Source organism: Pseudomonas sp. Z1-29, from assembly GCF_051131995.1.
In the GTDB taxonomy this organism is placed as follows: domain Bacteria; phylum Pseudomonadota; class Gammaproteobacteria; order Pseudomonadales; family Pseudomonadaceae; genus Aquipseudomonas.
Window position 1 is genome coordinate 2,626,775 of sequence record NZ_CP071645.1, and the last position, 57,671, is coordinate 2,684,445.

General features: G+C 61.7%; 46 protein-coding genes, 3 tRNA genes and 3 pseudogenes (2 of these 52 running past the window's edge). 16 read left to right on the forward strand and 36 right to left on the reverse strand.

The features are described 5' to 3' along the window. The 5 genes from J3P84_RS12115 to nudC all read left to right on the forward strand — a co-directional run. Positions 1–526, forward strand: partial view of an MdtB/MuxB family multidrug efflux RND transporter permease subunit gene (locus tag J3P84_RS12115; RefSeq protein ID WP_434630451.1) — the final stretch only. Its footprint begins 2,570 nt before the window's first position; 526 of the gene's 3,096 nt are visible here — the last part of the coding sequence; its start codon lies off the left edge, out of view; its stop codon occupies positions 524–526. Positions 527–674: 148 nt separating this feature from the next. Beyond that, positions 675–3,779: an efflux RND transporter permease subunit gene (locus tag J3P84_RS12120; RefSeq protein WP_434630454.1), complete on the forward strand. Its 3,105-nt coding sequence runs from the start codon at positions 675–677 to the stop codon at positions 3,777–3,779. Next, the gene (locus J3P84_RS12125) at positions 3,776–5,266 is read left to right on the forward strand and encodes an efflux transporter outer membrane subunit (RefSeq protein WP_434630457.1); all 1,491 of its coding nucleotides are present in this window, start codon (positions 3,776–3,778) and stop codon (positions 5,264–5,266) included. Before J3P84_RS12120 ends, J3P84_RS12125 begins: the two co-directional genes overlap by 4 nt. Before the next feature lie 214 nt (positions 5,267–5,480). Continuing rightward, positions 5,481–6,293 carry a crotonase/enoyl-CoA hydratase family protein gene (locus J3P84_RS12130; RefSeq protein ID WP_434601012.1) on the forward strand — a complete coding sequence of 271 codons (813 nt, stop codon included), beginning with the start codon at positions 5,481–5,483 and terminating at the stop codon, positions 6,291–6,293. Positions 6,294–6,299: 6 nt separating this feature from the next. After that, positions 6,300–7,130, forward strand: coding sequence for an NAD(+) diphosphatase (gene nudC, locus J3P84_RS12135; RefSeq protein ID WP_434630460.1), 831 nt, complete (start codon positions 6,300–6,302; stop codon positions 7,128–7,130). Here nudC and J3P84_RS12140 read toward each other — a convergent pair. The 10 genes from J3P84_RS12140 to J3P84_RS12185 form a co-directional block, all read right to left on the reverse strand. Next, positions 7,098–7,877: a TSUP family transporter gene (locus J3P84_RS12140; protein ID WP_305500574.1), complete on the reverse strand. Its 780-nt coding sequence runs from the start codon at positions 7,875–7,877 to the stop codon at positions 7,098–7,100. The two genes, nudC and J3P84_RS12140, sit on opposite strands and share 33 nt — an antisense overlap. A gap of 229 nt (positions 7,878–8,106) precedes the next feature. Beyond that, on the reverse strand, positions 8,107–8,862 hold the full coding sequence (locus J3P84_RS12145; RefSeq protein ID WP_434630463.1) for an ABC transporter ATP-binding protein: 756 nt from the start codon (positions 8,860–8,862) through the stop codon (positions 8,107–8,109). Next, entirely contained in the window at positions 8,856–9,914 is a 1,059-nt protein-coding gene (locus J3P84_RS12150; RefSeq protein ID WP_434630465.1) for a FecCD family ABC transporter permease, read from the reverse strand. The genes J3P84_RS12145 and J3P84_RS12150 overlap by 7 nt, the downstream gene beginning before the upstream one ends. Further along, entirely contained in the window at positions 9,911–11,083 is a 1,173-nt protein-coding gene (locus tag J3P84_RS12155; protein WP_434630468.1) for an ABC transporter substrate-binding protein, read from the reverse strand. The genes J3P84_RS12150 and J3P84_RS12155 overlap by 4 nt, the downstream gene beginning before the upstream one ends. A 63-nt stretch (positions 11,084–11,146) precedes the next feature. Then, a complete protein-coding gene (locus tag J3P84_RS12160; protein ID WP_434630470.1) occupies positions 11,147–13,582 on the reverse strand; it encodes a TonB-dependent siderophore receptor in 2,436 nt (811 codons plus the stop codon). 88 nt (positions 13,583–13,670) lie between these two features. Beyond that, positions 13,671–14,636: a FecR domain-containing protein gene (locus tag J3P84_RS12165; RefSeq protein ID WP_434573752.1), complete on the reverse strand. Its 966-nt coding sequence runs from the start codon at positions 14,634–14,636 to the stop codon at positions 13,671–13,673. After that, positions 14,637–15,152, reverse strand: coding sequence for a sigma-70 family RNA polymerase sigma factor (locus J3P84_RS12170; protein ID WP_305500585.1), 516 nt, complete (start codon positions 15,150–15,152; stop codon positions 14,637–14,639). Between the two features lie 100 nt (positions 15,153–15,252). Then, positions 15,253–16,476 (reverse strand): MFS transporter, encoded by a 1,224-nt coding sequence (locus J3P84_RS12175; RefSeq protein ID WP_434630473.1) that lies wholly within the window; start codon positions 16,474–16,476, stop codon positions 15,253–15,255. 243 nt (positions 16,477–16,719) lie between these two features. Next, complete coding sequence (locus J3P84_RS12180; protein WP_434630475.1) at positions 16,720–17,892, reverse strand: zinc-dependent alcohol dehydrogenase; 1,173 nt, start codon at positions 17,890–17,892, stop codon at positions 16,720–16,722. Further along, entirely contained in the window at positions 17,892–18,731 is an 840-nt protein-coding gene (locus J3P84_RS12185) for an SRPBCC family protein (RefSeq protein ID WP_434630477.1), read from the reverse strand. Before J3P84_RS12185 ends, J3P84_RS12180 begins: the two co-directional genes overlap by 1 nt. Positions 18,732–19,071: 340 nt before the next feature. On the opposite strand from J3P84_RS12185, the gene J3P84_RS12190 reads away from it, so the two are divergent. The 5 genes and pseudogenes from J3P84_RS12190 to J3P84_RS12210 all read left to right on the forward strand — a co-directional run bounded on the left by J3P84_RS12190 (position 19,072) and on the right by J3P84_RS12210 (position 22,268). After that, a tRNA-Cys gene (locus J3P84_RS12190) sits at positions 19,072–19,145 on the forward strand. A 193-nt stretch (positions 19,146–19,338) separates the two neighbouring features. After that, positions 19,339–19,425 (forward strand) — tRNA-Leu (locus J3P84_RS12195). Positions 19,426–19,586: 161 nt separating this feature from the next. Next, a pseudogene (locus J3P84_RS12200) lies at positions 19,587–20,074 on the forward strand (integrase family protein); the annotation flags it as partial. A gap of 568 nt (positions 20,075–20,642) precedes the next feature. Then, positions 20,643–21,068: pseudogene (locus J3P84_RS12205) on the forward strand (cell wall hydrolase). 237 nt (positions 21,069–21,305) lie between these two features. Beyond that, positions 21,306–22,268 carry an acyltransferase family protein gene (locus J3P84_RS12210; protein WP_434630479.1) on the forward strand — a complete coding sequence of 321 codons (963 nt, stop codon included), beginning with the start codon at positions 21,306–21,308 and terminating at the stop codon, positions 22,266–22,268. Here J3P84_RS12210 and J3P84_RS12215 read toward each other — a convergent pair. The 3 genes and pseudogenes from J3P84_RS12215 to J3P84_RS12225 form a co-directional block, all read right to left on the reverse strand. Continuing rightward, positions 22,257–22,948: pseudogene (locus J3P84_RS12215) on the reverse strand (SOS response-associated peptidase family protein). The gene J3P84_RS12210 and the pseudogene J3P84_RS12215 sit on opposite strands and share 12 nt — an antisense overlap. 18 nt (positions 22,949–22,966) lie before the next feature. Further along, positions 22,967–23,266, reverse strand: coding sequence for a hypothetical protein (locus J3P84_RS12220; protein ID WP_434630481.1), 300 nt, complete (start codon positions 23,264–23,266; stop codon positions 22,967–22,969). Positions 23,267–24,205: 939 nt separating this feature from the next. Further along, a complete protein-coding gene (locus tag J3P84_RS12225) occupies positions 24,206–24,568 on the reverse strand; it encodes an NUDIX hydrolase (protein WP_434630483.1) in 363 nt (120 codons plus the stop codon). Between the two features lie 258 nt (positions 24,569–24,826). On the opposite strand from J3P84_RS12225, the gene J3P84_RS12230 reads away from it, so the two are divergent. Together J3P84_RS12230 and J3P84_RS12235 are read left to right on the forward strand one after the other, a co-directional pair. Then, positions 24,827–25,012: a hypothetical protein gene (locus J3P84_RS12230; protein ID WP_434630485.1), complete on the forward strand. Its 186-nt coding sequence runs from the start codon at positions 24,827–24,829 to the stop codon at positions 25,010–25,012. Between the two features lie 93 nt (positions 25,013–25,105). Further along, the gene (locus tag J3P84_RS12235; RefSeq protein ID WP_434601000.1) at positions 25,106–25,333 is read left to right on the forward strand and encodes a PLD nuclease N-terminal domain-containing protein; all 228 of its coding nucleotides are present in this window, start codon (positions 25,106–25,108) and stop codon (positions 25,331–25,333) included. Positions 25,334–25,358: 25 nt separating this feature from the next. Here J3P84_RS12235 and J3P84_RS12240 read toward each other — a convergent pair whose 3' ends face one another. From J3P84_RS12240 to J3P84_RS12250, 3 genes are all read right to left on the reverse strand, one after another. Beyond that, positions 25,359–25,784, reverse strand: a complete 426-nt coding sequence (locus J3P84_RS12240; protein ID WP_434630487.1) for a hypothetical protein — start codon at positions 25,782–25,784, stop codon at positions 25,359–25,361. Between the two features lie 118 nt (positions 25,785–25,902). Continuing rightward, positions 25,903–26,133 carry a hypothetical protein gene (locus tag J3P84_RS12245; protein ID WP_305500600.1) on the reverse strand — a complete coding sequence of 77 codons (231 nt, stop codon included), beginning with the start codon at positions 26,131–26,133 and terminating at the stop codon, positions 25,903–25,905. A 153-nt stretch (positions 26,134–26,286) separates the two neighbouring features. After that, positions 26,287–26,541 carry a DUF6555 family protein gene (locus J3P84_RS12250; RefSeq protein ID WP_305500602.1) on the reverse strand — a complete coding sequence of 85 codons (255 nt, stop codon included), beginning with the start codon at positions 26,539–26,541 and terminating at the stop codon, positions 26,287–26,289. Between the two features lie 237 nt (positions 26,542–26,778). Here J3P84_RS12250 and J3P84_RS12255 point away from each other — a divergent pair, with 237 nt between their 5' ends. Together J3P84_RS12255 and J3P84_RS12260 are read left to right on the forward strand one after the other, a co-directional pair. Next, positions 26,779–27,678: a polysaccharide deacetylase family protein gene (locus J3P84_RS12255; protein ID WP_434630491.1), complete on the forward strand. Its 900-nt coding sequence runs from the start codon at positions 26,779–26,781 to the stop codon at positions 27,676–27,678. Between the two features lie 102 nt (positions 27,679–27,780). Then, positions 27,781–27,972, forward strand: coding sequence for a DUF2188 domain-containing protein (locus J3P84_RS12260; protein ID WP_434630493.1), 192 nt, complete (start codon positions 27,781–27,783; stop codon positions 27,970–27,972). A 58-nt stretch (positions 27,973–28,030) separates the two neighbouring features. On the opposite strand, the gene J3P84_RS12265 is transcribed toward J3P84_RS12260, so the two are convergent. The 3 genes from J3P84_RS12265 to J3P84_RS12275 all read right to left on the reverse strand — a co-directional run bounded on the left by J3P84_RS12265 (position 28,031) and on the right by J3P84_RS12275 (position 31,059). Next, on the reverse strand, positions 28,031–29,788 hold the full coding sequence (locus J3P84_RS12265; protein WP_434631278.1) for a DAHL domain-containing protein: 1,758 nt from the start codon (positions 29,786–29,788) through the stop codon (positions 28,031–28,033). 203 nt (positions 29,789–29,991) lie between these two features. Further along, positions 29,992–30,849 carry an SPFH domain-containing protein gene (locus J3P84_RS12270; protein ID WP_305501228.1) on the reverse strand — a complete coding sequence of 286 codons (858 nt, stop codon included), beginning with the start codon at positions 30,847–30,849 and terminating at the stop codon, positions 29,992–29,994. A gap of 122 nt (positions 30,850–30,971) precedes the next feature. Continuing rightward, positions 30,972–31,059, reverse strand: a tRNA-Ser gene (locus tag J3P84_RS12275). A 124-nt stretch (positions 31,060–31,183) separates the two neighbouring features. Here J3P84_RS12275 and J3P84_RS12280 point away from each other — a divergent pair. Continuing rightward, a complete protein-coding gene (locus J3P84_RS12280) occupies positions 31,184–31,855 on the forward strand; it encodes a Bax inhibitor-1/YccA family protein (RefSeq protein WP_434630496.1) in 672 nt (223 codons plus the stop codon). Positions 31,856–32,068: 213 nt separating this feature from the next. On the opposite strand, the gene J3P84_RS12285 is transcribed toward J3P84_RS12280, so the two are convergent. Beyond that, positions 32,069–32,506 (reverse strand): Lrp/AsnC family transcriptional regulator, encoded by a 438-nt coding sequence (locus tag J3P84_RS12285; protein WP_434600994.1) that lies wholly within the window; start codon positions 32,504–32,506, stop codon positions 32,069–32,071. A gap of 133 nt (positions 32,507–32,639) precedes the next feature. On the opposite strand from J3P84_RS12285, the gene J3P84_RS12290 reads away from it, so the two are divergent. Continuing rightward, positions 32,640–33,533, forward strand: coding sequence for a DMT family transporter (locus tag J3P84_RS12290; protein WP_434630498.1), 894 nt, complete (start codon positions 32,640–32,642; stop codon positions 33,531–33,533). Positions 33,534–33,546: 13 nt separating this feature from the next. Here J3P84_RS12290 and J3P84_RS12295 read toward each other — a convergent pair whose 3' ends face one another. The 16 genes from J3P84_RS12295 to J3P84_RS12370 form a co-directional block, all read right to left on the reverse strand. Next, positions 33,547–35,172 carry an NADP-dependent glyceraldehyde-3-phosphate dehydrogenase gene (locus tag J3P84_RS12295; protein ID WP_434630501.1) on the reverse strand — a complete coding sequence of 542 codons (1,626 nt, stop codon included), beginning with the start codon at positions 35,170–35,172 and terminating at the stop codon, positions 33,547–33,549. 195 nt (positions 35,173–35,367) lie between these two features. After that, on the reverse strand, positions 35,368–36,270 hold the full coding sequence (locus tag J3P84_RS12300) for an autotransporter domain-containing protein (RefSeq protein ID WP_434630503.1): 903 nt from the start codon (positions 36,268–36,270) through the stop codon (positions 35,368–35,370). A 292-nt stretch (positions 36,271–36,562) separates the two neighbouring features. Continuing rightward, the gene (locus J3P84_RS12305) at positions 36,563–38,986 is read right to left on the reverse strand and encodes an autotransporter outer membrane beta-barrel domain-containing protein (RefSeq protein ID WP_434630505.1); all 2,424 of its coding nucleotides are present in this window, start codon (positions 38,984–38,986) and stop codon (positions 36,563–36,565) included. Positions 38,987–39,151: 165 nt separating this feature from the next. Beyond that, a complete protein-coding gene (locus J3P84_RS12310; protein WP_434630507.1) occupies positions 39,152–39,952 on the reverse strand; it encodes an endonuclease/exonuclease/phosphatase family protein in 801 nt (266 codons plus the stop codon). Positions 39,953–40,854: 902 nt separating this feature from the next. Next, positions 40,855–41,619 carry a PIG-L deacetylase family protein gene (locus J3P84_RS12315; RefSeq protein ID WP_434630510.1) on the reverse strand — a complete coding sequence of 255 codons (765 nt, stop codon included), beginning with the start codon at positions 41,617–41,619 and terminating at the stop codon, positions 40,855–40,857. A 244-nt stretch (positions 41,620–41,863) separates the two neighbouring features. After that, on the reverse strand, positions 41,864–44,023 hold the full coding sequence (gene glgX, locus J3P84_RS12320; RefSeq protein ID WP_434630513.1) for a glycogen debranching protein GlgX: 2,160 nt from the start codon (positions 44,021–44,023) through the stop codon (positions 41,864–41,866). A gap of 146 nt (positions 44,024–44,169) precedes the next feature. After that, positions 44,170–44,523 (reverse strand): DUF2934 domain-containing protein, encoded by a 354-nt coding sequence (locus J3P84_RS12325; RefSeq protein WP_305500620.1) that lies wholly within the window; start codon positions 44,521–44,523, stop codon positions 44,170–44,172. A 20-nt stretch (positions 44,524–44,543) separates the two neighbouring features. Continuing rightward, a complete protein-coding gene (locus tag J3P84_RS12330; RefSeq protein ID WP_434630515.1) occupies positions 44,544–47,330 on the reverse strand; it encodes a malto-oligosyltrehalose synthase in 2,787 nt (928 codons plus the stop codon). Further along, positions 47,327–49,405, reverse strand: coding sequence for a 4-alpha-glucanotransferase (gene malQ / locus J3P84_RS12335; RefSeq protein ID WP_434630517.1), 2,079 nt, complete (start codon positions 49,403–49,405; stop codon positions 47,327–47,329). Before malQ ends, J3P84_RS12330 begins: the two co-directional genes overlap by 4 nt. Further along, complete coding sequence (gene treZ / locus J3P84_RS12340; RefSeq protein WP_434630519.1) at positions 49,402–51,204, reverse strand: malto-oligosyltrehalose trehalohydrolase; 1,803 nt, start codon at positions 51,202–51,204, stop codon at positions 49,402–49,404. The genes malQ and treZ overlap by 4 nt, the downstream gene beginning before the upstream one ends. An 8-nt stretch (positions 51,205–51,212) precedes the next feature. After that, positions 51,213–52,784 carry a glycogen synthase GlgA gene (glgA, locus tag J3P84_RS12345; RefSeq protein WP_434630522.1) on the reverse strand — a complete coding sequence of 524 codons (1,572 nt, stop codon included), beginning with the start codon at positions 52,782–52,784 and terminating at the stop codon, positions 51,213–51,215. Positions 52,785–53,397: 613 nt separating this feature from the next. Then, positions 53,398–54,360, reverse strand: coding sequence for a D-2-hydroxyacid dehydrogenase family protein (locus J3P84_RS12350; RefSeq protein ID WP_434630524.1), 963 nt, complete (start codon positions 54,358–54,360; stop codon positions 53,398–53,400). 12 nt (positions 54,361–54,372) lie between these two features. Continuing rightward, positions 54,373–55,404, reverse strand: coding sequence for an alpha/beta fold hydrolase (locus J3P84_RS12355; protein ID WP_434630526.1), 1,032 nt, complete (start codon positions 55,402–55,404; stop codon positions 54,373–54,375). 86 nt (positions 55,405–55,490) lie between these two features. Further along, positions 55,491–55,925, reverse strand: a complete 435-nt coding sequence (locus J3P84_RS12360) for a YqaA family protein (RefSeq protein ID WP_434630528.1) — start codon at positions 55,923–55,925, stop codon at positions 55,491–55,493. Continuing rightward, complete coding sequence (locus tag J3P84_RS12365) at positions 55,925–56,371, reverse strand: DUF411 domain-containing protein (protein WP_305500630.1); 447 nt, start codon at positions 56,369–56,371, stop codon at positions 55,925–55,927. The genes J3P84_RS12360 and J3P84_RS12365 overlap by 1 nt, the downstream gene beginning before the upstream one ends. A gap of 242 nt (positions 56,372–56,613) precedes the next feature. Then, on the reverse strand, positions 56,614–57,671 hold the 3' portion of the coding sequence (locus J3P84_RS12370) for a methyl-accepting chemotaxis protein (protein ID WP_434630530.1). The gene runs 937 nt beyond the window's last position; 1,058 of the gene's 1,995 nt are visible here — the last part of the coding sequence; its start codon lies beyond the right edge, outside the window; it ends in the stop codon at positions 56,614–56,616.

Genomic DNA, 57,671 nt, shown 5'->3' on the forward strand with positions numbered 1-57,671 from the left:
CACTTTGCTGCTGGTCCTGGCTGCGGTGGTGACCATGTACATCGTGCTGGGGGTCTTGTACGAAAGTTACATCCATCCGATCACCATCCTGTCCACCTTGCCTTCTGCGGCCATCGGCGCTTTGCTGGCGTTGATCCTCACCGGCAATGACCTGGGCATGATCGCGATCATCGGCATCATCCTGCTGATCGGCATCGTCAAGAAAAACGCGATCATGATGATCGACTTCGCCCTGGACGCCGAACGCAACCAGGGCCTGGATCCGCAGACGGCCATCTACCAGGCCGCGTTACTGCGCTTCCGGCCAATCCTGATGACCACGCTGGCGGCGCTGTTTGGCGCGGTGCCCCTGATGCTCGCCACCGGCTCCGGCGCCGAGTTGCGCCAGCCGTTGGGCCTGGTGATGGTGGGCGGGTTGCTGGTGAGCCAGGTGTTGACCTTGTTCACCACCCCGGTGATCTACCTGTACTTCGATCGTCTGGGCCGTCGGTTTGCCCGGCCTGAGGAGAAAGAGGTGCGGGTATGATGTCCGGACTCCGTGGGTGCTTTCCGTGGCGAGGGAGCTTGCTCCCGCTGGGTCGCGCAGCGGCCCCTTTTGTGAGCGCTGCGCACTCAAGCGGGAGCAAGCTCCCTCGCCACAAGAGCCTGTTGGTTGAAAGCTGGAGCGGCGACCAGTGAACCTCTCCGGCCCCTTCATCCGCCGCCCGGTAGCAACCATGCTGCTGAGCTTCGCCATCATGCTGCTCGGCGGTGTGTGCTTTGGCTTGCTGCCGGTGTCGCCGCTGCCGCAGATGGATTTCCCGGTGATCGTGGTCCAGGCCAACCTGCCGGGGGCGAGTCCCGAGGTGATGGCTTCTACCGTGGCGACGCCGCTGGAGCGTTCCTTCGGCGCGATCGCCGGGGTCAACACCATGAGCAGTCGGTCCAGCCAGGGTTCGACCCGGGTGATCCTGCAATTCGACCTGGACCGCGACATCAACGGTGCGGCCCGGGAGGTGCAGGCGGCCATCAACGCCTCGCGCAACCTGCTGCCCAGCGGGATGCGCAGCATGCCGACCTACAAGAAGGTCAACCCGTCCCAGGCGCCGATCATGGTGCTGTCGCTGACCTCGGATGTGCTGGAGAAAGGCCAGCTCTACGACCTGGCCTCGACGATTCTGTCCCAGAGCCTGTCCCAGGTGTCGGGCGTGGGCGAGGTGCAGATCGGCGGCAGTTCGCTGCCGGCGGTGCGCATCGAACTGGAGCCGCAATTGCTCAATCAGTACGGCGTGGCGCTGGACGACGTGCGAACGGCGATTGCCAACAGCAACGTGCGCCGGCCCAAGGGTTCGGTCGAGGACGACCAGCGGATGTGGCAAGTCCAGGCCAACGACCAACTGGAAAAGGCCAAGGATTACGAAACACTGATCATCCGCTACCAGGATGGCTCGGTGTTGCGGCTCAAGGACGTGGCCAAGGTCAGCGACGGCGTCGAGGATCGCTACAACAGCGGTTTCTTCAACGATGATGCCGCCGTGTTGCTGGTGATCAATCGCCAGGCCGGCGCCAACATCATCGAGACCGTCAACGAGATCAAGGCCCAGTTGCCGGCCTTGCAGGCCGTGTTGCCCGCCAGCGTCAAGCTGAACCTGGCGATGGATCGCTCGCCGGTGATCAAGGCGACCCTGCACGAAGCGGAAATGACCTTGCTGATCGCCGTCGCCCTGGTGGTACTGGTGGTGTTCCTGTTTCTCGGCAATTTCCGCGCTTCGCTGATCCCGACCCTGGCGGTGCCGGTGTCGCTGGTGGGCACGTTCGCGGTGATGTATCTGTACGGTTTCTCGCTCAACAACTTGTCGCTGATGGCGTTGATCCTCGCCACCGGGCTGGTGGTGGACGACGCCATCGTGGTGCTGGAAAACATCTCCCGGCACATCGATGAGGGCGTGCCGCCGCTGAAGGCCGCGTATATGGGGGCCGAGGAGGTGGGCTTCACGCTGCTGTCGATGAACGCCTCGCTGGTGGCGGTGTTCCTGTCGATCCTGTTCATGGGCGGGATCGTCGAGAGCCTGTTCCGGGAGTTTTCCATCACCCTGGCGGCGGCCATCGTCGTCTCGCTTATCGTATCCCTGACGCTTACGCCGATGCTCTGCGCGCGCTGGCTCAAACCTCACGTGCCAGGGCAGGAGAACCGCTTGCAGCGTTGGAGCCAGGGCGCCAACGAAAGAATGGTCCGTGGCTATGCGCGCACGCTGGACTGGGTACTGCGCCATCGGCGCCTGACCTTGCTCAGCCTGCTGGTGACCATCGGCGTGAACATCGCGTTGTACGTGGTGGTGCCGAAAACCTTCATGCCCCAGCAGGACACCGGCCAGTTGATCGGCTTCGTGCGCGGTGACGACGGGCTGTCGTTCAACGTGATGCAGCCGAAGATGGAGATCTTCCGTCGCGCGGTGCTCAAGGACGAGGCCGTACAGAGCGTGGCCGGTTTTATCGGCGGCAACAACGGCACCAACAATGCCTTCATGCTGGTGCGCCTCAAGCCGATCAACGAGCGCCGGATTTCCGCGCAGAAAGTCATCGAGCGCCTGCGCAAGGAAATGCCCAAGGTGCCCGGCGGCCAGTTGATGCTGATGGCCGACCAGGACCTGCAGTTCGGTGGCGGCCGCGAGCAGACCACCTCGCAATATTCCTACATTCTGCAGAGCGCCGACCTGGCGTCGCTGCGCGAGTGGTACCCCAAGGTCGTCGCTGCGTTCCGCGCCTTGCCGGAGCTTACCGCCATCGATGCCCGTGACGGTGGCGGCGCACAGCAGGTAACCCTGATTGTGGATCGCGACCAGGCCAAGCGCCTGGGTATCGACATGGACATGGTCACATCGGTGTTGAACAACGCCTACAGCCAGCGGCAGATATCAACCATCTACGACAGCCTCAACCAGTACCAGGTGGTCATGGAGGTCAACCCCAAATACGCCCAGGACCCCAACACCCTCGAACAGGTCCAGGTGATTACCGCCGATGGCGCACGGGTCCCGCTGTCCGCGATTGCCCATTACGAGAACAGCCTGGAAGACGACCGGGTCAGCCATGAAGGCCAGTTCGCTTCCGAGGGCATCTCCTTCGACATGGCCGAAGGCGTAACCGTGGAGCAGGGCACGGCCGCCATTGAACGGGCGATCGCCAAGCTGGGGATGCCCGAAGACGTCATCGCGAAAATGGCCGGGACCGCCGACGCTTTCGCCGCCACCCAGAAAAGCCAGCCGTTCATGGTGCTCGGGGCGCTGCTGGCGGTGTATCTGGTCCTGGGCGTGCTGTATGAAAGCTACATCCACCCGTTGACCATCCTGTCCACGTTGCCTTCGGCCGGCGTTGGCGCGTTGCTGTCGATCTACGTGCTGGGCAGCGAGTTCAGCCTGATCTCGCTGCTGGGGCTGTTCCTGCTGATTGGCGTGGTGAAGAAAAACGCGATCCTGATGATCGACCTCGCGCTGCAACTGGAGCGCGCCGGCCAGACGCCGTTGGAGTCGATCCGCAGTGCTTGCCTGTTGCGCTTGCGGCCGATCCTGATGACGACGGTGGCGGCGATCCTCGGTGCCTTGCCGCTGTTGCTCGGCGGTGCCGAAGGTTCGGAGATGCGCCAGCCGCTGGGCCTGACCATCATCGGCGGCCTGGTGTTCAGCCAGGTCCTGACGCTCTACACCACGCCGGTGGTTTACCTTTATCTCGATAACCTGCGCCACCGCTTCAACCGCTGGCGTGGGGTGCGCACCGATGCTGCCCTGGAAACTCCGCTATGACCGACTGTTCGCTTTTCAACCTTGCCGCACCGCTGGCAGCCGCCCGTGGCTCGCGGGTATTGAGCCTGGCGCTGTGCGTGGCGCTGCTCAGCGCTTGCGCGATCGGCCCGGATTACCAGCGCCCGGCGGCCGCTGCGCCGGTGCAGTACAAGGAAGCCCAAGGGTGGCGCCAGGCCAACCCCAGCGACGCCTTGGCCCGGGGCGCCTGGTGGGAGCTGTACAGCGACGCCCGGCTGAATGAGCTGGTGGCAAAGCTCAACGCATCCAACCAGACCGTGGCCCAGGCCGAAGCCCAGTATCGTCAGGCCCAGGCGTTGGCGCGCAGTGCGCGGGGAGCTTTTTTCCCAACGGTCGACCTTACCGTCGGCAAGAACCGCTCCAGCCAAGGCACCGGCAGCAGCAGCTCAAGCCTGAGCAGTTCTTCCAGCGGCATTCGCGACACCTACAGCGCCCAGGCCGGGGTGAGTTGGGAAGCGGATGTCTGGGGCAAGTTGCGCCGCACCCTGGAAGCCGATGAAGCCAGCGCGCAAGCCAGCTTTGCCGACCTGGCGGCGATGCGCCTGAGCCAACAATCGGAACTGGTGCAGAACTACTTGCAGTTACGGGTCATCGACCAACAGAAGCGCTTGTTGCAGACCACGGTCGATAACTATCAGCGCTCATTAAAAATGACCGAAAACCAGTACCGCGCCGGGGTGTCGGGCAAGGACGCGGTGGCCCAGGCGCAGAACCAGCTCAAGACCGCCCAGGGCGACCTGATCGACCTGATCTGGCAGCGGGCCCAGTTCGAAAATGCCATCGCCGTGCTGATCGGCCTGCCTCCGGCCGAATTCAGCCTGGCCGAAACCGAGGACGTCCCGGCGCTGCCGCAGGTCCCGGTGGCGGTGCCCTCGCAATTGCTCGAACGACGTCCGGACATCGCTTCGGCGGAACGCTCGGTGATGGCCGCCAACGCCAACATCGGCGTGGCGAAGGCGGCCTATTATCCGGACCTGACCCTGAGCCTGAGTGGCGGCTACAGCAGCAGTACCTACGATAACTGGATAAGTGTGCCGAACCGCTTCTGGTCGGTCGGGCCACAGCTGGCGATGACGCTGTTCGACGGCGGCCAGCGCTCGGCGGAAGTCGACCGCAGCGTCGCGGCGTACGACCAGACCGTGGCGACCTATCGGCAGACCGTGCTCGACGGTTTTCGCGAGGTCGAGAACTACATGATCCAGCTCAAGGTGCTCGAAGACGAAGCCCGCGTGCGCCAGGAAGCACTCGACGCCGCCCGCGAGTCCCTGCGCCTGACCCAGAACCAGTACCGGGCCGGCTTGATCGGCTACCTCGACGTGGTGACCGTCCAGGCCACCGCCCTGAGCAACGAACGCAGCATGCTGAGCCTGCAACAGAGCCGGTTGATCGCCAGCGTGCAACTGATCGCGGCGCTGGGCGGCGGGTGGGATGGGCAGTTGCAGGCGAGCGAACAGCCAGCAGCGGACTGATACCCAGCGCTATCCATGTGGGAGCGAGCTTGCTCGCGATGGCGGCAGCCCAGGCGACATCTCCTTGGCTGAACCACCGCTATCGCGAGCAAGCTCGCTCCCACAGTGGCTTTCGGCGAAGCCAGTCCCGCTTTTGGCCGATGCGCTGCCTACGTCCCTTGGCGATGGCTTGGTATAGTTCAGGCCTCTTTTCAGCCGGTAAAGGATCACTGCCATGTCGCAATACCAAGCGTTCCACGTCGAACTTGCAGACAAAATCGCCCATGTGCAGATCAATCGCCCCGACAAGATCAATGCCATGAACGCCGCGTTCTGGAGCGAGATCATCGAGATCTTCCAGTGGATCGACGATACCGACGAAGTGCGGGTGGTGGTCCTGAGCGGTGCCGGCAAGCATTTTTCGTCGGGTATCGATCTGATGATGCTGGCCGGCGTGGCGAACGAACTGGGCAAGGACGTCGGCCGCAACGCCCGTGTGCTGCGGCGCAAGATCCTCGAACTGCAAGCCTCGTTCAACGCCGTGGACAATTGCCGCAAACCGGTTCTCGCGGCGATCCAGGGGTATTGCCTGGGCGGTGCCATCGACCTGATTTCTGCCTGCGACATGCGCTACGCGGCCGAGGATGCGCAATTCTCCATCAAGGAAATCGACATCGGCATGGCGGCCGATGTTGGCACATTGCAACGCTTGCCCCGGATCATCGGGGACGGCATGCTGCGTGAACTCGCTTATACGGGGCGCACCTTTGGTGCCGACGAAGCGCGCAGCATTGGTCTGGTCAATCGTGTCTACAGCGATACCGCCAGCCTGCTTGACGGAGTGATGGGCATCGCCCGGGAAATCGCCGCCAAGTCGCCGATCGCCATAGCCGGCACCAAGGAAATGATTGGCTACATGCGTGATCACGGCATCGACGACGGGCTGGAATACGTCGCCACGTGGAATGCCGCCATGCTGCAATCGAATGACCTGCGCGTGGCCATGGCCGCCCATATGAGCAAACAGAAACCCGAATTTCTGGATTGATCGATCATGATTTCACGCTGGACCACCGCAGTACTCGACACCGACCTCGCGGGCGGCTGGGCCGTGGCCCGCAGCCCGGAGGGCTTTCTCTACGACGACAACGGCGCGTTGTTTCCCCGCGAGTGGCTCAAGCGCCAGGATGTGTCGATTCTCGCCGAGCACGGCATTGGCCATCTCGACGGCGAGCCGGTCTACCTGCTGGAACTGCATAGCTCGCTGGAGATTCCCGGCTGCAACTGGAAAGGCCTGCGGGCCTTCATGCTCGAGGACGACCACACGCTGTTCAAGGTGCTGGGTTATGCGGCGCAGATCGGCACCTGGGCTCGCGAACATCGCTTTTGTGGCAGTTGCGGCCAGCGCATGATCCAGGTGCCGCGAGAGCGGGCGATGTACTGCGAGGCATGCGATCTGCGGCATTACCCGCGAATCTCGCCGAGCATGATCGTGCTGATTACCCGTGGCGATGAGGTCTTGCTGGCGCGTTCGCCGCGCTTTGTCACCGGTGTCTATAGCACCCTGGCCGGGTTTGCCGAGCCGGGCGAGTCGGCCGAGGATTGCCTGGTCCGGGAGGTACGCGAGGAGGTCAGCATCGAAGTGAAGAACATCCAGTACGTGGGCAGCCAGTGCTGGCCGTTTCCCCATTCGATGATGCTGGGTTTTCATGCCGAGTATGCCGGCGGTGAGATCGTGCCCCAGGAAGACGAGATCGAGGACGCCCAATGGTTCAGCGTCCATGACCTGCCGCCGTTACCGGCCTCGCGCTCCATCGCCCGCTACCTGATCGACCTGTATGTCGCCCGACGTCTAGGCCACGCTGAACCAGTGCTGCCAGGCTAGGCGCACGGTCAGGCCCAGCACCACGGTGATGAATACCGGGCGGATGAACTTCGCGCCGCCGCTGATGGCGGTGCGCGCGCCGAAGAACGCGCCGACCATCACCGACAGGCCCATGCTCAGGCCGATGATCCAATCCACCTGGCCCGAAAAGATGAACACCGACAGCGCCGCGATGTTGCTGACGAAGTTCATGCTGCGGGCCACGCCGCTGGCCTTGACCAGGTCGATGGGGTAGAGCAGCAGGCTGCTGACGGTCCAGAACGCACCGGTGCCCGGGCCGGCCACGCCGTCGTAGAATCCCAAGGTGAAACCCTGGGATGACTGCCACGTCTTCTTGATCGGCGCATTGCTGTCCAGCGGCGCCTTGGGCGTGCCGCCGAACAACAGGTACAGGCCACAGGCAAAGACAATCACCGGCAGCATCTTGTTCAGCCACTCGGCGGGCAGGTAATGAGCAACGACGGCGCCGACCAAGGCACCGACCAGCGTGCCGACGAGGGCGTGGGTCCATTGCCGTGGGTGAAACAGCTTGCGCTTGTAAAAGGTAAAACTGGCCGTGGCTGAGCCGAAGGTCGAGCTGAGCTTGTTGGTGCCCAGCACCAGGTGCGGTGGCAGGCCGGCGGTCAGCAACGCCGGCGTGGTAAGCAGCCCACCGCCGCCGGCGATGGCGTCGATGAAGCCGGCGATGAACGCGACGACGGCAAGGATAGCGAGGGTGGAGAGGTCGACGCTGAGTTCAAAAGGCATGGAATGGGGGCTTATTCGGCAGGGCGCAGAAAGACTGCGGGAAAGGCCGCTATGTTACCCATAACAACGCCGGGCCGCGACTGCGTCAAATCGTGGCGAGGGAGCTTGCTCCCGCTGGGCTGCGCAGCGGCCCCAATTGCCGCAAACGGTGTATCAGGCAAACCGCGCCCGCCGGTCTACGACTGCTGCGCAGCCGAGCGGGAGCAAGCTCCCTCGCCACGCTACCCACTCAAACCACGTCGTCCACGATGATGTGCCGCTCATCCCTTGAACAGCGTTCGATCCGGGCCTGGACCCGATACACGTTGCGCAGCATCTGCTCGGTGATCACTTCTTCACTTCGACCGCAGCCTTGCAGGGTGCCCTCGGCGATGACCAGCACCTGGTCGGCAAAGCGCAACGCCTGGTTCAGGTCGTGAATGGCAATGAACACGATGATCGAGTGTTGGCGGGCGAGGGCGCGCATGAAGCTCAGTACCTGGACCTGGCGGTGCATGTCCAAGGCGCTGGTGGGTTCGTCCATCAACAGGACTTCGGGCTCGCGCACCAGCGTCTGGGCGATCGACACCAGTTGCTGTTGCCCACCGCTCAGTTCACCGAGGTTGCGAAACGACAAATCACTGATGCCCAACGACGCGAGGATGCGGTCCACCACTTCCAGCTCATCAGCTTGTACTGTCCAGCCGGGCGCCTGCTGTTTGCGCGCGAGCAGCACCGATTCGTAGACCGTCAGCCGGGCGTTGGCGTTGAGGTTCTGCGGCATGTAGCAAATGCCCTGCTGGCCTCTGCGCGAACCTTCCAGGCGAACATGGCCGGGGCCGTCGATGAGGCCGGCGATGCGTTTGAACAGGGTCGATTTTCCGGCCGCGTTGGGCCCCACCACCGCCACCACCTCGCCACCCGTGAGCACCGGCGTAGTGATCCCGTCCAGTATCGACCGACGACCATAACGAGCGCCGACACCTTGCAGCTCGATCGTCACCATGACTGTTTCCTGCCGCCCAGAATGAGAGAAATGAAGAACGGCACGCCGATCAGCGACGTGACCACGCCGATCGGGAAGATCGCCCCGGGTATCAGGGTCTTGCTCACCACCGAACTGGCCGACAGGATCAACGCGCCGGTCAGCAGTGAGGCCGGCAGGAAGAAACGCTGGTCCTCGCCGATCAGCATCCTGGCGATGTGCGGCCCCACCAGGCCGATGAAGCCGATGGTGCCGACAAATGCCACTGGAAACGCGGCCAGCAGGCTGACCATGACCAGCGTCTGCAAGCGCAACTTGCGCACGTTGATGCCAAAACTCGCGGCTTTTTCATCCCCCAGGCGCAGGGCGGTCATGGCCCAGGCGCGGCGGGCAAAGATCGGCAAGGTGACCAGGATCACCAAACAGATCACGCCGAGTTTCGGCCAGGTGGCCTTGGTCAGGCTGCCCATGGTCCAGAACACCACGGCGGCCACGGCCTGCTCGGTGGCGAAGAACTGCACCAGCGCCAACAGTGCATTGAAGGTGAACACCAGGGCGATACCGAGCAGCACGATGGTTTCGCTGGTCATGCCCCGGCGCAGGCTCAGGACATGAATCAGCAGCGCCGAGAGCATCGCCATGATAAAGGCATTGAGCGGCACCATGTATTGGGCGATCACCGGCACCAGGGCCACGCCGAATGCCAAGCCCAGGGCCGCGCCGAAACTGGCTGCCGCCGAGATGCCCAGGGTGAATGGGCTCGCCAGCGGGTTGTTGAGGATGGTCTGCATCTGCGCGCCGGCCAGGGACAACGCGGCGCCCACGGCCACGGCCATCAGCGCCACCGGCAGGCGGATATCCCACATCACCACCCGCACTTGCGGCGCCGCGGCATCCGGAGAGAACAGCGCGCCCAGGACTTCATCCAGGCTGTAGCTGGCCGGGCCGAGGGCCAGGTCGAGCAGCACGCTGAACAGCAGCAACAGGGCCAGGCCGATCAGGATCAAGCGTTTGCGCCAGACCTGCTCGCGGTAAATCGTGCCCAGGGCGATACCCTCGATACGGCCATTCATGGTTGGGCCTGCGCGGGTTTGAGGCTGACGAAATAGCCTGGCTCATAGGGCACAGGCAAGAAGCGCTGGTGGAACTCGCGAAACGTCGCGTCGGGGTCCAGGTCGGTGAACAGCTCCGGATGGAACCACTTGGCCAGTTGCTGGATGGCGATGAACTGGTACGGGCTGTTGTAGAACTGGTGCCAGATGGCATGAAAGCCCTGGGTTTGCTGAGCCTTGATCCCGGCATAGGCCGGGCGGGCGGTGTACCACTGCAATTTGCGCCGCGCCTCGGCCAGATCGGCGCCGGGCCCGACACCGACCCAGTGCCCGCCTGGCGCAAAGGCCTCCCAGTTGGCGCTGGTGACCACCACCTGTTCCGGGTTGGCGACGATCACCTGTTCCGCGTTCAACTGGCCAAAGGTGTTGGGAATGATTGCGCTGGCAATGTTGCGGCCCCCGGCCAGCTCGACGAAACGGCCGAAATTTTCGTTGCCGAAACTCAGGCAGCAATCTTCGGTGTAGCCACCGATGCGTTCGATGAACACTTTCGGGCGGGGCGGCTGGCGGGCCTGGATCACATCGGTGACGCGACGGATCTGCTGGTTGCGAAAGGCGATGAACGCCTCGGCACGTGCCTCTTCGCCGAACAGCTGGCCAAACAGGCGCATGGTCGGTTCGGTGTTCTGCATCGGGTTGTTGCGAAAGTCGACGTAGACCACCGGAATGCCCAGCGCATCGAGTTTCTCGATGTAGCGCGCGTCTTCGGTAGCGTGTTGGGCCTCGATGTTGAGGACGATCACGTCCGGTTGCTGGCTGATCGCTTGCTCGATGTCGAAGGTGCCGTCTTCGAAACCGCCGAAGGTCGGAATCCGGGCAATTGCCGGATACCGCCGCAGGTAGGCGCCGTAGGTGTCCGGGTCGGACTGGATCAGGTCCTTGCGCCAACCGACGATGCGGCGGATCGGGTTGTCGGTGTCGAGTGCCGCGACGAGGTACAACTGGCGACCTTCGCCGAGGATGACCCGTTGCACCGGAATGCGCACCTGGACCTGGCGGCCGAGCAAGTCGGTGACGGTGGTTGTGGTGACAGGCGATGTGCCTGAAAAACACAGGCCGCTCAGCAACAGGGTGGCAGCACCCCGCAGCCAGGCGATGAGCGATGAGCGCTTCAGAGATTGAATCTGCATGGTTGGAACCTTGTCAGGGATCGCCCCGCCAGCGGTGCACGCGCTGTTCGGGGCGAGGCGCAATCAGAAGTCGACCGTCGCTGAAAGCAACAGGGTGCGTGGCGCGCCTTGGGAGAACGCGCCGTAGGAGGCCACGCCGGACCAGTATTCGCGGTCGAACACGTTCTGCACCGTGGCGCGCAACGTGGTCGGCCGGCCATCGAGTACCGTGCTGTAGCGGGCGCCGGCATCAAAGCGTGTCCACGGATCGAGCTCTTGGGTATTGGCCTGGTTGACGTACTGGCTGCCGGTGTAGATCGCTCCACTGGTCAACGTCAACCCCTGGACCCAGGGGGTGTCCCATTCGGCCCAGAGGTTGGCCTGCACTTCGGGCACGCCCACCGGTTTGTTGCCGCGATTGGCGGCGGTCCCGCTTTTGGTGAGTTCGCCGTCGAGCAAGGTGACGCCACCGAGCAGGCGCGTGCCCTCGCGCAGTTCGCCGAACATGTTCAGTTCGATGCCGCGGTTGCGCTGCTCGCCCTGGACCGAATACACGCCACCGGCCGTGCCGTTGGTCAATTCGCCGGCGGGCTTCTTGATCTGGAACAGCGCCAGGGTCGAGGTGAACGTACCGTAGTCGACCTTGACCCCGACCTCCTGTTGGCGAGAGATGTAGGGCTTGAAGATTTCGCCCGAGTTGCTCGCAGTGGCCGGCGCGGTGTCGCCCTTGCTCAGGCCTTCGATGTAGTTGTAGTAGAACGACACATGTTCCCAGGGCTTGACCACCGCGCCGAACAAAGGCGTGGTTTCGCTTTCGTCATAGGCGCTGGTGACATTTCCCAGAGTGTTGTAGTTGTTTGATTCAATGCTCTGCTTGCGCAGGCCAAGCGTTACCTGGACCCGTTCATCGAGGATCGACAAGGTATCGGCCAGGGCCACGCCGGACAGCTCGGTATCCGAGACCTTCGCCACATCCGGCGACGCGATGGACGGTTTGTCGCGCGCCACCGGGTGATAGATATTCGAAAAGACCGGGGCGCCGGAATTGATTCCTCGGCGCAATTCATCGCGATAGCGGCTGGCCTGCAAGGTGGCGCTGTGGCTGACCGGACCGGTTTCGAAGCGGGCACGGGCACCGGCATCGACGGTGTAACGCTCCACCTCGAACTTGTAGTAGCCCGGTACCGAGCGGGTGTCTCCGGCGCTGTTGAGGATCGTCGGGGTCTGGTCCGACAGTCGTGCCACATCGGACTTGCCGCCCCCGGCGTGGCCGAATACCGTCAGGTTGTCGCTCAGGTCATATTCACCACTGAGCAGCGCCGACTTGTCGCGGGTTTCGGACCAGCCCCATTCCTGGGTCACGTTGCTGCGCCCGTTGGCCGCCGAAGGCACCTCGACACCGCTGGCGATGGCAAACGGCCGGGAGGGTGCGTCCCACTGTTCTTCCTGGCTGATCAGGTCCAGGCTGGTCCTGAACCGGTCGCCCTGGTAATCCAGGGAGATCGCACCGATGCCGACATCCCGGGACTGCTTGTCGATCGCGGTGTCGCCACCCTGCAGGCTGCCGTTGACGCGCACACCGAAGCGGCGTTCCTCGCCGAAGCGGCGGCTGATGTCGACATGCCCGCCTGCCTGGGTGTCCATGGCGTAGCTGGCGGTAACGCGAGTCAGGTCCTGGTCCAGCGAGCGCTTGGGCACGATGTTGATCACGCCACCGACGCCGCTGTTGGGCGACATGCCGTACAGCAGCGCTGCCGGGCCCTTGATGACCTCGATGCGCTCGGCATATTCAGTGAACACCCGGTAGTTCGGCGCCACGCCGTACACGCCGTCGAACGCCAGCTCACCCAGGTTGCCTTCGCCCACCGGGAAACCGCGAATGAAGAACGAATCGACGATGCCGCCGGTCTGGCCGGTGGAGCGCACCGAGGAGTCGCGCTCCAGCACGTCGGCGGCGGTCACGGCCTGCTGGTCCTTCATCAGGGTCGAGGTGTAGTTGCTGACGCTGAATGGCGTGTCCATCAGGTCCTTGTTCCCCAGCAGGCCAACCCGGCCGCCACGGGCCACCTGGCCACCGCTGTAGGCCGCCGGCAAATCCCCGGGGCGCACCTCGGCGGCATTGATGGTGGTTGGCGCCAGGGCCAGCCCACCGTCGCCGGCGGATTTTTCCAGGGTGTAGCTGCCATCGTCGCGGGCGACCAGTTCCAGGCCGCTGCCGGCCAGCAATCGGGTAAACGCTTCACGCGCGGTGAACTGCCCTGAAAGGCCCGGGCTGTTCAAGCCTTGGGTCAGGGAGGGTTCAAACGATAATGCGATGCCGGCCTGCACGGCGAAAGCCGACAACGTGGCACCCAAGGGACCTGGCTGGATGTTGTAGGACTGGCTGGCAACGTTGTCCAGCGGCGCGTCCGGTGCCGCCCAGGTGCACGGGCTCAAGGTGGAAAGTGCAACGCTGAGCATGGCACTGCGAATCGCCAGATTCAGCTTGCGATCCGAACGCAGGGGGCAGGCAACGGGCATGGCGGGGTGATCCTGTGCAGAGGGTTTGCTCTCTAAGCCAGCCAGGATTGAAAAAAGTATCAGCCCCGCCCGATTATTTTTTCAGCGCTCAAGCCGGCGCCAGCATGACCCAGTAATCGCCCAGGCGGGATGTGACGCGGATGGGGTAGGTTCGGGCGAGCATGTTCAGGGTCTGCCGGCTGTCGTTCAGGGGAAAGGCGCCGGATATCCGCAGGTTGGCGATCGCCGGGTCGCAACGCAGGACGCCGTTGCGATAACGGCTCAGTTCGTTGACGAAATCCGCCAGGCGCATGTTGTCCGCCATCAGCATGCCCTGGGTCCAGGCCAGCACCGACTTGTCGACAGGTTTCAGGGCGTCGATGCCCCGGGCAGTAAAACCGCTGCTCTGGCCAGCCCCGACCACTTGCTCGCCGATGCCCTTGACCTCGATGCGCACCGCGCCTTCCAGCACGACGAGGCGAGTATGGCCGGTGTCTTCGCGAACGCTGAAGCGCGTCCCGAGCGCCTGCATCCGGCCTTCGTCGGTCTGCACCCGGAACGGCCGGGCGAGCGCTGATGGGTCCGCTGCGGTCTGGACCAGTATTTCGCCTCGGCGCAACAGCAGCAGGCGCTGGTGTTCGTCGAAAAATACATCGATTGCGGTGTCGGTGTTCAACGTCAGGCGGGTGCCGTCGGTCAGGGTCAGGTCGCGCCGCTCGCCCACCGGAGCGCGGTAATCGGCGGTCCACTGCTGCCAGTCGTTGAGCTTCCAGCTGCCCCAGGCCAATGGCGCCAGGGCGAGCAGGGCGGCCAGCTTGCCCATGGCGGCACGGCGCGCCGGATTGCTCGGGCGGTCCAGCGCCGGCATCGCCAGCGCGGGCGGCAAGCCTTGCAGCTTGCTCAGCAGCAGTTCGGCCCGCGCCCAGGCCTGGCGGTGGGCCGGGCTGCTGGTACGCCAACGTTCCCACTCCAGGCGTTCGGCGTCGTTGACGCTGCCTTCGCTCAGGCGCATCAGCCAATCGGCGGCTTCGTTGAGAATGGCCGGGTCGAGGGCGTGGCGGTCATGGGCAGGCATTCAGTCCACCAGCATCAGGCAGTGCAGGAAAGCCTGTTTCATGTAGCGCTTGACGGTGATCAGCGAAACGCCGAGTTGCGTGGCGATGTCGTCATATTTCAGGCCATTGATCTGCGACAGCAGGAACGCACGCTTTACCAGGGGCGGCAGGGTGTCGAGCATGGCGTCGATTTCATGCAGCGTCTCGAGCACCAGCAAGCGTCGTTCGGGCGATGGCGCCTCGGGCTCGGGCAATGTCGCCAGTGCCTGGAGGTAGGCGCGTTCGAGTGCCTTGCGCTGGAACCAGTTGACCAGGATGCCGCCGGCGACGCAGCTCAGGTACGCACGCGGTTCCTCGATCACCGCCACCTTCGAGGCGAGGATGCGAATGAACGTGTCATGGGCCAGGTCGGCGGCGTCCAGCGCATTGCCCAGTTTTCGATAAAGCCTGGCGTACAACCAGCCATGGTGTCCGCTGTAGAGGTCTGCGACGGTGCGCAGGTGACAATCGTTGACCGCTGACCCTGGATCGCTCATGGCTGTTGTATTTTTTTTGATAGTGAGAATTATTCCCAATAGTAGTGGAGGCGCTCAGTGCCGCGCAAGGTTGATAGGCGGGCAATTTAGGTTTGTGTCGCTATTCGCCAGCCCTGTCGGCCATTCCGAGTGGTTTGTGGCGCAGCAGCATCAACGGCACCAGTGCGATTGCGTAGGCGAGGCAGACATAAAGAAAAATGTGCTTCAGGCCATACACCTGGCTGAGCAATGCGCCAAGGGAGATGCCAATGATCGATGCCGTCTGTGAAACGCCCTGGGCCAACCCCAGCACCTGGCCCTGGCGACTGTTGTCGACGCTTCTGGAGATAAGCGCCGTCAGCACCGGCGTGGTTGCGCCCAACAGCAGGCCCCAGATGAAATAGGCAAGGGCGAAGACGACCGGCTGGCGCGTCAGGCCGGCCACGGCGGTGACGATGACCAGGCCGATGACAATGCTCGCCATGGCCTGCAGCGTTTGCGCCGGGTTGCGCCGTTCGAAGTAGCGCGACCAGGACGTCGCACAAAGAATGAAGCCCAGGGCTAGCAAGCCGTAGCAAAGCCCGACCATGGCATTGCTGACCTCGAAGGTCGCCCCCACGTACAAGGAAAACGAAGTCTGCGGCAGCATTCGCGCCAGCAGCAGCAGGCCCATGATGCCCAGCAGCCAATTGATCGCCGGGTTGAACAGCCTGGGCGGCAGGGGCGGCTTGCCTGCCAGCGGTGCTTTTTTTACTGGCGCCACGTTGGGCAACGCCAGCGCCGCGACAACGGTACATGCGGCACAGAGGCCCGAGGCGACGATGTTGATCCAGAAAAACGTCGCATGATCGAGAATCAGCCCGCCGACCACCGCCCCGAGCAACGAACCCACGTTGGTGGAAATCTGCAGGATCGCAAACAGCCTGGCCCGCCGCGACGGTGCCTCGATGCTCACCCCATAGGCCTGGGCCGGCGCGATATAACCGGCAAAGGCGCCTTGCAGGAAACGCAGGAGCAGGATTACCCAGATATCGCTGCTCAATGCCAGCCCGAGCTGCGTCAACGAGAGCCCCGCCAGCGCACGGATCATCATCAGCTTGTGGCCGTAACGATCACCGATCCGGCCCCAGAAGGCACTGGTCAGGATGATGCCCAGCATCGGGCCGACGTACACCGCCGTGCTGGCAAAGCTGAACAGCGCGTCGTTGCTGGTCAGCTGGCGCAAATGCACAGGCCAGAACGGCCCGCTCATTTCCATCGCGCCCATGGAAACCAGCTGGATGGAGAACAGCAGGAAGACGAGCAGGCGCACACTGGAAGCCTGGGGGAGACCTATATGGGGCATGGACACATTCGCAGGGCGACAAAGCTGTGTCTTATCCACCAGTGCGTCGATCGGGGCAAGGGGAAAATGCTCCGTGAGGAAATCGCGCGGCTGCGCATCCGCTTTCGTGGCGAGGGAGCTTGCTCCCGCTGGGCTGCGCAGCGGCCCCAGGTTGCCCGACACGGTGCATCAGGCAAACCGCGCCCGCCGGTCTACGACTGCTGCGCAGCCGAGCGGGAGCAAGCTCCCTCGCCACGAGGAGCTTCACTCCGGCCGAAATACCGCCCGCAGACAATCCTGGCGTTTTTCCTTGAACATCGCATAGCCGTCCACCGACTGCTCAAGCCCCATGGGATGGGTCAGCAGGTAGGAGGGGTCCAGCTCACCGTTCTGGATGTGTTCGAACAAGCGCTTCACGTAGCGCTGTCCCGGTTGCTGGCCGGAACGCAGGGTCAGGGATTTGTTGACGATCGCGCCCATCGGGAATTTGTCCAGCAAGCCGCCATAGACCCCGACCACCGACACCGTCCCGCCTTTGCGACAGGCGCGGATCGACTGGCGCAGCACCGTTCCGCGCTCGGTGTGCAGGCGCAGCATCTGCTTGGTCTTGTCGTAGAAATAATCGACCTCGGTGCCGTGGGCCTCCATGCCGACGCAATCGATGCAGCGATCCGGACCACGGCCGCCGGTCAGCTCCAGCAAGGCGGCATGCACATCGGTGGTCTCGTAGTTGAGGGCGATGGCCCCGGCCTTTTCCTCGGCCAGGCGCAAGCGATCGGCAAAACGGTCGATGGCGATCACCCGTTCGGCGCCCAGCAGGTAGGCACTGGTGATTGCCATCAGCCCGACCCCGCCGCAGCCCCAGACCGCTACCGTATCGCCGCGCTGAATGTCGGCGTTGTCGGCGGCGAAATAACCGGTAGGCACTGCGTCGGAGACAAACACGGCCTGCTCATCGCTGACGCCTTCGGGAATGCTGAACAGATTGACGTCGGCGTAGGGCACGCGGATATAGGTCGCATGACTGCCGGCATAACCGCCGAAGGCATGGCTGTAGCCGATGATGCCGCACGCCGGTTGGCCGTAGGCAATGTCTGTCGCCGTGGGGTTCGGATTGGAGTTGTCACAGCAGGAAAAGTCCGACCGTTGGCAGTGCTCGCATTCTCCACAGCCGACAATCGACACCGTGACAACCCGGTCGCCCTTTTTGAATTGCGTGACGGCCGAGCCGGTCTCCACCACCTCGCCCATGAATTCGTGGCCAATGATGTCACCGGCCTGCATGGTCGGCACGTAACCGCCCAGCAGGTGCAGATCCGAGCCGCACACCGAGGACAGGATCACCCGTACGATGGCGTCACGAGGGTTGAGGATGGACGGGTCGTCGACCGTCTCGACCTGAAGCTTGTTGGGGCCTTGCCAAGTCAATGCGCGCATCAGACGGTTCCTCCGTTGAGTTCGGGCTTGTCAGTGGATGAGTCATTGGCGGGTGCCTGGGTCGCGCTGTTGGCGGGGTGCACGAAGAGGAAGTCCTGCGTCTGCTCCGGGCGCATCTTGTTGGTGCTGACTTCTCCGGTTTCAAGCTGCTGCTTGATACTGCGCAGCACATTCAACAAGGCTTTGTCCGAGAACCGGGAAATCGCCGCCGCCAGCGCGTAGCCAGCCGCGCCGAGCGGCGTCTGGCAAGCGACAATGACCTTGATCTGCGTACCGCGCCCGCCCGGAGCATCGCTGAAATGCATCTGGATATCGTGCTTGAATCGTGTGTCCGGCCCGGCGATCCAGTGCAGTTTGCGGTCTTCCTTGGGCTCGCACTGTTCGAGGTCGCAGTGCAACGTCTTGTCCATCGGGCCATGGGCGACCCAGCGATAAGTGCGTTCGCCGGTCTGCTCGATGGCGTCGATCCAGGGCATCAGCGCACCCAGATTGGCGGGGTCGCGACAGAACGCGAACACTTCCTCCCTGGGCTTGCCGACCGTGATACTGCGGGAAATCACCTTGCTGCCGCCCCAGTCACGATCCTGTTCGAAGGTCTGCTCGAACGGACTATGAGTCAGCGCCCGCTTGACCCGGCACGTGCCGGAATAGGCACGCCAGGCAGCACACGCGCCAAGCAATACCTGCGGCCAGCCCTTGAGGCCGCCTTGGCGCAGGCCGTTGGCAATCAACAATGAACCGGCCGCCAGCGACATCAGGCGCTCCGGCTTGCCGAGATTGGGATGCGAAGGCGTGGGCACCGGAGCCCGGCTCGCCACCAGTTGTGGGCGTTCAGTCATGATGGTTCTCCTTTACTGATTCAAGGACGACATAACGAATGAACCGAGGGTGAAGGAGGTTGTTCCGTTTAAGTCGATGGTTTCCCGATGAGCAGGAGGACAAGGGTCCAGCTCGTTGCGCTACCCCGTGGAAAAGCCGCTTTGGCCTGGCCGTCAGGTAAATTTTTTTTGAAATCAAGGGGTTGTCAGCCTGGGCAAATGAGTACATAATTGCGCCCATCGAATGCATCGGAGCGTAAAAAACTTCAATGTTTTCAAGGAGATAGCGCGCTGTAAGCGAGCTGGGCTCCGATACAGTTTGTATGCGGTTGATGTGGTTGTAGTGCATCAGGCGTTTTGAGGCCGAATAGCAAAATGGTTATGCAGTGGATTGCAAATCCACCTACGCCGGTTCGATTCCGACTTCGGCCTCCACTTTTTAAAAGCTCTGTAGATTATTGATCTACAGAGCTTTTTTATTTCCAGGCAAGGAAAGGTTTTGTCTTTAAAAGGCCAATGCCAACCTTGCTTCACAGGAGAGGGATGTATATATTTCCCGCTCTGTTGCACCAGCCTGGATCCTGTCAGATGTACATCTGCCAGTTTCACACGGCTTGACCGCGCTACCGCCCGAATGGCGAAACTGGTAGACGCATGGGACTTAAAATCCCCCGCTCGTAAGGGCGTGCCGGTTCGATTCCGGCTTCGGGCACCATTTACGATTCTCAGGCTTTATCACCCATTCTCAAAAAACCCGGTATCCGCAATGGAGTCGGGTATTTTTGTTCTCGGCGGTTCTCGCTAATTATCACCACATCTCATTTTTTAGTACATCATTCAGTCCTTTCTCAGTTCGACTGACTTGGTGGTGTACTAATGCCCCTCACAGACACCGCTGTGCGCCAGGCCAAACCGGCCGACAAAGAATTTTCTATCGCCGACGGCGCCGGCCTTTCTCTATTCGTCGCCCCTAATGGCACGAAATCCTGGCACTTCCGGTTCTCATGGCATGGCAAGCAGCCGCGCATGTCACTTGGAACCTATCCAGAAATCTCCCTGAAAGAGGCTCGTGAGCAGCGGGATCATGCTCGTTCGCTTGTCGCGAAAGGAGTAGATCCTCTATCGCATCGCCGAAAAGAGAAGCAGGCCGCCGCCGATTCTTCCATAGCGCTATCAGGCTGTTACTGCTGACTGGTGTCCGTACGATCGAGTTGCGCAGCGCAACCATCGATCAATTCGACTTCGAAGCAGCGCTCTGGACGGTGCCAGCCGGCACCGTGAAGCAGTTGAAGAAGATGATTCGGGTGAAGGGGGAAGGGATTGTTCCGCCGTACCTGGTGCCGCTATCGCGGCAGACGGTCGAGGGAGACGTTCGAGTTGTAGGCAGCGTTTCGATTTCCGGAGGGCGATTGGTTGGCGGCAACACTGCACCTGTAGTTCATCGCGATACCGGATCCTCAAGTACCCCCGCCAGCGTTACAGCTACTGATCTGATGTCTTATACGATTTCTGCCGGAACTCTAAAAGTTGGGCAGAAAGTTAAGATTTTGGCCTACGGCACGTTTGCGGCGAACGCGAACAACAAAACGATCCGAATCTTTTTCGGCGCGCTGAATGCCGGGGGGTGGGCTGCCACCACTAACGGTGGTGCCTGGCGGATTGATGCAGAAATCGAGCTGATTTCGGCTGGTAATCAGGAATATATCCGCCGGTCCGATGTGCAGAGCGTCAGTAATTCCATCGCTACGGGGACCGGCACTGTAGATGAGGCCGCCGCGGTCATTGTTAGGGTCCAAGGCGAAATGGAGTGGCCAGCGCCGGGGACATCGTGTGTCAGCATTTCAGTGTTGAGCTGAGCCCCTTCTAACCAACTCACAACAGATTCGCCAGTAGACCGCCGCTGAGCGGTTTTTTTGCGCCCGGAGAAAAGATATGAATGCAACCGAGAAGGACCGCGACATTCTCGCCCGAACCCTGTGAGGCGAGGCTCGCGGGGAGGGCCTGGCCGGCCAGATCGCCGTGGGCTGCGTGATCCGCAACCGTGTGAACGATGGAAAGGAAAAGTCCTGGTGGGGCGAGGGGTACGCCGGCGTGTGCCTGAAGCCGTACCAGTTCAGCTGCTGGAACCAGAACGACCGGAACTATCCGTACCTGAGCGGGGCCAAGCCAATTCCGCCGGCGCAGTTCGCCCAGGCGCTGCGGGCGGCCGATCTGGTGATCTCCGGCGCCCAGCCGGACATCACTCGCGGCGCGACCCACTACTACGCGACCACGATGCCGAAGCCCCCGGCCTGGTCCAAGGATGCGACCCAGACCTTCCGCCTGGGCAATCATATCTTTTTCAAGGACGTGCCGTAACGATTGAATTAAAGGAAGCTTGTCGGGGCCGAGTGGCCCCGATGCAGTTGGCTCGCACCAATGAATGGCTTTGCCGTAACCGGCCTATTCAGCGACAATTGCTTTTTTACAAGGAGGTTCGAATGGACCGTAACAGCAGTCTTGATTCATTGCGGTTCTTGGCGGCGCTGTGTGTCGCCGTGGCGCATTGCCTCACCGCCTTTTTCGACGCAGCCATACCATGCCCAGACTTGGTCCATGATTGATTTTTCAAATGTCGAGGGTGTTTTAGCCAGGGCTATACAGCTCGTCTTCAATGCTCACTCGGCAGTTATTGTATTCTTTGTTTTGAGCGGATTCGTCTTAACCCTTTCGCTTAAGAGAATAACTTCCACGAACTATTTGGAAGAGTTTTCGGTTTTTGTAGTAAGGCGAATTTATAGAATATTCCCAGCGCTGATTTTCAGCCTAATTATTCTTGGATACATTATAAGCTACCCGTCTCAGAAGCTTGTCCAAAACATGCTTTTAATGGACACTTCTATCAATAGCGTTGCCTGGACATTAAAGGTAGAGCTGGTAGGGTGCCTGGTTGTATTCGCGACGTTCATGGTCGGGAGAATTTTTAGGCCAGGCTTGATACTGGTTGGATTGATGTTGACTGCCCTGTTCTTTGGTGGCTATTTGATGCCTATTTACGCTAAATATTTACCCGCTTTTTTTGTGGGTGGCATTATAGCGAACTTTAGCAGGAGTGTAGCCGTTGGCCCTGTAGCTGCTTATTCGGCGTTGCTGGTAATGCTAGTTTCAGACATGCTGTTGGGGTACAAGACAGACTCGTCAATTATGCTCCAGACCGTATGTGCGGGCGCTTTGATTCTGAGCATTGGACGCTCTGATTCTATGCAATGGCTTAATCGCCCGGTTTTATCATTCCTTGGCAAGATATCCTTTTCGTTTTATTTAATGCACTTGGTTGGAATGATTCTGACTAGGCAACTTTGCGTTAAGCTTGGAATACCGCTTGGTCAGATGTCGATGGTTGAAAACGCAATAGTCTACGCGGCGATCTCTGTACCCCTAACCATCGTTATATCGGTTGTCTCCTATCAATTTGTGGAGCTCCCCATGAATAAAGTTGGCGGATCTACAGCCGCATCCTTAAGGAAAGTTTTTACCCAGGGCGCTCTGTCTGGCGCCCCTAGAACATCAGAGAAGTGAGTCAGCGATAGGCTTGATGAGGTCCGGGCCCTGGTTGCGCACATTGCCGACGGCGCGATCCACCTTGAACCACTCGAAGGCCTCGGCCGCCTCGCCCTGGTGCAGGACCATTTGCTCGGCGCGTTCTTTTGGCGTGGCCGGGTCCAGCCATTCCCGGGCAAGCTCAGGCGTCAGCACCGCGGGCCGGCGGTCGTGGATGTCGACATCCCGCCCGCGCTGTCGGCGGTGATGATGACGAAGCCGTCATGCTCGCCACGCTCACGGCCACCGGTGGGGAACTGGCCGATCGATGCGCAAAGGATCGGTGCCTGGTCCCGCCGGCGGATCAGGTAGGGCTGCTTCTTCGGCCCACCTTCGTCGACCCACTCGAACCAGTTGTTGATCGGCGTGATGGCGCGGTTCGGCCAGATCGGGCGATAGAACGGTCCGTGGGAGACTTTCTCTACCCGGGCATTGATCGGTGCGGCCCTGTCTTTGGCCCAGTATGGCCGCCATCCCCATCGCACCAGGTCAGTATGCAGCGTGTCGTCTTCCTGATGGAGCAAGGCGAGCTACTGCGCCGGTGCGCCGTCGTACCGATCCAAGGGCTGGTCACCAACGGTGTTGACCAGTGCATTAGGCATGCTCAACACAGCCACGAAGTCGTGGATGCCGGTGTACTGCGAGAGTCGTCCGCACATGAAAAACCCTCATTTTCGCTACTTTGGCTGGTTGTTGGTGATGATGTACTCGGGGAGGCTGTCACCCTCGTAGACCTTCAGTCGCCGGTACAGGTCGGCGATCAGCGCGGATCTTGCCATATAGTCGAAGTCCGACTTGTTCTTGAGTTCGCCATATAAAAGATGCTCTGAATTCCATCGCTCCCTTGCCCGCTTCAGCTCAGCCCGCAGCCTGGCGGACTCTTTGGCTTCTGCACCGTGCATTTCGATCAAGCCGAAAATGTCCTGACGGGCTTTGCGCAACTGGGTCGTGAGTTCCTGCACCTCGTTCTCGAGCATGAGGCAGGAGTGCTTGTACATTTCCAGGGGTTGGGGTGCCCAGCCAGTCGCTGGTGTCTTCTATTTCATACGGGTCCATGACCATGCCTTGATTGATACTGTTTTTATATACAGTGATCGAGGCGCTATGATCCGAGCGAGGGCGAGGCGACGAACTGTAACAGCAGGTGGTAAGGTGAGGCCTGCGAGTCGGTCAAATCGAGCCAGCGACAATCAATTAGTACACGGATCAGTACATCAGAATGGATTATCTTTAGAGGTAGCCAATAATACTGGAGTTTTATCGTCAAGTTAGGTTCCGGCTTCGGGCATCATCCAAGATCAAGGGTTTGCGGGCGAAAGCTGAGGCAAGCCCTTTTTCGTTTCTGGGAACCGTAAAAACAGCCCGGCTGATCACCACAGACCCGTGGCGAGGGAGCTTGCTCCCGCTGGGCCGCGAAGCCGCCCCAAAACCTGCCAAGCACGGAGCGTCTGACACACCGCATCCGCTGGTTTACGACTGCTTCGCAGCCGAGCGGGAGCAAGCTCCCTCGCCACGGGGCTGTCGTTTCCATTGAGAGTGGGCAGCAACAGGCCGACCAGCCGTTTTTCATCCGCTCGTCGACGCCATAGCACTTCCTCCCTGAGCAAACCCTCTCAAAGGTATGCGCAGATCCTGCGCTTCAGAACGGGAGACACATTATGGTAATCGACAACAACGGTCCGGAAGCGCCATACCCGGGACCTGATGAAAAGACGCCTGAGACTGGCGAAGGTCATGATTCCGGTCTTGAACAAGCTGAGTCTGAGCCAAAGCAGGGCACTGGCGAGAGGCCGGAAGACTGGAATCCGCCGCCGGGAAACCCCGGATCCGATCAGGACGCCCAGACGAACCGCCAGAATGGCGGGGCGAAGTAGTTTGCAAAGGGCTCCACAAAACCCGGCCGCTGTGCCGGGTTTTTACAACCTGCGCCGAAACGCCTCGAGTATTTCCCGCATGCCCTTTTTCATCTGCAATTGGGCGAGGGCATCCAGGGGGTGCCACAGGCAGTCGCTGATTTCATTCTGCGGCCTGGCGCCCTTCGAGTCGTTGACCGAAGCCTCAAAGACGTGGTGTTCGGTGTCGCCATCGCTGATCCGCATCAGGTAGAGCAGGTTTTCGGCGCTCAATCCGGTTTCTTCCGCCAGTTCTCTCAAGGCAGCATCGGCATGCGTCTCGCCACGCTCGACGGTGCCGCCAGGCAAGGCCCAGCGGCTCTTGGGCTTACGAACCAGGAGGATGTGGCGGTCTTCTTCACAGATGACGGTCGCTCGAATTTTCATAACCTTGCCCACTCACCGACTGTCATTAAATTGCAATATAACTGCAATATTTGAGCCTTGCGTCATTCGCGCGTTCAAAAAGTATTTCGGCTCATACCGCTGGGACCGTGGGCAGCCATGAAAGGCTGCGTTTATTTCACCAATGGCTGTCGGTGTTGCGCGGCATCGACCGGTCATCGCAAAAAATGAATCAGCGCCGGAAAAACGTATCAATGTTGGGTGGACGATCCGGTCCCGGTAATGGGGGAGCGAGAAGAGATGACCACCGTTGAAGACTTCAAAATCAAATCCCACGAACTTTTAGTCGAGCTCGACACAGCGACCTCAGAAATGATGGCGCTGATCTGTGTCCATCAAATGTCCGGGACTGCCTGGGATGAGGCCGTCCGGCGCCAACATGAGGCCTATGAGCAATGGGTCGCCTATCTGAATGAACGCGCGTAGCCGCATCGCCTCTCGCCGCAGGTAACAGGCAGATTCTTTGAACGGTCCCGCAGCGGTCATGCCTAATCCATAGACTGACAAGAGGATAAGGCCATGTCTGAACTAGCCAGTTATTTCTGGATCGCGGTTGCGGTAATCGTGTTGCTGTTGGATCTGTGGGCGATCGTCAGCGTCTTTCGCAGCGACAAATCGGCCGGGACCAAGGCAGGCTGGGCATTGCTGCTGGTCATCCTGCCGGTGCTGGGCTTGATTATCTGGGGTGTGGCCGGGCCGCGAGGCATGAAGAATCCGCCTTCGTCGCCCGAGCACAGCAAGGGCTGACATCGGGACATGCGGGCCACCCCGGTCAACGGTTTTTCCATTGGCCGCCGGTGGTTTCGCAGTCCTTTTTCGCTTGCTGCAGCTGTTCTGCGCCGTAGTAGTACCGGGTGACCTGGGCATTGTCCGGAAGATTCGCCGAGCTGCCACTGCGGTCCTTGCTGGTGGAACGGGGATTGGCCAGGGCCTCCTGGGTCAGCCTCGCCTGGCAGGTGGCTACATAACCTTCGGCGCAGCGTTCGACGGGTTTCTTCTCGGTGCTGAGCGTGCCTTTGCTTTCGTTACTGCACGACCAGCCGATGGCTTCGGCAGGAACACCCTTGTACTCATAGCAACTGCGGGTTTCGATTTCCGGCACCGCTTGGCTCTGGGACCGGGTGATGACGTCACAACCTTGCGCCAGGGCAGTCGCAGGGCTGGCACAGGCAATCAGAAGCAGGACCTTGGCATTCATGATGTTCTCCCTTTCAAGACGATTTTGCACCGATACCTAACGATATCGAGGCGCAAAAAACATGCTCGTTCCATTGTTTTTCAACCATGGAACGGGGGAGGCCTGCCTGGGGCGATGGCTAACGGAACTTGGGCAGCGGCGGTTCCGCGGGCTTCAATGAGGACAGCGCGCTCTGGATCGTGGGGGCGTCCTTCTCGATATCATTGAGTCGGTCGCGGATTCGTACGGCGGCGGGGTGCCCGCCCTGGTGATCGACCCAGTCGGCAATTTCCTTGCAGGCGGCTGTCAGCCGCGCCTGGCGCGATTCCAGTAAGGTCAACAGGGTGGTGATGGACTCTTTTTCAGACATGTCACACCTCCGTTAAAGGTCAGGATGGGGCAGCGCAAAACCCGCCAGTGACGGCGCGCCATGCTGCAGTTAAGCGTAGTTGAGATATTTCTGATCGGTCGATATCCGGCGTACGACTGGACAATCGGTACGCCGGACGTGTTCATGTCTGTTTCAGCCTGACTCCCTGACCCAGGACGGCGCGACGGAAGCTCGCCAGCGCACATCGGTAATGCCATATTTTTCCGCCATGGGTTTGGAGACCCGCTTGACTTTTTCCCTGCCGAATTTGGGTATACGTCCGACACCCGCATCGCAACTGGCCCAGTGCCAAGCTTCGGAGTTATTCATCACTTCTGCACGAATGATGAAAGACTTGGGCTCGCCATGGAGCACGTAGTCGATGATGTAAAGCGATGGACCGCCCATAAATCCTCCCTAATTGATCCTATACGGATGGATACGGAGGCGTTCGGAAAATTCCATCGAATTTCCGGACGGTCAAAATCGGGGCGGGCAGGGCTGCCGCGTGAGATGTATCACACACCGTGAATGAAGGCGCTTATGGTGAGGAACCAAACCCGGTTAACCTTCTCCAAGGTGGGCTTCAACACCGGTGCCAGGGATCGAAGGCGACGCAGGTTTGGCACTGAATAAAGGCAGGACATGAATAAGATCGCCAAGGCACTGCTTGTGGTGCTGCTTGCCAACGGCCTGTCGGGATGTATCGGCCCGCCCATCGAGCTGACCGCGCAAACCGAGCAACGCTTGCGCGTCCAGCCGCCGATCCGTTTCCTCCTGACATTCGATGACGGTCCCAGCGCCTCATCCTTCTGGAACCCGAGCCTGGACGTGCTCGACGCCCTTGCGGACAACCCGGTGCAGCCGGGAATCAAGGCGCTGTTTTTTGTCCAGACGCGAGCGCCACGGGCCGGTGGCAGCGACATCGGTCGCTCGGTGCTGCAGCGTGAGCAGCGCGAGGGGCATGTCCTGGGTTTTCACACGGCTACCCATTGGCACACCAACCATCGATCCCTCGATCCCGATGAGCTGGAGCTTTCGCTTACCCACGGTGCAGCCGACATCGCCGCGGTTACCGGCGCACCGCCGACCCTGGTCCGGCCGCCATTCTGGAGCTATGACCCGCGCACCTTCGCCGCCTATCAACGGCATGGCATGCATGTTTTGCTGACTGACTTGAGCGCCAACGATGGCAAGGTCTGGGGCATCACCATGAGTCCTCGCCGGCGGATAAACCTGCTACGCCAGCTCTCGGAGGTGCGTGAGCGCATCGCCGCCGGGCAGTTGCCTGCGGTGGATGGAGTGATTCCGGTGGTAGTGACCTTCCATGACCTCAACCGCTATACCGCCCGTCATGCGCGGGAATATCTGCAGATCCTGATCGACAGCGCCCAGGCCACCGGATTGAAGACCTACGCGAAACCTTTCTATGACGATCGCCAGGCGCTGGAGCGCGCAGCGATGGCCCGGACCCTCAAGGACGCCACCCAGCCGGTGCGCCTGCCCGGTCTGTGGGATTGGTTATGGAAGCGCAATCCTGACTGAGGGGCGTTGACGAGCCAGCGTGGCGACGCTCGGTTGGCCCTTATGGGCGCACCGGGAGTAAGGTAGGCGCGGTAACCCCGTTTTCTTGAGGAGGTGACGATCATGAGTACTGCGATGCTGACCAAAATGCACATCAACGGCTATGACGTGCTCAGCGTGAACAGCGGGCCCTGGAGGGTCTGCACCCAGGCGGACCGGTTGGGTTCCTTTGCTTCGCGCGAAGAGGCGTTGGCCTATGCCGCCGCGTTGCCCGCCCGGAAACGCCGCAGCGCTGCGTCCGCGAACGTCAGGTAAACAGACGCTCCGTTGACTTCGCGGCGGGAGTAGACGCTCGCCGCGAAGTCAACCTGTCTCAGGAAAATGCCAGTTCCAACGGGATTTCCAAAGTGAACAGGGCGCCTTGCCCCGGTCCGTCGCTTTGAACCTGCAGGCGACCGTTCATCTCCACCGCCGCCAGGGCACAGCTGTGCAGGCCAAAACCGTGGCCATCCTTGCGGGTGGTGAATCCGTGGTTGAAGATCCTCGCCTGATTTTCAGGCGCGATCCCTTCGCCACGATCCCTGACGCTGACGCAGAGCGTTGTCTGATCGACGATGCGGACCCCCAGGGTCATTTCCCTTGGCGGCTCGACGTTGGACATGGCGGCCTTGGCATTGCTGATCAGATTGATCAGGATCAGCAGCAGGCGATGCTTGTCGCCCATGATCATCGGAATGTCCTGATAATCCTTGATCACGGTGATCTGGTGTCGGCTGAGCGCCCCCGAATTCATGCGCAATGCATCTTCGAACAGGTCGGCCACATTCAGCGGCTCGATCAGCCGCGCAGCCCCGGCATAGGTCTGCTGAGTCGTGACGATCTCCTTGATGTGGTCGATGCTTTTGGTCAGTTGCGCGAGTTCTTCAATCAGCAACCCCTGTTCGGTGGCGATGGAATCCACCAGTTCATTGAAATACCGGGGCAACAACTTGCCTTTTTCATCCTCGGTGATGAACTGACCCAGGTCCGTGGCATGTTCATTCATCATCCTTACCGCTTTGCCCAGCCCTTGCGTCTTGCTGTTCTTCAACTTGCGCGTCACCAGCTCCGCTGAGATGTTGACGCTGTTGAGGACATTGCCAACATTGTGTAACACGTTCGTGGCGATCTCGGCCATGCCTGCCATGCGCGCGGCGTCCACCAGCTCACGCTCGGCCTCCTTCAACTCGCGCGTACGCTCCTCCACGCGTTGCTCCAGCTTGTCGTTGGACGTTTGCAGCTCATGGTTGATCTGGTTGATGAGCGAAGAACTGCGCACCAGCCGTACGGCGAGGTAGATCATCAAGAGCGCCATCAGACTGGCGCAGACGGCCAGGTACATATGATATTTGCGATCGATCGCGGCCGTCCTGCGCTGCGTTTCGTTGAGCAGCTCGTTGATGCTGTCCAGTTCCTGGGCGACGGGGATGACGCTGATGCGATCCAGCAGATCGTTGACTACTGGCTGTTCCTGGATGACGGTCTTGACGTGCCGGGTCAGTGAGGTGAAAGCCGGCCGATAGGACGAGGGCAACTGGTCGATCCGATGTTCGAGTTCGCTTAGCTGTTCTTGCAGTTCGCTGGCTTTGTCCGAGGTGACATAAAGCGCGTATTCCAGTGTGGTCAGCGCCAGGTCGAGAACGCTGGAGGCTGCCGTCAGCCGAGCGATTTCTCCGTCATCCTTCATCTGTTGCAGCAGCGTCTGAATTTCATCCTCTACCGTCGGAAGTGCATCCAGGGAGGCGCGCAGATTGGCATTGTGCTGCTCGAACTGTTCCACCAACAGGGTCTTGTTCCTGACCGCGTCCATGTAACCGTTGCGTCTCGACGCCCAAAGTGCAGCCAGTGGACCGGAACTGTTCAGTTGCTCCAATTGCTCCCATCGGCTATGCGCGTCGGCTGGCGGAGCGAGTGACAGGTTGTTGCTGACGCCTATTTTTTTCCTGAGAATCTTCACGTTCCAGTTGGCGTCGGCTTGTTTGAGCTGACGGATGAAGTCGCGTGACTCGAAGAAGGTCGCGGTGTCGCCCGTGTAGGACTTGATCAGGAAGAATATCAGGGCTGAAAACACAACCAGCGCAGTGGCCAACAGGGCGGGCCATTTGTATTTCTTGATAAGGGAGACGGGGTGTTTCGTCGAGCTGCTTTGGCCTGGGTACACGTAGAGCTCCCTGCTAACGTTCAAACGTCGGATGCGTCAGTGAGCAAAGTGTAGCGTCAACGAGGCGGACGGATGTGCTCCGGGCACACTGTGCTGCGAGGAGGCGCGGCCAGGACTGGCCGCGCCGAGGGGCATTACTTGTTGAGATCGATGAAGGGCAGCGCGGTGTTGGGCAGCATGGTGGTGGGCAGCTCGCCGTTCCAACGCTCGGCCTTGGTCAGCTCAACCAGGTTCTGGTTGCTGGCCAGCGCCTGGGCGCGCGCCTTGATCGCCTCGGCTTCAGCCTTGCCGCGCAGCTCGGTGGCCAGCGCGTCGGCCTTGGCCTGGGCAACTTGCGAATCGGCTTCCGCCTGGGCCTGGGTCACCCGAATCTGAGCCTGCACCTGCTCGGTGGCGAGCTGCTGCTCACGAGTCTTGACCTGCACTTCAGCGGCCATGCGCGCTTCGATGGCTTTTTCGTAGGCGTCGCTGAAATCGATGTTTTCAACCTGGACGCTGTCGATGATCACCGGCCCGGTGATAGTTGCCTTGATCGCCGCCGAAATATCATTGACCAGTTGCACGCGGTTCTGCACGGCGGCGACGGCGTTGAACTTGCCGAACACGTTTTCCACCTGAGTCGGCACCTGGCGGCTGATCATCCGGTCGCGAATGCCTTCCAGGTCCTTGAACTGGGTATAGACCTTCGCTACATCGGAAGGCGCGATATGCCAGGACACGGACACCTTGAGCTCGGCTGATTGCTGGTCCTTGCTGTACGCCTGCAGGTCGTCATAGGACGTCACCTGGCTCTGTGTGCTGATCAGGCGGACCGACTCGATGAAAGGCGTCTTGAACGACAGGCCCGGCTCAACCACCCCAACCAGGGCGCCGTTGCGCAAAAGCACGCCACGCTCGGTTTCATCCACCGTGTACCAGCTGCCAAAGAACACGCATAACAGGACCACGCCGATAATTGCCGCGACGATCGAACCGATGGTTTTGCTGGTCACTTTACTTTCCTTGAGTGGGGTAGGGGATGGCATGCACTGTTTCCTTTGTGAAGACCGTCACTGTTTTTTCAAACGCCAGACACGAAAAAGCCCTGAATGATCAGGGCTTTAACGTTAGAAGATGGCGGAGGCGATGGGATTCGAACTCATGGACCTGTTACAGTCGACGGTTTTCAAGACCGTTGCCTTAAACCACTCGGCCACACCTCCGTACTGCGTTGCGGGCGCCATAATACCCGAATGAAACACACTGTCAAACTCTCTACGTAGCTTGTTACAGAGCGTCTGTTATTATCCTTGCCACTGAATGTTTCAAAACCGGAGGAGTGTCGCCATGCGCGAACAGGATTACGCAGTGAACAACAGCGTGCAGGCTGAGCAGCTAGAGGTTAGCCGCGTCCTGCGCAACACTTATGGCCTGCTGGCACTCACGCTCGCTTTCAGCGGTGTGATGGCCTTCGTCGCACAACAGATGCGTGTCGGCTACCCGAACATCTTTGTCGTGCTGATCGGTTTCTACGGCCTTTTCTTCCTCACCAACAAGCTCCGCGATTCGGCCTGGGGCCTGGTTTCGGCCTTCGCCCTGACCGGTTTCATGGGCTTTTTGCTCGGCCCGATCCTCAACCGCTACCTGGGCATGCAGGGCGGCGCCGAAGTGGTCAGCTCGGCTTTCGCCATGACGGCGTTGGTGTTCGGTGGCCTGTCGGCCTACGTGCTGATCTCGCGTAAGGACATGAGCTTCCTGAGCGGTTTCATCACCGCCGGTTTCTTCGTGTTGCTGGGTGCGGTAGTGGCCAGCTTCTTCTTCCAGATCAGCGGCCTGCAACTGGCGATCAGCGCCGGCTTCGTGCTGTTCTCGTCGGTCTGCATCCTCTACCAGACCAGCGCCATCATCCATGGCGGCGAGCGCAACTACATCATGGCGACCGTCAGCCTGTATGTATCGATCTACAACCTGTTCGTCAGCCTGCTGCAACTGTTCGGGTTGATGAGCCGCGACGACTGATAGGGCGGTGACGGCTGTCATGGCCTGAGCTGTTCAAGTAAAAAACGGCGCTTTCCCGAAAGGGAAGGCGCCGTTTTTTTGTACTCGGATACCGGCCCCTGTGGGAGCGAGCCTGCTCGCGAAGAGGCCAGCACATCCAACATCTTCATCGACTGTGATATTGCTTTCGCGAGCAGGCTCGCTCCCACAGAAATGCGGTCACTTCGAAAGCCCTTACTCCATCGGCGGCAAGCGCCGCTTGACCGGTGTCTTCTTGACGATCGCCGTATTGGTTTCGGCAAGCACATTCAACTTGTCCAGCAGCACATCCAACTGCTCCATCGAGCGCACGTGCAGTCGCGCAATGAAACAGTCTTCCCCCGTCACCTTGTCGCATTCGGTGAATTCGCCGATGGCCTGGATCTGCCGCTCCACTTCTTGCAACTGCCCCGGTAACGGACGGATGCGCACGATGGCCTGAAGTTGGTAACCAAAGCACTTTGGATCGACCTCGACGGTGTAGCCCTTGAGCACGCCACGTTCCTCCAGCCGGCGCAGGCGTTCGGCAACGCTGGGGGATGAAAGGCCGCTCAGGCTCGCCAGGGCCTTCAGGGAACGTCGTGAGTCTTCCATCAAGGCGCTGATGAGGATCTGGTCGATGTCGTCAGTCATTTTCGCTCCGTTAGGCAAATGCTCGAAGTTGCCTTGATAAAAAAGGTCGAAAGCCAGTCTAGCCTTTTTCAAACCATGGAGAAGCACCCAGGCGGGTCGGCATACTGTGTCCATTCACTGAAGGAGCCTGAAGATGGACAAGACCCTACGCCGCGGTTCGCTCGAAATGACCGCCGCCATGCTGATTTCCGGAACCATCGGCTGGTTCGTGCTGGTGTCCGGCCTGCCGGTGCTGGATGTGGTGTTTTGGCGCTGCGTGTTTGGCGCCGGCACGTTGTTGCTGATCTGCGCCGGTTTCGGTTTCCTGCGCCGGGATATCCTGACCCGCACGACCTTCCTGCTGGCGGTGCTCAGTGGTGTTGCGATCGTCGGTAATTGGGTGTTGTTGTTCGCTTCATACTCCCGCGCTTCGATCGCCATCGGCACCGCGGTGTACAACGTCCAGCCCTTCATGCTGGTGGGGCTGGCCGCGCTGTTCCTGGGAGAGAAGATCACTGCGCAGAAGCTGTTCTGGCTGGCGGTGTCGTTTCTCGGGATGCTGGCCATCGTCAGCGCCCACGGCGAGCAGGGGCAGGGAGGCGAGGATTATCTGGTGGGTATCGCCCTGGCGCTGGGGGCGGCATTCCTGTACGCCGTTGCGGCGTTGATCATCAAGCGCCTGACCGGCACGCCGCCGCACTTGATCGCGTTGATCCAGGTCGCCACCGGCATCCTCTTGTTGGCGCCATGGGCGAATTTCTCGGCCTTGCCGCAGCAACCCGAGGCCTGGGCCAGCCTGCTGACCCTCGGCATGATTCACACCGGCGTGATGTACGTACTGCTGTACAGCGCGATCCAACGCTTGCCGACTGCCGTGACCGGCGCTCTGTCCTTTATCTACCCGATCGCGGCGATCTTTGTTGACTGGCTTGCCTTCGGCCATCGCCTCGAGCCGCTGCAATGGCTCGGCGTGGCGGCGATCCTGCTGGCGGCTGCCGGCATGCAACAGGGCTGGGGCATCAAGTCGCGCCGCCCAGCCCTGAGTTGAGGACCGATGCTGATCAGAAGATGTAATCGGTGGTCAGGAAGTTCGAATCCCGCTCACGAATGATGTCGCTGATCAGCGCCTTGTTGTTGTCTTGGAACTTGGTCGCGACCAATGTGCGGATCGAAAAGGTCCGCAGTGCGTCGTGAACCGACAATGTGCCCTCGGCGGAGTTTTTCCGGCCGTTGAACGGGAAGGTGTCCGGGCCACGCTGGCATTGGGCGTTGATATTGATGCGTCCGACCTGATTGGCGAAGGTGTCCACCAGCCTGCCGACTTCGGCCGGGTGGGTGCCGAAAATGCTCAGTTGCTGGCCAAAGTCGGACTCGAGGACGTAATCGATCACGGTATTGACGTCGCGGTACGGCACGATGGGCACGACCGGGCCGAACTGTTCTTCGTGATAGACCCGCATGGCGGTGTTCACCGGATAGAGTACCGCCGGGTAGAAAAACGAAGCCCGGGATTCGCCGCCGTGCTGGTTCATGACGCCGGCACCCTTGGCGATCGCATCGGCTACCAGCGAATGCAGGTAATCGACCTTGCCCGCTTCGGGCAATGGCGTCAGTGCGACGCCGTCTTCCCATGGCATGCCGGGTTTCAGCGCAGCGAGCTTTGCATTGAATTTCTCGATGAACGCCGGAGCGATGTCTTCGTGGACGAAGAGTATCTTCAACGCGGTGCAGCGTTGGCCGTTGAAGGACAGCGAACCGGTCAGCGCCTCGCTGACGGCATTGTCCAGGTCGACGTCGGGCAGCACCAGGCCAGGATTCTTCGCGTCCAGCCCCAGCGCGGCACGCAGGCGATGCGGGCGCGGATGGAGTTTCTTCAGGTCGCTGGCGGCCTTGTTAGTGCCGATGAAGGCGAATATGTCGATCTTGCCGCTGGCCATCAGGGCGCTGACGGTTTCCCGGCCGCTGCCGTAGATCACGTTGATCACGCCGGCGGGGAAGCTGTCGCGAAAGGCTTCCAGCAGCGGCCGTACCAGCAGTACGCCGAGCTTGGCCGGCTTGAACACCACCGTGTTGCCCATGATCAGCGCCGGAATCAGCGTGGTGAAGGTTTCGTTCAACGGATAGTTGTAAGGGCCCATGCACAGGGCCACGCCCAATGGCACGCGACGGATCTGTCCGAGGGTGTCCTGTTCCAGCTCGAAGCGGCTGGATCGACGGTCCAGTTCCTTGAGGGCATTGATGGTATCGACGATGTAGTCGCAGGTGCGGTCGAATTCCTTCTGGGAATCCTTGAGGTTCTTGCCGATCTCCCACATCAGCAGCTTGACCACCGCCTCACGCTGTTCGCGCATCCGCGCCAAAAAAGTCTCGACATGACGGATGCGTTCGGCGACACGCATGGTCGGCCATTGGCCCTGGCCGCGATCATAGGCCCGGACGGCAGCGTCAAGGGCCGTGAGGGCGGTCTCGGCATCCAGCAGTGGCGTGCTGCCGAGAATGACCTGTTCATCGCCGTCGGCGCCGGCCAGGTACACCGGGCTGCGCACCGTGGCGAGCGGACCCTGCCAGGTCTTCAGGACGCCATCGACCAGGTATTCACGCTGCTCCACCTGGCCTTCGAGGCGGTAGGCTGGCGGGATGTCGGCGGCACCGGGGAACAGATTGGCGAGGAAGTTGGCTGTGGTCATGTCGTTACTCCATCAATGAAATGAGCCATGGGCTGCGGCAGGCATGAATCGCTTTTAGCGTTATACGCCTTAATGGAGGTGTTTTTTAAGTGTGCCAGGACGCGAGGCCATGCCATTCACTCCGCCGAGCGCAATGCCCGCGTGGCGAAGATGCCGGTTTCTCGCCACGAGGGAGCGGCTTTGAACGGCGAGCACTTACCAGCGCATCCGCACGCCGAGGCTGGCAATGACGCCATTGAGGTCGTTGTCGTCGACGTCGCTGCTGTAGTCAGCGCTGACATACAGGCTTACCACCGGCGTCACCCGGGCCACCAGCCCCAGGCCCACCTCAACGGTAGAAGCCTTGCGGCTGCTGCTGATTTTTTCGACCTTGTCCAGGCTCAGGGTGTCGGCGCTCTGGACCGTGTGCCACAGGTTCGTGCGCACGTAAGGCTCCACGCCCAGGCCGTTGACCTGGTACGTACCTTTGAGTTGGGCGCCGACGCGGCCGCTCCAGCTGTTGAGTTTGTTGTTGTTGCCATTGCCGGCATTCGGTGTGTCGAGTGTGATGCGCTGGTTGATCAGTTGGGCCTGGGGTTCGACGATCCAGTTATCGCTGATGCCGATGGGAAATCCGCCCTCGACCGACAGCGTGACGGCGTTGCCCTCGGTGGCCTGGCGCTGGCCTTGTTCGGTCAGGCTGTAACCATTGACGCGTCCGCCGCTCGCGCTCAAATCCAGGTGCCAGCCTGCCGGACCGGTCAGGCTCCAGTAGGCGCCGAGGCTGGGGCCCTGCAGGTTCAGCGCATCCTTGCCGGGATCGCTCATGGCCGGTGTAACCAGCAGTCCGCCATGGTTGGAAGTGATCTGGTGAAAAGCGCTGATCAAACCCATCCGTTGGGTGTGACCGCTGTCGTTTCGCAGGGTAAGCAGGGCGGGGCTCCTGCCCGTTACGGCGTCGTTGTCCGTCTGGCCGTCGGCTGGCATTCGGTCATACCAAAGGGAAGCCGGCCGCCCGGCGGGCTCGGCCTGGAGCTCCATGGAGGAGCACAGCAATAACGAAGTGGAGACGGTGCAGAGGGTAGCTTGAAGGGCTTGGGGGCGCTGGGACGTTTTCATGGGGGCCTGCCTTGCAATCGCATGTATCTCTCGCTCAGGGCGTCTCTCCTACCCCGAATGAGGGGCGACCGAATGGGTTGGGGCAAGCCTCGGGCAGCCCGTCGTAACGGGGTTCCAGAGGCCTGCCCCTGACTGTGTTTCCGGGGGTAGTACGTTGTAGTCAAGAGGACTGATGCGGGTGCGTCAAGAAAATGGCCGACCAGTGGCACGCTGAAATCAGTGGTCAGTAAATGGCTGATTACAGTTGGTTATTTTTGACTCTTATCAGGCGTCAATTAGTCGCCATCCTCGATCACCAACTGATTCGCACACCGACATTTCCGGCCACGCTGCGTTGCTGGTTGCTGTCGAGGTTATTGCCGTAGTCCACTCCGGCATAGGCGCTGACCGCAGGCGCAAGGCTGACGATGACGCCCGCGCCCAGGTCGGCGGTTGAGCTGCGTTGTTGGGTCTCGATCCGTTGGGCGTCGTCGAATGTCACCGTGTCGGTGCCAGAGAACGTGTGCCAGACATTGGCCCGCAGGTACGGCTCCACCGGCGTGTCGCTGATCAGGTAGCGACCCTTGAGACGGGCACCGAGCCGGCCGGTCCAGGCGCTGTCGGAATCGAATTCGACTCTGGAAATCCCATCATCCTGGGTGTCCAGGGAGATCTTCTGATGGATGATCTGTGCCTGTGGCTCGACGACCCAGCCACTGCCCACGGCAAATGGGTAGCCAGCTTCCGCCGAAAGGGTCAGCGCATGCCCGCGATTATCCAGCTTGAGGCCGCGCTCGGAGCGGTTGTCCCCATTCAGCCGGGTGCCCATGACCACCGTGTCGATGTAACCACCGGAGGGAGCGGTCAGCGTCCAGTACAAGCCATAACTGTCGCCGTCGAGTTCAACCTTGCCGGCGCGCCGCCCTTCGAACCCCAGGTTGTAGCCGTCGACGTTGCCGTTCAATTCGCTATGGCCAACGAAAAAACCGATGCGCTGGGTCTGGCCGTCGAAGACCGGCGCGCTGTAAAGGTCGTTGCCCACCTGGAAGCCCTTGATGGAGCCGTCGAACCTCGGTGTCACCGTGCCGGCCCAAGTCTGATCGAGGTCCTTGCCGTAGACTCGGCCCCAACCGGCCCCGAAGGCGCCGGTTTCCGTCAGCAGGCGTTGGTCGCCCTGGCGATCATGGAACGTGCCCAGGGCCATCAGGGTCAGTTGGGCGGCGACGGGAGGCAACGCCGACCAGACGGGTACTTCCGGACGGTACAGCGCAATGGGCGCTGCGCCCGGCACGGCGACGGGCAAGGCCGGCAGCGTGGGGCTGGCCACGGCGATCGGACCGGCGACCACGGTCGAGCGCAGATACCAGCTGTTTTCATTACCGGTCACGCCGCCCTTGAACAAACGGTAATCAAACGCGCCGGCCGACACCGAACGCGCCAGTGAAAAAGCCCCGCTGTCGCTGACGGCGCCGCCCTGAGCCTGGACCAGCTCGATGCCGTCGCGGGCAGTCAAGGCACCTGCACCGCCGATGTTCGTGACGGTGATGGCCGTGCTGCCGCCGAGCGTGCCGGCGTTGACGATCAGCTTGTCGCTCGGCGAGTCGTCTGCACCGAGCAGCGTCTGCAGGCGCAACTGGCCGCCATTGCCGACGTAGTTGCCTTGTACGGTAAGGGTGTCGCTGGTGTGGGTGTTGCCTGCGCCGAGGTCGATGGTTCCGGCATTTTCAAGCGTCGCCATCTGGCCAGCAGTGAACGGGCGAATGCTGCCCTGGCTGGCCGTCAACAGGCTGCTTGCGTCGATGTTCAGCGTGCCGGTGCCGGTGATACCGTCGCCCAAGACCAGCGTGTCGCCCAAGTCCAGGCGCGAGCCTTGGGTGAGGCTGACCGATTCCCAGTTGAGGTAACGGGCGCCATCGCCGGCCGTGCTGGCCACAAAAGCCAGTGTGTCCTGGCCCAACCCCCCATCCAGGCTGGGTGTGGTGGCGAGCAGGGTTTTATCCAGGTTGCTCAACAGCGCCGTGTCGTTGCCTTCGCCCATCAGGATGGCGGAACGGATGAGGCCGCCGCTCCACTGCAACTGGTCATTACCGAAACTGGCTCGAACCTCGCCGACGATCTCGCCCCCGCTCACGGCAATACGGTCGTCACCGCCACTGACACTGACGTTTCCGCCGATGCGTCCCGCGCTAACGATAATGGTATCCCGACCAAAGCCGGTCACCAGATTGCCAAGAATCTGCCCACCTGACATGTCGAAAATATTATCGTCGAGTTTCATGTCGACCCGGCCGATGGTGCCGCCGGTCATTGTCGCTTGGTCTCCGTCTTCGAACGCGCCGACGATGGTGCCGCCGGTCATCAGGAACGTATCGAGCCCATCGCCCTGGGCCAGTGACTGGATGCTGCCGCCGCGCATGACAAAATCATCGGTGCCCGAGCCTTGTCGCACGTCGCCTGCCACGATGCCGTCGGGATTGATCTCGACGTAATCGGCTCCGGCGCCGAAGGTGACGTCTCCCTGGATCACACCGCTGCCATGGGCCGGCATCGTCAGGCGGTTATCTCCCGACAGGTCGCTCAATCCAGGGCTGGTGCCGCTGTCGCAGACATAGCTGTCATTGCCTGCCGTCGGCGTCAGGGTGCATGCCGCCATGGCGGGCGATGCGTCCAGCAACAGCGGTGTAGTCAGCCACAAGGCATTGAACAGCCGGTTGACGCCATGATTGCGCAAGTTCATCCGCTTTCCCTCAGCATCGGCATCCGTGGCATGCCGCAATCCAGCCTCGGTTGCTCTACAGAAGGCTCACGGGCCTCGCAACGCTTGCTGTATATGGGGCACGCTAACAACGGATGATGAGGGTCGCTACTGTCAGATCTTACAGGTCAGCGATGGTGACCGCGGCTACAGGTGCACCTCCACCGACAGCGGCAAATGGTCGCTCAGGTGTGTCCAAGGTCGGTTGCCGAGAATCTGCGGCGCATGGCTGGTGGCGTTGCGCAGATAGATGCGGTCCAGGCGCAGCAGGGGAAAACGCGCCGGATAGGTCCTGGCCGGGCGGCCATGGTGGTGTTCGAAGGCTTCGTGCAGGTAGCGGCGGCGGGCGAGGGTGGTGTTGCCGCGCAGCTGCCAGTCATTGAAATCCCCCGCAATGATGACGGGCGCGTTTTCGGGCAGCGAATCGAGTAGCTTGCAGAGCAATTGAAGCTGCAGTTGGCGATGGCTTTCGAGCAGGCTCAAGTGAACGCAGATCCCATGGACTTCGGCGTGCCCTGGCACGTCCAGCACACAGTGCAGCAACCCGCGCCGCTCCGGGCCGGTGATGGACACGTCCAGATTGCGGAACTGGCGGATCGGATATTTTGAGAGCAGGGCATTGCCATGGTGGCCGTCGGGGTAGACCGCGTTCCGGCCATAGGCGAAATCGCTCCACATGCTGTCGGCGAGGAACTCGTACTGCGAGGTCTGGGGCCAATTGTCATAGCGTGACGCGTGGCGGTCGTGTTCACCCAGCACTTCCTGGAGAAATACCAGGTCGGCCCCCGTGCTGCGTACCGCTTCGCGCAATTCGGGCAGGATGAAGCGGCGGTTGAGGGCGGTAAACCCCTTATGCGTATTGACCGTCAGGACCCGCAGCCGATGAACCGCCGCAGATGCATCCGCCGCCGCGGGTTGCTCGGCCTGCCAGTTGGAATCGCCAGCCACGTTCGCTCCTGAATCAGATATATGTGTTCATGCGACTGACGACGGCTGCGGCAGTTCCGGAATTGTTGAATGTGGAGTCCGCGCCATCCGGAGCACCCAGGCACAACACAAAATCCTGTGGGAGCGAGCCTGCTCGCGATGGCGGTGTTTCAGGCGACAGGGATGCTGAATGGACTGGCCTCTTCGCGAGCAGGCTCGCTCCCACAGTGGAGCTGCGCCATCCGGAGCTCCAGGCACAACACAAAATCCTGTGGGAGCGGGCTTGCTCGCGATGGCGGTGTTTCAGGCAATGAAGATGCTGAATGGACTGTCCTTTTCGCGGGCAGGCCCGCTCCCACAGTGGAGCTGCGCCATCCGGAGCACCCAGGCACAACACAAAATCCTGTGGGAGCGAGCCTGCTCGCGATGGCGGTGTTTCAGGCGATGAAGATGCTGAATGGACTGGCCTCTTCGCGGGCAGGCCCGCTCCCACAGTGGAGCTGCGCCATCCGGAGCATCGCTTTAGACCTTGATCTTGATCTTGATCTTGATCTTGATCTTGATCTTGATCTGGGGCGCCCCGTTAACCACGCTGGCCGAACGCAGGCATTGCGCAGTGGGCAACCCGGCATGGATGCCGGGTTAGCCGCGCTGGGCCATGGATGGCCCTTCGCGGCGGGCCCACGGAGCAATGCCGGAGTGAGGGCACACCGAGCCCAGGCGAGGTGCCGAGTGGTGGGGCGAAGCGTTTTTGGTTACTTTTGGCGCTTTTCCAAAAGTGACCCGCTGTAAGAGCGGAACCATAAGCGGCCGTTACCAAAAAAATGGATATGTACCCAATCAAACCGCCTTCGCGAGCAGGCTCGCTCCCACAAGGTTGTGGTGCCCGGATAAACAGGCCCTAGCCACAGGACGGGAACTGATCAGATGAAAACGATTTCGTACGGCATGCCCATGCGGTCGAGAATCACCCGCGGTACCAGCGGTGCGATACCGCTGGCCGGTTCACCGTTGAGCTGGCTGGAGTAAGCATGCATGGCGTGGCGCTTGCGGGCGGTGGTCCAGACATCCAGACGCAGTTTGCGAGCCCGATGCCAGGGGATCCTCTTCTGTTCGCGGAGGGGCCAATGCCACGCCCATACCGGCAGTTCATTGAACACCGCACCGATAACTTCGGCTGCCAGGGCTCCTGCGCGTCCGACAGTGTCGTGATCGCTGTCGCCGTCCTGGCGCCAGGTGCTGAATACCACGTCACCGGGGCGAAGATGATGACCGATGAACGCGGCCAGTGGCTCCTCGTGCTCGGCCAGGCTCTTTTCCGGGAAGCCGCCGCGCACCCATTGCAGGCCGTTGGGCGGCACACCCAGGCGATGCAGGGCGTCGACGCTTTCCTGGGGGTGGGGGCGGAACGTGCGCAGCCGCTCATCGTTCCATAATGGCGAACCCGGGTGGCCGAGGCTGCCGTCGGTGACGGAGATCAGTAGCATGGGATGGTCCAGGTTGCTCAACAACTGGAGCAGTCCCCCGCAGGCACCGACCTCGTCGCCCGGGTGCGGGGCAAGGATGACCGCGCGGGAGCCGGCGGATATGAGTGTCTGGGTGCTGATGATGGGAATGTCGGCCAGTTGCGGCGCGCTGTTCCATATCTGGGGGTGCTGCCGGCGTTGCAAGCGGGAGGCGGGTTTCATAGAGGCTACGTCCTTGTGCTGTTCAATCGTTCAGTCATGCACCGGACCGACTGCCCGGCGTCGCCCCGCAGGGCTGACTGTGATTCGCGGCGCTCCGAGTCCTGGAACCGCCGTACGCGAAGTATTGACTATGCTGGCGGTTTCGTCGCGTCAGATTGCGTATCTGATCCGCTTTTTTTATTCGAACTGCGTCGTGTGAGCGACCAGAAAAACCGCGTCCCTGCGGTTTTGTCGATTTGCCGTCTTATTCCTCTTCGTCGCGTTGCAGCTCGAACAACAGCAACGAGCGGCCGGTCACGGAGTATTCGGCATCAAAATCGAAGCGCTCCTGGCCGCGCACCGTCGGCTGGTTGGTGTCCACCATGCACGTCCAGAAACTGCCTTCCGGCACTTCCGGCAAGCGGAAGTTGACGATGTCATGGTGTGCGTTGACGACCAGCAACAAGGTGGCGTCGGCCCCCTTGCGGCGGATACCGGTTTCCTGGGCGCGCCCGTCCATCAGCATGCCCAGGCAGCGGTTCTGGCCGTCCTGCCAGTGTTCAATGGTCATCTCGTTGCCATCCGGGGCCAACCAGGTGACATCCTTGACGCCGATGTCCTCGTTGTAATTGCCCACCAGGAAGCGTCCGCGCCGCAGGATCGGGTAAGTCAGACGCAGCTTGATCAGACGCTTGACGAACTTGAGCAGCGCCGCGCCATCCTCGCTCAGGTCCCAGTTGACCCAGCCGATCTCGCTGTCCTGGCAGTAGGCATTGTTGTTGCCATGCTGGGTGCGGGCGAACTCGTCGCCCGCGACGATCATCGGCGTGCCTTGGGCGAGCAACAGCGTTGCGAAGAAGTTACGCATCTGCCGGTGGCGCAGCGCGTTGATCTCGGGATCATCCGTCGGACCTTCGACGCCATGGTTCCAGGACAGGTTGTTGTTGCTGCCGTCCTGGTTGTTTTCGTCGTTGGCTTCGTTGTGTTTGTCGTTGTACGACACCAGGTCGTGCAAGGTAAAACCGTCGTGGGCGGTGACGAAGTTCACCGAGGCATAAGGGCGGCGACCGCGCTGGTTGAACATTTCGCCCGAAGCGGTCATGCGGCTGGCGAAGTCGGCGAGTTGGCCGTCGTCGCCTTTCCAGAAGGCGCGCACGGTATCGCGGAATTTGTCGTTCCATTCGACCCAGCCCGGTGGGAACCCTCCGACCTGGTAACCTCCAGGCCCGCAATCCCAAGGTTCGGCGATCAGTTTCACCTGGCGCAGCACCGGATCCTGGCGACAGGCGACGAGGAAGCTGTGGCGTTCATCGAAACCGTCATGGTAGCGACCCAGGATCGTCGCCAGGTCGAAGCGGAAGCCATCGACGTGCATTTCGGTGGCCCAGTAGCGCAGGGAGTCAGTGACCATCTGCAGCACACACGGGTGGCTCAGGTCGAGGGTGTTGCCGGTGCCCGAGTCGTTGATGTAATAGCGCTTGTCGTCGGGCATGAGCCGGTAGTACGAGGCATTGTCGATCCCGCGCATGGACAGGGTCGGGCCCTGTTCGTTGCCCTCGGCGGTGTGGTTGTAGACCACGTCGAGAATCACTTCAAGATTGGCCTCGTGCATGTGCGCGACCATTTCCTTGAACTCGGCGATCTTGCCGCTGGCCAGGTAACGCGGGTCAGGGGCAAAAAAGGCGATGCTGTTGTAGCCCCAGTAATTGGTCATGCCTTTGTGCAGCAGGTGCTGGTCGTTGACAAAGGCATGGATGGGCATCAGTTCGACCGAAGACACGCCCAGCTTGCGGATATGTTCGAGTACATCGTCGACCATCAGGCCGCCGAAGGTGCCACGCAGGTTCTCAGGCACCGCGGGATGGCGCATGGTGATGCCGCGCACATGGGTCTCGTAGAGGATGGTCTTGTCCCACGGCACGCTGACGCGATGGTCGTTGCCCCAGGTGTGGGCCGGGTCGATGACCTTGCACTTGGGCACGAAAGGGGCGCTGTCGCGTTCATCGAAACTGAGGTCGCCGTCGGGGTGACCGATGGTGTAGCCGAACAAGGCCTCGGACCATTTCAGTTCTCCCACCAGCTGTTTCGCGTAGGGATCGATGAGCAGCTTGTTGGGGTTGAAGCGGTGGCCATTCTCCGGATCGTAAGGGCCATAGACACGATAGCCGTAGATCAGCCCCGGATGGGCATCGGGCAGATAGCCGTGGTAAATCTCGTCGGTGTACTCCGGCAACTCGATGCGTTCGAGTTCGACTTCGCCGGTGTCATCAAAAATACACAGTTCGACCTTGGTGGCGTTGGCTGAGAACAACGCAAAATTGACCCCCAGGCCATCCCAGGTCGCGCCAAGCGGAAACGGCAGCCCTTCACGAATCCGCGAAGCCTCGATAACCGGCGGCGGCGTGGTGTTTTTTGGACGGGTCATAGTTGCTCCTGCAAAAGACAGATTCGGTGATGCGACGCACGCAGGACTGCGTGCCTTGCGCTTGTGGCGAGACGATAAAGCGTCATGCCACAAGCAGGCCCCTTCGCTGGAAGGAGCACGGGCTTGAGAACGATGAGTTCGCTGGATCAGACCGCCGGTGGTTTGCGCACCGCTCGTGGCTTCTTCGCGGCCGCCTTGTCGGCGGGCGGGACCACTGCGGCAGTCGCCGCGGAGGGTTTGGCCGCAGGCTTGGCCTTGGGTGTGGTGTTCTTCGCAGCGGTCTTGGTCGCAGCGCTCTTGGCGGGTGCCGGCTTGGTGCCGTCGGTCTTGCTGGCGGCGGTCTTGCTCGCTGCTTTCGGCGGCTTGCTAGGCGCCAGTGCCTCGGCTTCAGCCAGTTTGCGCGCCATTTCCCAGTGACGTTTTTCCTGCCCGGCGGGCTTACCCTCGGACTCCCAGATCTGATAGGCAAATTCACGAATGCGTTTATCGTCGGTACTCATCGCAGTGCTCCTGACTAAACTCAAGATTCAATAAAGACATTGACCGGGAAATCCCCCAGCGCGGCGCTGACCATCAGCTCCCTTTGGGGTGTGACTGCTGCGCTTGCAAAAAGTCCCTTCAGTTTTCCATCCTCGGCGGCGAACGGTAACGACACCCGGGTATCGCCCCAGTCCGATGCAGCCACGTGGGGCAAGGCACCGTTTTCCAGCAGGCGGGCGGCGTGCACCGGGACCACCACGATCGCCCGCTGCTGCTGGTATTCGCGCATGAACGCCAGCACCCGCCCAGCGTGTTCGCCAAGCACCGGCAGCGGTTGATAGCTGCCTTGGCGAAACAGCTGCGGGTATTCGGCGCGCAAGGCCAGCGTCCGCGCTATCAGTGCCTGCTTGACCCGACCGTCGCGCCAGTCGCGTACCAGCGTCGCCGGTGAGCTGTCGCCCTGTAACGCCTCACGGCGAGCGTTGAAATCCACCGGGCGACGGTTGTCCGGATCCACCAGGCTGAAATCCCAGAACTCGTTGCCCTGGTACAGGTCCGGGACGCCGGGTACGGTCATGCGCAGCAAGGTTTGCGCCAGACTGTTGAGGGCGCCCGCCGGAGCGATGGCCTGGACCGCCTCGGCGATGGCGCTGCGCAACGGCAGGCCCTCGTCGCACAGCAGCAACCGCTCAAGGAACATCTGGGTGGCTTGCTCATAGGCATCGTTGACCGCCGCCCAGCTGCTTTGCAGCTTGGCTTCGCGCAGGGCCTTGCGTTGCCATTGCCACAGGCGTTCGCTGTATTCGGCCAAGGCTTTGGGGTCCTGCAGGTCGAGGTCCAGCGGCCAGCTGCCGAGCAGGGCCTGGTAAAGGATCAGTTCATCACCGGCCGATGGGGCTGCTGGGTCGCTGTGCAGCGACGGCGAGAGGATGCGCCATTGCTCCACGCACGCGGTGTACCAGTCCGGGCGTTCGCTGATCACTGCCAGCCGGGCTCGGGTGTCTTCGCCGCGCTTGTGGTCATGGGTCGCGGTGGTGACGAGGTTGTCGGGAAAGTGTTCGAGCCGTTCCCGGCACGCTTCATGGAATTCCTCGGCCGGGGCACTGAAGCGCTCGGTGTCGTAGCCCACGTCATTGCGCGAAAGCAGGACCGCCGAGCGATACAGTGCAGTGTCCTCGACAGCCTTGGCCGCTGCCGGCGAGGTCAGTTGCTGGAAGCGTACGCAGGCATGGCGCAGGCGTTTGCGCTCACTGCCGCGAGGCCGCTTGCGCCATGGCATGCCACCGAGCCAGTCGGCCAGGCAGTCGAGCACTGGCCAATCGGCTTCGCTCAGGGTTTGCCGGGCGCCTTCCAGCGCTTTCTGGAAAAACACCTCGTCCTCGGCGGAGCGTCCCAGCGGGTTGATGTACGTGCGATACACCGGGAAATGCACGATCAACTCCTGCAACGCCCGACGAATCGCGCCCAAGGTCAGATCGCGGGTCATCACGTCGTCCCGGGCGACTTGCAACAGGGCCTGTGCGACGCTTTCGAAATCTCCGGCAAGAGAGCCGTTGAGAATCTGCTGGCGGGCCAGGCGGGCCTCTTCGATGAAGTGCGCCGGGCGCTCGCTGTGCCGGCTCCAGAACTCGGCGAGGGGCTCGGCGCCGGCCGGGTCGTGTTGCAACAGCGAAATCTGGTTCATGAACTCGTAACCGGTGCTGCCATCGATGTTCCAGTCGCGGCGCAGGGTTTCGCCGTCGCCGAGGATTTTCTCGACAAAAATCGGCAGGTGCCGCGAGGGCGAGAGCGAGTCGACACGACGGCGCAGCTTGCGGCAGTAACCGCGAGGATCGGCCAGGCCGTCGATGTGGTCGATCCGCAGGCCGTCCACCAGCCCCGAGGCGATGAGCTCGAAGATCTTGGCGTGGGTCGCCTCGAACACCGCCGGCCGCTCGACCCGCAGGCCGCCCAGTTCGTTGACATCAAAGAAGCGTCGCCAGTTGATATCGTCCGCCGCCGTGCGCCAGCTGGCGAGCCGGTAGCTCTGGCGCTCGAGCAATCGGTGCAGGCGCTCGAAACCTGCAGGCTCGGTGGAATCGTAGCCGCGCAGGTTGTCTTCAATGGCGCTGAGAATGGCCGATTGCGTGGCGAGATCTCGCAGCTCTTGCCGGAGCGGGCGGGCGAGGGAGTGGGCGTCGGTCTGGTAGTTCAGCGTGGTGAAGCGCTCGGCCAGCGCCTTGAGCGCGTCGATCTGCTCGGGCTCCAGAGCGTCCGCAGGCTTGAGCAGCTCACCGTATTGCATCGGGCAGATGGGGAAGCGGTGCTCGTAATGTTCGACATGGAAGCTGCCTTGCGCGGAATCAAAACGCAGTTTCAACGTGCCTTCCTGCAGCGCCACGCCATAGTCGCTGCCCAGGAATGGCAGCAGCAACTGGCCTTCCATCAGCGGGTCGGGGGAATGCCACTGGATGTCGAAGAATTCGCCGTAAGGGCTCAAGCGTCCCCACTCCAGCAGGTCCAGCCACCAGGGGTTGTCGTTGCCGCCAACGGCCATGTGGTTGGACACGATATCGAGAATCAGGCCCATCCGGTGCTCGCGCAAGGTGGCGACCAGGCGCTTGAGCGCAGCCTCTCCGCCCAGCTCCGGGTTGACCTGGGTCGGGTCGACCACGTCGTAACCGTGCATGGACCCGGCACGAGCCTTAAGCAGGGGAGACGCATAGATGTGGCTGATGCCCAGCGCTGCGAAGTAGGGCACTTGCGCTACGGCATCGTCGAGGGTGAAGCCTTTATGAAATTGCAGGCGCAAGGTGGCCTGCAGCGGTTGGATCAGTGTCTGGTTCATCGGTCACGCTCGTTCGCCTGAAGTCTCGCGCAGGCGAGTATTTCCAGACGCCGTGCGGCGTCCGGGTCATCCAGCAGCGCGCGGCTTTCCAAAGCCAGGCGCCGCCGCCAGTTGGGGTGAGTGTCGGTGGTGCCGGGCAGGTTGGCCTGTTCATCGATACCCAGGGCATCTTCCAGGGGCAACAGCACCAGCGGCGCGCGGGTATGGCCGAGGAAGCGCACGCTGGCGTCCAGCACCTGGTCGGTTTCGCGGTGTTCTTCGCGAAAATTCTGCGGGTCCTGGTTCAATGCATTGCGTAACCCGTCACGCTCGCGTTGGCGGTGCCGGCGCCAGTCCATCTCGGTGTGGGAGTCGATCAGGTCCAGCCGGGCGTTCCAGTCGATGTCGTGTCCGTGCCACCAACCGTTCAGGGTCGGCAGGTCATGGGTGCTGGTGGTGGCCAGGGCGTCATCCGGCCAATCGAGGATCGGCTTGAAGTGCGTATTGTCCTGTTCGAACAACAGCACGCGCATGCCGAGGATGGCGCGGGCCGCGAGTTTTTCCCGCAGGCCTTCGGGCACGGTGCCAAGGTCCTCGCCGAGCACGATGGCCCGGTGGCGATGGGATTCCAGGGCCAGCAGCCGCAGCAGATCATCGATCGGGTAATAGAGGTAGGCGCCATCGGTGGGCGGGGCGTCGTTGGGGATCACCCACAATCGTTGCAGACCCATGATGTGGTCGATGCGCAAGCCGCCGGCGTGGGCGAAATTGGCCCGCAACATTTCTATGAATGCGCGAAAACCGTTGCGTACCAGCCCTTCTGGCGAGAACGCCGAGATACCCCAGCCCTGGCCGGAGCGGTTGAGAATGTCCGGCGGTGCGCCGACGGTGAGCGAGGCGAGCAACTCATCCTGGCGGCTCCAGGCCTGACTGCCGGCGCCGTCAGCGCCCACGGCGAGATCGGCGATCAGGCCGATGCCCATGCCACTGGACTTCGCCGCGCTCTGGGCGCGCTCCAGGCAGCGGGCAATCAACCATTGGCAGAAGGCGTAGAAGCCGATTTCATCCGCGTTCTCCTCGGCGAAACGGGCCAGCGCGGCGCTGCGCGGATCGCGCCATTCTTGCGGCCACTGGCGCCAGTCGAGGCTTTCGCCCCGAGCGGCGCGATCGGCCTGGAGGGCTTCGAAGCGGCAATGGTTTTCCAGGGCCTCGCCGCTGCTGTGGCGGAAACTGCTGAAATCCTCATGCAGCGGATGTTCGCCCTGGCTGAAGCCGTCGTACAGCGCGCGAAGAACCCGCTGCTTGGCTTCGGCAGCCACCGGCCAGTCGATCAGCGGCTGCTCTTCGAGGCTGCGCAACTGGTTGGTCAAGCCGGTGGCGTCGATGGCCGTGCGCAACGCACGCTCGCCAAGGATGGTGCCGGGCGCGGCGTACAGGCTGTTGAGAAAAAGCCGGCTGGAGGGCGAATAAGGGCTGTAGCGCCCGGTATCGCTGCTGAACATCGCATGCATCGGGCTGATGGCCAGGGCGTCGGCACCACGTTCGCCGGCCACCCGGGCCAGTTCTTCCAGGGCCTGGGTGTCGCCGAAGCCGCCATCGCCAGGGCGGCGCAGGGAATAGAGCTGCGCGCTCAGGCCCCAGACCCTGGGGATCGGGTCGTCCACCGCATCCGCCACGCTGTAGCAACGGGCGGGCGCCACCGCCAGGGTGAAATGCTGGCCCTGGATGCTGACCTGCTGATAGCCCACCGGGACGATCCCCGGAAGCGTCGCGTCGGCGTCAAGTTTCAGATTCAGCGTCGCGCCATCTTCAAGCTGGATCTCGCACGGGGTCGCGGGTTCGAAATAGCGGCTCAGGTCGACATTCACGCCGGCGTCTGCGGTAAGCAGCGGCGGCAGGCGATGGTTCTGTTGGTCTTCCTGCAACTGCAACAGGCTGGCGTCGATTTCCTGGGCAGTGCCGGCGGGATGCCCCAGGCCGATGAGGACCGAGCGCAACACCGCGGGTGTAACTTTCTGGGCACGGCCATTGGCATCGATCCAGTCCACCGCCAGGCCCGCTCGGCCAGCGAGGATTTCCAGTTGCGCATCGCTCATAGGCGCTCTCCAGTGATATTGGGCAAGGTTGTCGCTTGCGTCAGACTGACCAGCGCGCTGTGGGGCGTGAGCACCCCTTGTTGCAACAGACCCATGGCCTGCGGTGGATGTTCGAAAAGAATCTGCGCATCTTGCGGTGCGCTGTGTTCGACCGGCTTGTCGCTGAGGTTCAGGTCGATGCGCAACACGCTGCCGTCGCCCATCTGCCAGCGCGCGCTGACGGCGCCATGGCCCAGCACATCCGCGCCCAGGGCATGGGCGGCGGGCAGGCGCGGGACGATTTCCTCACGGCGGATCTTCAATAACTGGCGATACAGGGTTTCGCTGGCCAGTTGTTCCGGTTGATGGGCTTCCAGGTTGGGCCGTGAAGCGTCGAACGTGCCGGCCGCGTTCGGGTCGGGAATCCGCTCGCGTTTCTCGGGGTCGGCAAAGGCTGCAAAGGCCTTGAACTCGTTGCGTCGACCTTCGCGCACCAACTCCGCCAGTTCGCCATGGTGGCTGGTGAAGAACAGGAACGGTTGTTCGGCGACCACTTCATCGCCCATGAACAACAGCGGGATCATCGGTGACAGCAGCAACAAGGCGGTCGCGGCTTGCAGCGCCTGTGGCGGGGCCAGCTGGTGCAGGCGCTCGCCCAAGGCCCGGTTGCCGATCTGGTCGTGGTTTTGCAGGAACAGGACGAAAGCGCTGGGCGGCAGGTGACCGCTGGCCTCGCCGCGGGACTCACCGTGGCGGTTGGTATGGCCCTGGAAAACAAACCCCTGGCTCAGGCAGCGCGCGAGCTTTTCCGTGGTCTGCTCGGCATAGTCGGCGTAATAGGCATCGGTCTCGCCGGTCAGCAGCACGTGCAAGGCGTTGTGCCCGTCATCGTTCCACTGGGCGTCGTAGCCGTGCTCCAGCAGGCTGGCCTGGTTGTGTTCGTTCTCGACGGTCAACCAGACGTAGCGCGTCGGGTCGACCTGTTGGCGCACCGTGGTGGCGAGCTCCTGGAGGAAGTCCGGGTCTTCGATCGCATGCACCGCGTCCAGGCGCAGGCCGTCGAAACGGTATTCGAGCAACCACATCAGGGCGTTTTCGATGAAGAAATCGCGGACCTCGCGGCGCCGGAAGTCGATCGCCGCGCCCCAGGGTGTGTGCTTGTCTTCGCGAAAGAAGCCCTTGGCGTAGCGGTGCAGGTAGTTGCCATCGGGGCCGAAGTGGTTATAGACCACGTCGATAATGACCGCCAACCCATGGCCGTGCGCGCTGTCGATTAGATGCTTGAGCTGGTCCGGCGTGCCATAGGAGGCCTGGGGAGCGTAGGGCAATACACCGTCGTAGCCCCAGTTGCGATCGCCGGGAAACTGCGCCAGGGGCATCAGTTCGATGGCGGTCACGCCAAGCCCGGCCAGGCGTGCCAATTGTTGTTCGACGCCTTCAAAACCACCGAGGGCGCCAACGTGCAGTTCGTAAATGACCGCGTCGTACCAGGGGCGACCGGCCCAGTTGGTGTGTCGCCATTGGTAGGCGTGGGGGTCGACCACCACGCTGTGGCGATCGATATCACCGTCCTGGGCGCGGGAGGCTGGATCGGGCACCTCCAGCTCGCCATCGATGTTGAAGCGGTAACGAGTGCCAGCGGGGCAACGAGCCTGGATCATGAACCAGCCGTTGGCCTGGGGCAGCATCGGTATGGATTCTCCAGTGTCGAGTTCGACACTGACGTAAAAGGCATCCGGGGCCCATAGCGCGAAGCGGGTGTGCTCGGAATCGAGCAAGACCGCGCCGTGGGTCCAGGTTTCAGGCGTCCTTGACGGCATCGGTTACCTCATTGTCTGGCCGATTTTCCCAGCGATTTAGCTACCAGTTGTTCATAAAGTTCGGCATAGGGCTCTACGGCCTTGGACCAATTGAAGGGGGCCGACATCGCCCGGCAACGCATGGCATTTAGCAGCTCGGGAAACTCGAATACCTTGAAAGCCCGGCTCAGGGCCTGCTGGTAGCTTTCCACGGTGGATTCGTCGAACAGGAACCCGGTGATGCCATCCTCGATGGTGTCCGCCAGGCCGCCGGTATTGCGCGCAACCGGCAGCGAGCCGAAGCGCTGGGCGTACATCTGGCTCAAGCCGCACGGCTCGTAGCGCGATGGCATCAGCAGGAAATCGCTGCCGGCGAACATCCGCCGGGCATCGGTTTCGTTGAAGCCGATGCGCACGCCGATCTTGCCGGGAAAGCGCAACGCCAGTTCACGCATGGCCTGTTCTTCTTCCGGTTCGCCGCGGCCAATGATTGCGATCTGTCCGCCGGATTCGACGATGAATTCGGCGACGGCCTCGGTCAGGTCCAGGCCTTTCTGGTACACCAGGCGCGATACCACGGCGAACAGCGGGCCGGTCGTTTCATCCAGGCCGAACAGGTTGCGTACATGGGCAGCGTTGACCGCCTTGCCTTCCCAGTCGCCAATGGAGAACTGGCGCTGGAGATGTGAGTCGGTCGCCGAATCCCAGCTCTCGTCAATGCCGTTGGGGATCCCGCTGAGCAGGCCTTGTTGGGTTTTGGCGGCGAGGAATCCGTCAAGCCCGCAGCCGAACGCCGGGGTGGTGATTTCCTGGGCGTAGGTAGCGCTGACCGTGGTGATGTGGCTGGAATAGGCCATGCCGGCCTTGAGGAACGACAGCTTGCCGTAGAACTCCATGCCTTCCTGTTGCAGCGCGTGCTCCGGGATGCCCAGCTCCGGGCAGGAAGCCAGGCTGACCACGCCCTGGTACGCCAGGTTGTGGATGGTGAACAGGGTCGGGGTACGTTGGCCGCGCCAGTGCATATAGGCGGGGGCCAGGCCGGCCGGCCAGTCGTGGGCATGGACCAGGTCGGGGCACCAGTGGATCTGCGCCAGGTTGGCGGCGATGTCGGCTGCGGCCAGGCCCAGGCGGGCGAAGCGGATGTGGTTGTCCGGCCAGTCGCGGCCATTGTTGGCGCCGTAGGGCGAGCCTTCGCGGGCATACAGTTCGGGACAGATCAGGACGTAGATCACCAGACCGTCGGCCATGTCCATGCGGCCGATCTTGCACGGCGGCAGCGCTGCGTGGCCGCCCAGTTCGCCGATGATATGGATCGGATTGCCGCTGTTCATGACTTGCGGATACCCGGGGATCAGCACCCGGACATCATGCAGGCCGGCCATGGCCCGGGGCAGGGCGGAAGAAACGTCGCCCAGGCCACCGGTCTTGACCAGGTCGGCGATTTCCGAGGTCACGAACAGGATCTTCTTGCGGTTGGGGTTCTGTCGAACGACAGGGAGCAGTGCCTTGCCTCCGGTGGCCAGCACCGGTGCCGTCGGCGATTCAGCCGCCGGCGGTAATTGAGAGCGGACTTGCTGTGGTTCCAAGGCAGCACTGATCATAAATAACTCCTATTTCTCGATCTGTTTCCGGCAAGCGCCAGAGCTGTTGTTTCATTGGCCGAATCCTGCGGCCAGGCGCACGAGCGCTACGCAAGGAGAGCAAAGCGCTGCCCAATGCGGCGAAGCGAATCAGGTGAGGGGGCCGTTGCAAGGAATGCTCCAGCAGTTGTTGCCCTTCCTCTAACCTGACCTGTCGCCGTTGTGAAAAGTTTCGACTTTTTTTCCTTCGGATGACCGGTCGGTTTTCCCCACGGAAAGGCAGTCTAGGTCAGAAGCTAGAGCGCTGCGGTTCGGTTCGTCGAATTGTCCGACAATCACGTCGATTGTCGGCAATGTCTTACACGAAGCAGGGGAATACGAACCGACGAAGTGCAGGTTGTTTGAAACATTCTGAGTGTAGGAAGGGCGCGATGGTTCAATCGCGTGCACGGTTCCACAGCGCTTCGCACCATAAGGGGGCGGGCTGAATGGAGGCGTTTTGATGGCCTATAAGAGCGCGTTCATATGCCTTATGTGGGAGCGAGCTTGCTCGCGATAGCGGTGTGTCAGCCATACAACTGCAACTGATCTACCGCCATCGCGAGCAAGCTCGCTCCCACAGTGGAGGGGATATTCAACCAGCCGCGGTCAGCACCCGGATCGGCTTGCCAGCCGCCCAGGCCTGCAGGTCCTCGATCATCTGGCCGTAGAACTGCCGATAATTCTGCCGGCTCACATAACCCGCGTGAGGTGTGGCCAACACGTTGTCGAGGGTCCGGAACGGGTGCTCGGGCGGCAACGGTTCCACGGCGAATACGTCCAGCGCGGCGCCTGCCAGGCGTTTGTGCCGGAGTGCGTCGATGAGGGCCGCCTCGTCGACAATCGGCCCGCGCGCGGTATTGACCAGCAGCGCCTCGGGTTTCATCCTGCCCAGGGCCTGGGCGTCCACCAGGCCCCGGCTGCGCTCGCTGAGCACCAGATGGATCGAGAGGATATCAGCCTGCTCGAACAGCGCTTGTTTGCTCACGTATTGCACGCCGGCCGCTGCCGCTCGCTCGGCGGTCAGGTTCTCGCTCCAGGCGATCACACGCATGCCGAACACCTGGCCGAACTGCGCCACGCGCGTGCCGATGCTGCCCAGGCCCAGGATCGCCAGGGTCTTGCCGTACAAATCACCGCCCAGGCCCTGTTGCCACAGTCCGGCGCGCAGGGCGTTGGCTTCCGGTACAAGATTGCGGCTCAGGGCCATGATCAGCGCCCAGGTCAGTTCCGGCGCAGCGTGCTTGTAGCTCTCGGTGCCGCAGACCTGGATGCCCAGTGTCGCGGCAGCCTTGAGGTCGAGGGCGGCGTTGCGCATGCCGCCGGTCAGCAACAGCTTCAGGTTGGGCAGGCGGCGCAGCAGTTCTTCGTCGAAGCGGGTGCGCTCGCGCATCACGCAGATGACGTCGAAGCGTTGCAGGCGCTCGGTGAGGGTGTCGCGGTCGGCGGGGTAATCGTGCAGGAAGGTCACTTCACCAATGCTATCGAGCACCGACCAGTCCACCACGTCCCTGGCGACGTCTTGCCAATCGTCGATGACTGCTATTTGCACCGCCATGGAACACCTCTATCAGGGAATGGGTTTGTCCAGCCAGCCGAGCAGCGCCTGGTGGAACCGCGCCGGCTCTTCCATTTGCGGCGCATGCCCCAGGTTGGGGAATTCCACCAGGGTCGACTGCGGGATCAGTCCGGCGACCTGTTTGCCTAGCACCTCGTAACGGCCCAGCCGGGCTTTCACGGCCGGTGGGGCAATGTCACTGCCGATGGCGGTGGTGTCGGACGTCCCGATCAACAGCAGCGTGGGGACCTTCAGGTCCTTGAACTCGTAATAGACCGGCTGGGTGAAGATCATGTCGTAGATCAGCGCCGAATTCCACGCTACTTGTGTATGTCCCGGGCCCTTGTTCAAGCCGGCGAGCATGTCGACCCAACGCTCGAACTCCGGTTTCCAGCGCCCGCCGTAATAGGTGTTGCGCTCGTAGTTGCGAATGCCCTCGGCGTTGAGTTTCAGCTCGCGCTCGTACCATTGGTCCACGGTGCGGTAAGGCACGCCAAGGGCTTTCCAGTCCTCGAGGCCGATGGGGTTGACCATCGCCAGCCGTTCGACCTGGTCGGGGAACTGCAAGGCATAGCGGGTGGCAAGCATGCCACCGGTGGAGTGGCCCAGCACGATAGCCTTCTGTACGCCGAGGGCCTTGAGCAGGGCCTGGGTGTTGATCGCCAACTGCTGGAAGCTGTACTGGTAATGGTCCGGCTTGCTCGACGTGCAAAAACCGATCTGGTCCGGGGCGATGACCCGGTAACCGGCGTCACTGAGCGCCTTGATCGAATCGCCCCAGGTGGCGGCGCAGAAATTCTTGCCATGCATCAGCACCACCGTCCGGCCGTTGGCCTTGCCTTGGGCGGGCACGTCCATATAGCCCATCTGCAGCGATTTGCCCTGGGACTGCAAGGCAAAATGCTTGAGCGTATAGGGGTACTCGAAACCCTCAAGCTGCGGGCCATAGGCCGGGCCTTCAGGTGGGTTCGCGGCCTGGGCGAGCATTGGCAAGGCAGCGGTGAGGAACAGGCTGGGCAGCCAGCGGGCGGTCAAACGCGACATGGGCAATCTCCTTGAGGCAACCGGCCGATCCTGGAACGGCTCGATTATGGCGACATTAACCACAGGCAACCCAAGCGCAGGAACGTTCAACCCATCCAGCCGAGGGTCGCCCAGGTGAGCACGCCATAACGCAGGCCTTTGGCGAGCGTCACGATCAACAGGAAGCGCCGCCAGGGCTCACCCATCACGCCGGCGACCAATGTCAGCGGATCGCCGATGATGGGCAGCCAACTGAGCAACAGCGACCAGTAGCCATAGCGCTGGTAGTGCCGACGGGCCTTGTCCAGAAGGGACGGGCTGACCGGAAACCAGCGGCGATCCTTGAACTGTTCCAGGCGTGTGCCCAGCCACCAGTTCACCAGCGAACCGAGGACGTTGCCTAGGGTTGCAGCTGCCAGCAGCAGCCAGATCGCGTAACGTTCGCTGAGTAGCAGGCCCACCAGCAGCGCCTCGGATTGCAACGGCAGCAGGGTCGCCGCGCCAAACGCTGCAAAGAACAGCCCGATATACGCTTCGCCCATCAATGGGCCGGATAGTCCGCCACCACGGTTTGCGTCCCGTCTTTTTTCAGCCCGATCACTTGGTAGGCATCGCTCATGCCGTCCATCTCCATGCCCGGCGAGCCCATCGGCATGCCGGGCGCGGCCACGCCAAGCAGGTCGTCGCGTTTGCTCAATGCCAGCACCTGCTCGGCAGGAACGTGGCCTTCGACGAATTTGCCGTTGATTTCGGCGGTGTGGCAGGAACGCAGGTTGGGCGCGACGCCAAGGCGTTGCTTGACCGCGCTCATGTCGGCCTCGACATGGTCGTTGACCTTGAAACCGTTCTCCTGCAAGTGGGATATCCACTTCTTGCAGCAACCGCAATTGGCATCGCGGTGCACATCGATGGTCGCCGGTTCGGCGGCCTGGGCCAGGGCGGAAATGAGCAAGGTACTCAAGGCGAGCAGATGCAGGGGATGGGCCATGGGAGTGGTCTCGTAGCGAACAGTTTGGAAGGAGGATAACAGACTAGCGGCGAGCGGCTGACACGAGGCTGAGGCGCGGATTACAGATTTGTCAGCTTTGCCAAAGCAGGTGGCCGGGGGGATGCCGGTGCCTTTTGTGGGAGCGAGCTTGCTCGCGATGGCGGAGGGTCAGCTACGATAATGCTGGTTATGCCGCCGCTATCGCGAGCAAGCTCGCTCCCACAGTTATTGGTGAATGCCTCTTAGCGAACCTTGAACCGCCCCATGATCGCATTCACCCGGCTGTTGGCTTCCAGCAGCTGGCGGGTGTTGTTCTGGCTGGCCAGGCCGCTTTCCACCAGTTCCTCGACCATATGGCGGATCTGAACCATGCTGCGGTTGATTTCCTCGGTCACTGCGCTCTGCTGTTCGGCGGCGGTGGCGATCTGGGTGCTCAGGCTGTTGATCTGGCTGACGGAGCCGGCCATTTCATCCAGGCCCGAGTTGACCCGGGACGTGGCGTCGGCCGCCGATTGGCAACTGGCCTGGGTGTTTTCCATGGCCGCGACCGACGAGGTTACGCCCTGGGTCAGGCGGGTCAGCATTTCATTGATTTCCGAGGTGCTGGCCTGGGTGCGGGCGGCGAGGGCGCGGACTTCGTCGGCGACTACCGCGAAGCCACGGCCCTGCTCGCCGGCCCGGGCCGCTTCGATGGCGGCATTGAGGGCCAACAGGTTGGTCTGCCCGGCGATGGCGCCGATCACGCCGAGAATCTCGGTGATGCGTTGCGCGTCCTGCTGCATGTCTTCGACTTTGCGCGTGGCGCTGGCGACTTCATCGATCAGCGCCACGACGCTGTTGGACGCTTCACCGACCACGACCCGCGAACGATCGGCATGCTCATTGGCGCGCTGGGTGAACGCTGCCGTTTCGGCGGCGTTTTGCGCCACGCTTTCAGCGGTGGAGCTCATCTCGGTGATGGCTGTCACGGTCTGGTCGGTTTCCGAGGCGTGGCGCATCAGGATTTCGCTGGTATGGGCCGAACTCCGCTGCAGGCTGTCCAGGCCCGAGGCCATGGCGCCGGTGGCCTGGGTGACTTCGCCGATCATGTCTTGCAGATAGGCGATGAACCGGTTGACCGAATGGCCAATGGCGCCCAGTTCGTCTTCGGCACGGATGGTGATGCGTCGGGTCAGGTCGGCATCGCCAGTGGACAGCGCGTCGATATTGCCTTTGAGGACCTTCATGCGGTGGGTCAGTTGGCGGATGGCGTACAACTGCATCAGCACCAACAGGATCACCAGCGGAATCTGCAGCAGGC

What these genes read in the sequence shown, in the direction of transcription:
- J3P84_RS12155 (WP_434630468.1), bottom strand. Translation starts at nt 11,083, where the DNA reads ATGCAGATTCAATCTCTGAAGCGCTCATCGCTCATCGCCTGGCTGCGG.
- J3P84_RS12240 (WP_434630487.1), bottom strand. Translation starts at nt 25,784, where the DNA reads ATGAATGCCAAGGTCCTGCTTCTGATTGCCTGTGCCAGCCCTGCGACT.
- J3P84_RS12360 (WP_434630528.1), bottom strand. Translation starts at nt 55,925, where the DNA reads ATGGGCGAAGCGTATATCGGGCTGTTCTTTGCAGCGTTTGGCGCGGCG.
- J3P84_RS12255 (WP_434630491.1), top strand. Translation starts at nt 26,779, where the DNA reads ATGAATAAGATCGCCAAGGCACTGCTTGTGGTGCTGCTTGCCAACGGC.
- J3P84_RS12295 (WP_434630501.1), bottom strand. Translation starts at nt 35,172, where the DNA reads ATGACCACAGCCAACTTCCTCGCCAATCTGTTCCCCGGTGCCGCCGAC.
- J3P84_RS12250 (WP_305500602.1), bottom strand. Translation starts at nt 26,541, where the DNA reads ATGGGCGGTCCATCGCTTTACATCATCGACTACGTGCTCCATGGCGAG.
- J3P84_RS12145 (WP_434630463.1), bottom strand. Translation starts at nt 8,862, where the DNA reads ATGGTGACGATCGAGCTGCAAGGTGTCGGCGCTCGTTATGGTCGTCGG.
- J3P84_RS12260 (WP_434630493.1), top strand. Translation starts at nt 27,781, where the DNA reads ATGAGTACTGCGATGCTGACCAAAATGCACATCAACGGCTATGACGTG.
- J3P84_RS12365 (WP_305500630.1), bottom strand. Translation starts at nt 56,371, where the DNA reads ATGGCCCATCCCCTGCATCTGCTCGCCTTGAGTACCTTGCTCATTTCC.
- J3P84_RS12245 (WP_305500600.1), bottom strand. Translation starts at nt 26,133, where the DNA reads ATGTCTGAAAAAGAGTCCATCACCACCCTGTTGACCTTACTGGAATCG.
- J3P84_RS12355 (WP_434630526.1), bottom strand. Translation starts at nt 55,404, where the DNA reads ATGTCGCGTTTGACCGCCCGCTGGCTGCCCAGCCTGTTCCTCACCGCT.
- J3P84_RS12185 (WP_434630477.1), bottom strand. Translation starts at nt 18,731, where the DNA reads ATGACTGAACGCCCACAACTGGTGGCGAGCCGGGCTCCGGTGCCCACG.
- glgX (WP_434630513.1), bottom strand. Translation starts at nt 44,023, where the DNA reads ATGACCCGTCCAAAAAACACCACGCCGCCGCCGGTTATCGAGGCTTCG.
- J3P84_RS12350 (WP_434630524.1), bottom strand. Translation starts at nt 54,360, where the DNA reads ATGGCGGTGCAAATAGCAGTCATCGACGATTGGCAAGACGTCGCCAGG.
- J3P84_RS12290 (WP_434630498.1), top strand. Translation starts at nt 32,640, where the DNA reads ATGGACAAGACCCTACGCCGCGGTTCGCTCGAAATGACCGCCGCCATG.
- J3P84_RS12280 (WP_434630496.1), top strand. Translation starts at nt 31,184, where the DNA reads ATGCGCGAACAGGATTACGCAGTGAACAACAGCGTGCAGGCTGAGCAG.
- J3P84_RS12160 (WP_434630470.1), bottom strand. Translation starts at nt 13,582, where the DNA reads ATGCCCGTTGCCTGCCCCCTGCGTTCGGATCGCAAGCTGAATCTGGCG.
- J3P84_RS12225 (WP_434630483.1), bottom strand. Translation starts at nt 24,568, where the DNA reads ATGAAAATTCGAGCGACCGTCATCTGTGAAGAAGACCGCCACATCCTC.
- J3P84_RS12125 (WP_434630457.1), top strand. Translation starts at nt 3,776, where the DNA reads ATGACCGACTGTTCGCTTTTCAACCTTGCCGCACCGCTGGCAGCCGCC.
- treZ (WP_434630519.1), bottom strand. Translation starts at nt 51,204, where the DNA reads ATGCCGTCAAGGACGCCTGAAACCTGGACCCACGGCGCGGTCTTGCTC.
- J3P84_RS12150 (WP_434630465.1), bottom strand. Translation starts at nt 9,914, where the DNA reads ATGAATGGCCGTATCGAGGGTATCGCCCTGGGCACGATTTACCGCGAG.
- J3P84_RS12130 (WP_434601012.1), top strand. Translation starts at nt 5,481, where the DNA reads ATGTCGCAATACCAAGCGTTCCACGTCGAACTTGCAGACAAAATCGCC.
- J3P84_RS12285 (WP_434600994.1), bottom strand. Translation starts at nt 32,506, where the DNA reads ATGACTGACGACATCGACCAGATCCTCATCAGCGCCTTGATGGAAGAC.
- J3P84_RS12235 (WP_434601000.1), top strand. Translation starts at nt 25,106, where the DNA reads ATGTCTGAACTAGCCAGTTATTTCTGGATCGCGGTTGCGGTAATCGTG.
- J3P84_RS12210 (WP_434630479.1), top strand. Translation starts at nt 21,306, where the DNA reads ATGATTGATTTTTCAAATGTCGAGGGTGTTTTAGCCAGGGCTATACAG.
- J3P84_RS12230 (WP_434630485.1), top strand. Translation starts at nt 24,827, where the DNA reads ATGACCACCGTTGAAGACTTCAAAATCAAATCCCACGAACTTTTAGTC.
- J3P84_RS12170 (WP_305500585.1), bottom strand. Translation starts at nt 15,152, where the DNA reads ATGAGCGATCCAGGGTCAGCGGTCAACGATTGTCACCTGCGCACCGTC.
- nudC (WP_434630460.1), top strand. Translation starts at nt 6,300, where the DNA reads ATGATTTCACGCTGGACCACCGCAGTACTCGACACCGACCTCGCGGGC.
- J3P84_RS12175 (WP_434630473.1), bottom strand. Translation starts at nt 16,476, where the DNA reads ATGCCCCATATAGGTCTCCCCCAGGCTTCCAGTGTGCGCCTGCTCGTC.
- J3P84_RS12330 (WP_434630515.1), bottom strand. Translation starts at nt 47,330, where the DNA reads ATGAACCAGACACTGATCCAACCGCTGCAGGCCACCTTGCGCCTGCAA.
- glgA (WP_434630522.1), bottom strand. Translation starts at nt 52,784, where the DNA reads ATGATCAGTGCTGCCTTGGAACCACAGCAAGTCCGCTCTCAATTACCG.
- J3P84_RS12325 (WP_305500620.1), bottom strand. Translation starts at nt 44,523, where the DNA reads ATGAGTACCGACGATAAACGCATTCGTGAATTTGCCTATCAGATCTGG.
- J3P84_RS12220 (WP_434630481.1), bottom strand. Translation starts at nt 23,266, where the DNA reads ATGCTCGAGAACGAGGTGCAGGAACTCACGACCCAGTTGCGCAAAGCC.
- J3P84_RS12315 (WP_434630510.1), bottom strand. Translation starts at nt 41,619, where the DNA reads ATGAAACCCGCCTCCCGCTTGCAACGCCGGCAGCACCCCCAGATATGG.
- J3P84_RS12300 (WP_434630503.1), bottom strand. Translation starts at nt 36,270, where the DNA reads ATGAAAACGTCCCAGCGCCCCCAAGCCCTTCAAGCTACCCTCTGCACC.
- J3P84_RS12180 (WP_434630475.1), bottom strand. Translation starts at nt 17,892, where the DNA reads ATGCGCGCATTGACTTGGCAAGGCCCCAACAAGCTTCAGGTCGAGACG.
- malQ (WP_434630517.1), bottom strand. Translation starts at nt 49,405, where the DNA reads ATGAGCGATGCGCAACTGGAAATCCTCGCTGGCCGAGCGGGCCTGGCG.
- J3P84_RS12140 (WP_305500574.1), bottom strand. Translation starts at nt 7,877, where the DNA reads ATGCCTTTTGAACTCAGCGTCGACCTCTCCACCCTCGCTATCCTTGCC.
- J3P84_RS12165 (WP_434573752.1), bottom strand. Translation starts at nt 14,636, where the DNA reads ATGCCTGCCCATGACCGCCACGCCCTCGACCCGGCCATTCTCAACGAA.
- J3P84_RS12305 (WP_434630505.1), bottom strand. Translation starts at nt 38,986, where the DNA reads ATGAACTTGCGCAATCATGGCGTCAACCGGCTGTTCAATGCCTTGTGG.